The sequence below is a fragment of the Wolbachia endosymbiont of Encarsia formosa genome, assembly GCF_039540065.1.
In the GTDB taxonomy this organism is placed as follows: domain Bacteria; phylum Pseudomonadota; class Alphaproteobacteria; order Rickettsiales; family Anaplasmataceae; genus Wolbachia.
In genome coordinates, this window is the sequence record NZ_CP154278.1 from 919728 (window position 1) to 977398 (window position 57671).

The 57671-nt window shown below is 34.3% G+C and carries 54 protein-coding genes, 2 tRNA genes and 3 pseudogenes (2 of these 59 cut by a window edge); 24 read left to right on the forward strand and 35 right to left on the reverse strand.

Annotation, left to right across the window (positions count from 1 at the left end; translation table 11 throughout):
• The 6 genes in view from AAE962_RS04995 to AAE962_RS05020 are tightly spaced (at most 53 nt apart) and all read right to left on the reverse strand, a layout consistent with a single transcriptional unit that may run on beyond the window.
• Positions 1 to 304, reverse strand: partial view of a WPE palindromic element domain-containing protein gene (locus AAE962_RS04995; protein ID WP_064085314.1) — the 5' portion only. It extends 14 nt beyond the left edge of the window; the window shows 304 of its 318 coding nt (coding positions 1-304); its start codon is at positions 302 to 304; its stop codon lies beyond the left edge, outside the window.
• A gap of 21 nt (positions 305 to 325) precedes the next feature.
• Positions 326 to 1324 carry a recombinase zinc beta ribbon domain-containing protein gene (locus AAE962_RS05000; RefSeq protein ID WP_265030520.1) on the reverse strand — a complete coding sequence of 333 codons (999 nt, stop codon included), beginning with the start codon at positions 1322 to 1324 and terminating at the stop codon, positions 326 to 328.
• Entirely contained in the window at positions 1300 to 1944 is a 645-nt protein-coding gene (locus AAE962_RS05005) for an SURF1 family protein (protein ID WP_343288816.1), read from the reverse strand. Before AAE962_RS05005 ends, AAE962_RS05000 begins: the two co-directional genes overlap by 25 nt.
• 1 nt (position 1945) lies before the next feature.
• Positions 1946 to 2422, reverse strand: coding sequence for a bacterioferritin (bfr, locus tag AAE962_RS05010; protein WP_343288817.1), 477 nt, complete (start codon positions 2420 to 2422; stop codon positions 1946 to 1948).
• 53 nt (positions 2423 to 2475) lie between these two features.
• Complete coding sequence (locus tag AAE962_RS05015; RefSeq protein WP_343288818.1) at positions 2476 to 2949, reverse strand: RDD family protein; 474 nt, start codon at positions 2947 to 2949, stop codon at positions 2476 to 2478.
• Positions 2949 to 3590 carry an HAD-IA family hydrolase gene (locus tag AAE962_RS05020; RefSeq protein WP_343288819.1) on the reverse strand — a complete coding sequence of 214 codons (642 nt, stop codon included), beginning with the start codon at positions 3588 to 3590 and terminating at the stop codon, positions 2949 to 2951. The genes AAE962_RS05015 and AAE962_RS05020 overlap by 1 nt, the downstream gene beginning before the upstream one ends.
• A 125-nt stretch (positions 3591 to 3715) precedes the next feature.
• Here AAE962_RS05020 and AAE962_RS05025 point away from each other — a divergent pair, with 125 nt between their 5' ends.
• The 5 genes from AAE962_RS05025 (at position 3716) to AAE962_RS05045 (ending at position 8053) form a co-directional block, all read left to right on the forward strand.
• Positions 3716 to 4798: a hypothetical protein gene (locus tag AAE962_RS05025; RefSeq protein WP_343288820.1), complete on the forward strand. Its 1083-nt coding sequence runs from the start codon at positions 3716 to 3718 to the stop codon at positions 4796 to 4798.
• 366 nt (positions 4799 to 5164) lie between these two features.
• Positions 5165 to 6127, forward strand: coding sequence for a hypothetical protein (locus AAE962_RS05030; RefSeq protein ID WP_343288821.1), 963 nt, complete (start codon positions 5165 to 5167; stop codon positions 6125 to 6127).
• On the forward strand, positions 6124 to 6414 hold the full coding sequence (locus tag AAE962_RS05035; protein WP_343288822.1) for a hypothetical protein: 291 nt from the start codon (positions 6124 to 6126) through the stop codon (positions 6412 to 6414). The genes AAE962_RS05030 and AAE962_RS05035 overlap by 4 nt, the downstream gene beginning before the upstream one ends.
• A 442-nt stretch (positions 6415 to 6856) precedes the next feature.
• On the forward strand, positions 6857 to 7411 hold the full coding sequence (locus AAE962_RS05040; protein ID WP_343288823.1) for a hypothetical protein: 555 nt from the start codon (positions 6857 to 6859) through the stop codon (positions 7409 to 7411).
• Positions 7412 to 7462: 51 nt separating this feature from the next.
• Positions 7463 to 8053, forward strand: a complete 591-nt coding sequence (locus AAE962_RS05045) for a hypothetical protein (RefSeq protein ID WP_343288824.1) — start codon at positions 7463 to 7465, stop codon at positions 8051 to 8053.
• Positions 8054 to 8112: 59 nt separating this feature from the next.
• Here AAE962_RS05045 and fumC read toward each other — a convergent pair whose 3' ends face one another.
• From fumC to AAE962_RS05065, 4 genes are all read right to left on the reverse strand, one after another.
• Positions 8113 to 9501: a class II fumarate hydratase gene (gene fumC, locus AAE962_RS05050; RefSeq protein ID WP_343288825.1), complete on the reverse strand. Its 1389-nt coding sequence runs from the start codon at positions 9499 to 9501 to the stop codon at positions 8113 to 8115.
• 192 nt (positions 9502 to 9693) lie between these two features.
• On the reverse strand, positions 9694 to 10350 hold the full coding sequence (locus AAE962_RS05055; RefSeq protein ID WP_343288826.1) for an ankyrin repeat domain-containing protein: 657 nt from the start codon (positions 10348 to 10350) through the stop codon (positions 9694 to 9696).
• Positions 10351 to 11067, reverse strand: coding sequence for an ankyrin repeat domain-containing protein (locus tag AAE962_RS05060; protein ID WP_343289584.1), 717 nt, complete (start codon positions 11065 to 11067; stop codon positions 10351 to 10353). It lies immediately after the preceding gene.
• 245 nt (positions 11068 to 11312) lie between these two features.
• Positions 11313 to 14111, reverse strand: coding sequence for a PD-(D/E)XK nuclease family protein (locus AAE962_RS05065; protein WP_343288827.1), 2799 nt, complete (start codon positions 14109 to 14111; stop codon positions 11313 to 11315).
• A gap of 99 nt (positions 14112 to 14210) precedes the next feature.
• Here AAE962_RS05065 and AAE962_RS05070 point away from each other — a divergent pair, with 99 nt between their 5' ends.
• The 6 genes from AAE962_RS05070 (at position 14211) to AAE962_RS05095 (ending at position 22898) form a co-directional block, all read left to right on the forward strand.
• A complete protein-coding gene (locus AAE962_RS05070; protein ID WP_343288828.1) occupies positions 14211 to 17261 on the forward strand; it encodes a phosphoribosylformylglycinamidine synthase subunit PurL in 3051 nt (1016 codons plus the stop codon).
• 77 nt (positions 17262 to 17338) lie between these two features.
• Positions 17339 to 17851, forward strand: coding sequence for a hypothetical protein (locus AAE962_RS05075; protein ID WP_343288829.1), 513 nt, complete (start codon positions 17339 to 17341; stop codon positions 17849 to 17851).
• 261 nt (positions 17852 to 18112) lie between these two features.
• A tRNA-Arg gene (locus AAE962_RS05080) sits at positions 18113 to 18190 on the forward strand.
• Between the two features lie 82 nt (positions 18191 to 18272).
• The gene (dnaJ, locus tag AAE962_RS05085) at positions 18273 to 19391 is read left to right on the forward strand and encodes a molecular chaperone DnaJ (RefSeq protein WP_343288830.1); all 1119 of its coding nucleotides are present in this window, start codon (positions 18273 to 18275) and stop codon (positions 19389 to 19391) included.
• Between the two features lie 169 nt (positions 19392 to 19560).
• Positions 19561 to 21195: a ribonuclease J gene (locus AAE962_RS05090; RefSeq protein ID WP_343288831.1), complete on the forward strand. Its 1635-nt coding sequence runs from the start codon at positions 19561 to 19563 to the stop codon at positions 21193 to 21195.
• A gap of 446 nt (positions 21196 to 21641) precedes the next feature.
• Positions 21642 to 22898 (forward strand): protein TolB, encoded by a 1257-nt coding sequence (locus AAE962_RS05095; RefSeq protein WP_343289585.1) that lies wholly within the window; start codon positions 21642 to 21644, stop codon positions 22896 to 22898.
• 38 nt (positions 22899 to 22936) lie between these two features.
• Here AAE962_RS05095 and gatC read toward each other — a convergent pair whose 3' ends face one another.
• The 3 genes from gatC to tkt all read right to left on the reverse strand — a co-directional run bounded on the left by gatC (position 22937) and on the right by tkt (position 26312).
• Entirely contained in the window at positions 22937 to 23290 is a 354-nt protein-coding gene (gene gatC, locus AAE962_RS05100) for an Asp-tRNA(Asn)/Glu-tRNA(Gln) amidotransferase subunit GatC (RefSeq protein WP_007302647.1), read from the reverse strand.
• Positions 23280 to 24200 carry a ribose-phosphate diphosphokinase gene (locus tag AAE962_RS05105; RefSeq protein WP_343288832.1) on the reverse strand — a complete coding sequence of 307 codons (921 nt, stop codon included), beginning with the start codon at positions 24198 to 24200 and terminating at the stop codon, positions 23280 to 23282. The genes gatC and AAE962_RS05105 overlap by 11 nt, the downstream gene beginning before the upstream one ends.
• A gap of 147 nt (positions 24201 to 24347) precedes the next feature.
• Positions 24348 to 26312 carry a transketolase gene (gene tkt, locus AAE962_RS05110; RefSeq protein WP_343288833.1) on the reverse strand — a complete coding sequence of 655 codons (1965 nt, stop codon included), beginning with the start codon at positions 26310 to 26312 and terminating at the stop codon, positions 24348 to 24350.
• A gap of 113 nt (positions 26313 to 26425) precedes the next feature.
• On the opposite strand from tkt, the gene rpsD reads away from it, so the two are divergent.
• From rpsD to dnaQ, 8 genes are all read left to right on the forward strand, one after another.
• A complete protein-coding gene (gene rpsD, locus AAE962_RS05115) occupies positions 26426 to 27040 on the forward strand; it encodes a 30S ribosomal protein S4 (RefSeq protein ID WP_343288834.1) in 615 nt (204 codons plus the stop codon).
• A 9-nt stretch (positions 27041 to 27049) separates the two neighbouring features.
• Positions 27050 to 27136: transfer RNA gene (locus tag AAE962_RS05120), tRNA-Leu, on the forward strand.
• A gap of 20 nt (positions 27137 to 27156) precedes the next feature.
• Positions 27157 to 27351 (forward strand): Fe-S cluster assembly protein IscX, encoded by a 195-nt coding sequence (gene iscX, locus AAE962_RS05125; protein WP_343288835.1) that lies wholly within the window; start codon positions 27157 to 27159, stop codon positions 27349 to 27351.
• A 267-nt stretch (positions 27352 to 27618) separates the two neighbouring features.
• Entirely contained in the window at positions 27619 to 27942 is a 324-nt protein-coding gene (locus AAE962_RS05130) for a DUF721 domain-containing protein (protein WP_343288836.1), read from the forward strand.
• Positions 27943 to 27996: 54 nt separating this feature from the next.
• Entirely contained in the window at positions 27997 to 28311 is a 315-nt protein-coding gene (rpmB, locus tag AAE962_RS05135; RefSeq protein WP_343288837.1) for a 50S ribosomal protein L28, read from the forward strand.
• A complete protein-coding gene (gene lipA, locus AAE962_RS05140; RefSeq protein ID WP_343288838.1) occupies positions 28304 to 29167 on the forward strand; it encodes a lipoyl synthase in 864 nt (287 codons plus the stop codon). The genes rpmB and lipA overlap by 8 nt, the downstream gene beginning before the upstream one ends.
• Before the next feature lie 98 nt (positions 29168 to 29265).
• On the forward strand, positions 29266 to 29784 hold the full coding sequence (locus AAE962_RS05145; RefSeq protein ID WP_343288839.1) for a hypothetical protein: 519 nt from the start codon (positions 29266 to 29268) through the stop codon (positions 29782 to 29784).
• A 795-nt stretch (positions 29785 to 30579) separates the two neighbouring features.
• Entirely contained in the window at positions 30580 to 31239 is a 660-nt protein-coding gene (gene dnaQ / locus AAE962_RS05150) for a DNA polymerase III subunit epsilon (RefSeq protein ID WP_410543842.1), read from the forward strand.
• Positions 31240 to 31319: 80 nt separating this feature from the next.
• On the opposite strand, the gene AAE962_RS06760 is transcribed toward dnaQ, so the two are convergent.
• The 13 genes and pseudogenes from AAE962_RS06760 to AAE962_RS05210 form a co-directional block, all read right to left on the reverse strand.
• The gene (locus tag AAE962_RS06760; RefSeq protein ID WP_410543826.1) at positions 31320 to 31835 is read right to left on the reverse strand and encodes a hypothetical protein; all 516 of its coding nucleotides are present in this window, start codon (positions 31833 to 31835) and stop codon (positions 31320 to 31322) included.
• 141 nt (positions 31836 to 31976) lie between these two features.
• Positions 31977 to 32147 carry a hypothetical protein gene (locus AAE962_RS06765; RefSeq protein WP_410543827.1) on the reverse strand — a complete coding sequence of 57 codons (171 nt, stop codon included), beginning with the start codon at positions 32145 to 32147 and terminating at the stop codon, positions 31977 to 31979.
• Positions 32148 to 32267: 120 nt separating this feature from the next.
• Positions 32268 to 33089, reverse strand: a complete 822-nt coding sequence (locus AAE962_RS05160; protein WP_343288840.1) for a hypothetical protein — start codon at positions 33087 to 33089, stop codon at positions 32268 to 32270.
• A gap of 242 nt (positions 33090 to 33331) precedes the next feature.
• Positions 33332 to 33910 carry a hypothetical protein gene (locus AAE962_RS05165; RefSeq protein WP_343288841.1) on the reverse strand — a complete coding sequence of 193 codons (579 nt, stop codon included), beginning with the start codon at positions 33908 to 33910 and terminating at the stop codon, positions 33332 to 33334.
• Between the two features lie 66 nt (positions 33911 to 33976).
• Positions 33977 to 34336, reverse strand: coding sequence for a hypothetical protein (locus tag AAE962_RS05170; RefSeq protein WP_343288842.1), 360 nt, complete (start codon positions 34334 to 34336; stop codon positions 33977 to 33979).
• A gap of 387 nt (positions 34337 to 34723) precedes the next feature.
• The gene (locus AAE962_RS05175; RefSeq protein WP_343288843.1) at positions 34724 to 35515 is read right to left on the reverse strand and encodes a hypothetical protein; all 792 of its coding nucleotides are present in this window, start codon (positions 35513 to 35515) and stop codon (positions 34724 to 34726) included.
• 50 nt (positions 35516 to 35565) lie between these two features.
• Positions 35566 to 35871, reverse strand: coding sequence for a hypothetical protein (locus tag AAE962_RS05180; RefSeq protein WP_343288844.1), 306 nt, complete (start codon positions 35869 to 35871; stop codon positions 35566 to 35568).
• A gap of 182 nt (positions 35872 to 36053) precedes the next feature.
• Positions 36054 to 36893 (reverse strand): phage tail protein, encoded by an 840-nt coding sequence (locus tag AAE962_RS05185; RefSeq protein WP_343289587.1) that lies wholly within the window; start codon positions 36891 to 36893, stop codon positions 36054 to 36056.
• 3 nt (positions 36894 to 36896) lie between these two features.
• Positions 36897 to 37412 (reverse strand): annotated as a pseudogene (locus AAE962_RS05190) (glycoside hydrolase TIM-barrel-like domain-containing protein); the annotation flags it as partial.
• A gap of 60 nt (positions 37413 to 37472) precedes the next feature.
• Positions 37473 to 38777: a glycoside hydrolase family 113 gene (locus AAE962_RS05195; RefSeq protein WP_343288845.1), complete on the reverse strand. Its 1305-nt coding sequence runs from the start codon at positions 38775 to 38777 to the stop codon at positions 37473 to 37475.
• 482 nt (positions 38778 to 39259) lie between these two features.
• On the reverse strand, positions 39260 to 39985 hold the full coding sequence (locus AAE962_RS05200) for an AAA family ATPase (RefSeq protein ID WP_343288846.1): 726 nt from the start codon (positions 39983 to 39985) through the stop codon (positions 39260 to 39262).
• A gap of 87 nt (positions 39986 to 40072) precedes the next feature.
• A complete protein-coding gene (locus tag AAE962_RS05205) occupies positions 40073 to 40594 on the reverse strand; it encodes a hypothetical protein (RefSeq protein ID WP_343288847.1) in 522 nt (173 codons plus the stop codon).
• 296 nt (positions 40595 to 40890) lie between these two features.
• Entirely contained in the window at positions 40891 to 41949 is a 1059-nt protein-coding gene (locus tag AAE962_RS05210) for an ankyrin repeat domain-containing protein (RefSeq protein WP_343288848.1), read from the reverse strand.
• Positions 41950 to 42197: 248 nt separating this feature from the next.
• Here AAE962_RS05210 and AAE962_RS05215 point away from each other — a divergent pair.
• Positions 42198 to 42284: pseudogene (locus AAE962_RS05215) on the forward strand (transposase); the annotation flags it as partial.
• Between the two features lie 154 nt (positions 42285 to 42438).
• On the opposite strand, the gene AAE962_RS05220 reads toward AAE962_RS05215, so the two are convergent.
• Together AAE962_RS05220 and uvrA are read right to left on the reverse strand one after the other, a co-directional pair.
• A complete protein-coding gene (locus AAE962_RS05220) occupies positions 42439 to 43143 on the reverse strand; it encodes a ComF family protein (protein WP_343288849.1) in 705 nt (234 codons plus the stop codon).
• 51 nt (positions 43144 to 43194) lie between these two features.
• Entirely contained in the window at positions 43195 to 46008 is a 2814-nt protein-coding gene (uvrA, locus tag AAE962_RS05225) for an excinuclease ABC subunit UvrA (RefSeq protein WP_343288850.1), read from the reverse strand.
• A gap of 325 nt (positions 46009 to 46333) precedes the next feature.
• Between uvrA and AAE962_RS06770 the strand changes: the two are divergent.
• Positions 46334 to 47659: pseudogene (locus AAE962_RS06770) on the forward strand (ankyrin repeat domain-containing protein).
• A 60-nt stretch (positions 47660 to 47719) separates the two neighbouring features.
• Complete coding sequence (locus AAE962_RS05240; RefSeq protein WP_343288853.1) at positions 47720 to 48718, forward strand: pyruvate dehydrogenase complex E1 component subunit beta; 999 nt, start codon at positions 47720 to 47722, stop codon at positions 48716 to 48718.
• Positions 48719 to 48720: 2 nt separating this feature from the next.
• On the opposite strand, the gene AAE962_RS05245 is transcribed toward AAE962_RS05240, so the two are convergent.
• Positions 48721 to 49077 carry a TrbC/VirB2 family protein gene (locus AAE962_RS05245; protein WP_343288854.1) on the reverse strand — a complete coding sequence of 119 codons (357 nt, stop codon included), beginning with the start codon at positions 49075 to 49077 and terminating at the stop codon, positions 48721 to 48723.
• 199 nt (positions 49078 to 49276) lie between these two features.
• On the opposite strand from AAE962_RS05245, the gene lepB reads away from it, so the two are divergent.
• Positions 49277 to 50062, forward strand: a complete 786-nt coding sequence (lepB, locus tag AAE962_RS05250) for a signal peptidase I (protein WP_343288855.1) — start codon at positions 49277 to 49279, stop codon at positions 50060 to 50062.
• Positions 50063 to 50065: 3 nt separating this feature from the next.
• Here lepB and AAE962_RS05255 read toward each other — a convergent pair whose 3' ends face one another.
• Genes AAE962_RS05255 through iscU form a run of 4 tightly spaced genes read right to left on the reverse strand, consistent with a single transcriptional unit; the run spans position 50066 to position 53165 of the window.
• Positions 50066 to 51961, reverse strand: a complete 1896-nt coding sequence (locus AAE962_RS05255; RefSeq protein ID WP_343288856.1) for an Hsp70 family protein — start codon at positions 51959 to 51961, stop codon at positions 50066 to 50068.
• Entirely contained in the window at positions 51939 to 52397 is a 459-nt protein-coding gene (locus AAE962_RS05260; protein WP_343288857.1) for an iron-sulfur cluster co-chaperone HscB C-terminal domain-containing protein, read from the reverse strand. The genes AAE962_RS05255 and AAE962_RS05260 overlap by 23 nt, the downstream gene beginning before the upstream one ends.
• Positions 52390 to 52776 (reverse strand): HesB/IscA family protein, encoded by a 387-nt coding sequence (locus tag AAE962_RS05265; RefSeq protein WP_006012614.1) that lies wholly within the window; start codon positions 52774 to 52776, stop codon positions 52390 to 52392. Before AAE962_RS05265 ends, AAE962_RS05260 begins: the two co-directional genes overlap by 8 nt.
• 5 nt (positions 52777 to 52781) lie before the next feature.
• Positions 52782 to 53165, reverse strand: coding sequence for a Fe-S cluster assembly scaffold IscU (gene iscU, locus AAE962_RS05270; protein ID WP_343288858.1), 384 nt, complete (start codon positions 53163 to 53165; stop codon positions 52782 to 52784).
• A gap of 176 nt (positions 53166 to 53341) precedes the next feature.
• On the opposite strand from iscU, the gene ftsY reads away from it, so the two are divergent.
• Entirely contained in the window at positions 53342 to 54253 is a 912-nt protein-coding gene (gene ftsY / locus AAE962_RS05275; RefSeq protein ID WP_343288859.1) for a signal recognition particle-docking protein FtsY, read from the forward strand.
• A gap of 935 nt (positions 54254 to 55188) precedes the next feature.
• Here the strand turns inward: ftsY and radA are convergent.
• Positions 55189 to 56532 (reverse strand): DNA repair protein RadA, encoded by a 1344-nt coding sequence (radA, locus tag AAE962_RS05280; RefSeq protein WP_343288860.1) that lies wholly within the window; start codon positions 56530 to 56532, stop codon positions 55189 to 55191.
• A gap of 66 nt (positions 56533 to 56598) precedes the next feature.
• On the reverse strand, positions 56599 to 57671 hold the 3' portion of the coding sequence (locus AAE962_RS05285; RefSeq protein WP_343288861.1) for an MFS transporter. 199 nt of this gene lie beyond the right edge of the window; 1073 of the gene's 1272 nt are visible here — the last part of the coding sequence; the start codon falls outside the window, past its right edge — the gene reads right to left on this strand; the stop codon is at positions 56599 to 56601.

The window sequence follows — 57671 nt, forward strand, 5'->3', positions numbered from 1 at the left end:
CACTAGATTCACAATTGTGTTCACGTTCGGGAAATGTCACCCCAGCGCTGTAACATTTCAGTGTACGAACATTGTAACCTACAGATAAACAGATAATTTGAGTAGCAGATGGTGTCATTCCAGTGCTTGACACTGGAATCCAGTTTTTATTATACAGCCACTTATTTAAAGTTAAGTCTTCTGGATCCCAGTGTCTGGGCACTGGGATGACACCATTCTTAATGGAAGCTATCCCCATATCGCAATGTCTGTACAGTTGTTTGCCTAGACAATGGGATCCAGTTTTACTACACAATTTTATCATATAAATCACCAATGCTTAAGTTTATTTTACTAGCAGCAGCTTTGCAGTTTCTTTCGCTAGTTTAGCTATATTACTACCAGCACCAATAAATAATACTACATCTCCTGAACTTGTCGAATTACTAATAAAATGTGAAATGAGTAAAGCATCATTCATAATCTTCACATCATTAAACCCATTACTGATCAAGGCTTTTTGTATATCATCAATTCCACAGCCAGGAATAGGCTTATCTTCTGGAGGATGGACAGGAGTGAGAATTACATAATCAAACATCATGAAAATTCGTACGAACTCATCAAAAAAATTACGAACACGAGCAAAACGAAGCGGCTCGATAATTCCTGTTACCTTTCCTTTAGTGGTCAAACGTGCTGCTGCCAGGGTTGCTTGTATTTCATTTGGATGATGAGCATAGTCCTCAATTAACTTAACACCTTTAATATCGGCAATTAAAGAAAATCTCCTTGCTACTCCTTTAAATTCCAAAAGACCTTTTTTAATCTCTTCATCACTAATTCCAAGTTTCACTGCAACTGATATTGCAGCCAGGGCGTTGCTAACTTTATGCATTCCTATTGCATTTGATAGCACTACATTCTTTATAATTCTGGTACAAGGTTGAATATCTTCTTTTTGTCTTTCGAGAGCTAGTTCTTTTAATCGAAACACCATATGTACATTATCATCATCAATTTCAATACGCTGAACTAATTTTCTAATTATATTAAATTTAGTCTCCCAATCTACCTCTGATAAATCACACTTTTCCTTCGTTATATGCCCTCTTAACATCTTCACTTCTTCCCATACTACCCCTTCTAGTATATCTGCGCGTATTGATTTGCTGTTACATTCACCAAAACGTTTTCCAGGACAACGATAGTAACTTCTTCCTCCCTTAGCATTACTCATTCCATAATAAACGGATTTGCAACACTGACATATCACTAACCCTTGTAATAAGTATTTTCTTCCACTTTGTTGCATTTTTTCTATTTGTAGCTTTTCTTTTTCCACACTATATCTCTACGACTTATATATATTTGCCTATAGTAAAATACGCACATAATGAGCCAAATCAAGGAAAGTGCAAACCAAGTAATTGCGTATTCAAGATGCTTTATTGGCTGTATAGTCAATTTGCCACCAAAATTATCTTGCCACAATATACATTTCTCTAGCTTAATACCTAGTTCATTGGAGATCTCTTCTGTACTTAGGGTAAACCATGTATTTGAAGCAATATCATTTTTGATAAACCAATTTTTGCTACCATCACAATACAAAACGCCATCAGCAGCTACTTTTTCAATTTTTGCTTTTTCTTCTTTTTTTTCTCTGACTATTCCTTTATTTATTAACATGTAATGTCCATTGATAAGCAACATAGGAGACAGCACATGATAGCCACGTTGACCTGCGAAAACATATAGTTCTATATCACTTAAAATTCCGTCGATTTTAACGTTTCTGTAGTTAAACTTTGAAAGATTATCACTAGGCAGTAGATGAATAACTGGAAGATCCATATTTTTGATAATATTATTCTTCCAGCTCAATCTAAATAACTGCCATAACCCGAGTGAAAAAAGAAGTAAAAAAGGTATAATGAAAATAAATACTGTTTTTCTTAACACTCTATATTTGTGTTCTCAAGTAATTTTCAATACCCATAAGCTCAATAAGGTCAATCTGTTCTTTGATCCAATGTAAGTGCTCTTCCTCATTTTTCAGTAGTCCTTCTAATAACATTACACTCACGAAATCCTTTTCTTTTTCAGCAACGGAAATTGCCTCTTTGATGCCCTTGATACCTTCTTCTTCTAAGTTAGAATTATCTTCTAAGATTTTCTGCATTGTATCTTTTGTGAACTTTCCTTCATACTTTGAGATTTTATTTGTATCTTGAAAATTTGGCATGCCCTTAAGCAGTAAAATTCTTTCTGCCAGCCTATTTGTATGCTCAAGTTCTTCATTAAGCTCCTTTCTCATCTTTTCTGCAAGTTTATTGATTCCGCTATTTTTAAGAATAGCAGAATGCAAAAGATACTGGCGTACAGAAGTCAGCTCATTTGTAAGTAATTTATTTAAATGTTCTACTATTTCTTTATTCATAACCTTTCTTTATCTAATATACCAATGTAATCTACATAATAATCAAGGTCACATCAATTTATTTTTCTCACAACAATCGTATCAAATAGCACATCATGAAATGCCTGTTTCCTCTGAGAGAAGCAAGCAACTAAATACCAACTGAAGGTAAGCATAACTATAATCACTTCTAGTGTATTTAAAACATCTACTAACGTATGAAAAAGTTTGATAAAGTTGATAATTAAATTATTTAGCATAGGAAGAAAAAACTGAGAGATAGTGCGATCAAATGCTAAGATCAAACCTATTTTAGAACTATCTAAAGTGATAGTATATATATTCATTAACTGTTGACCAGGAGTTGCTTGAGCTGTTGAAGATATAAAATATGTAAAGTAACCACAATTTATACACATGTATGACAGGTGTAAAATTAATGGAAAATCCCCTAATGACAACACAATTAGTAAGGTTGGAATTAATAAAATTGCTACATCTATTAAATATGCGCAAAAGCGCCTGTGTACACTAGCGATCTCTGTCATTACCACCTATCTTTCAAATACTTTACTATGAATTCTGTAAGTTTATTAAAATGTTGAAAATATAACAAATCTTCATAACCGCTTATTGATTGGCCGTATATAATAGGTAAGCAATTGGCATTTTGTGCACATAGAATGTCTGTGATGCTATCACCAACAAAAAACACATTTTCTCTATTTACAGGTAGCGTACTCTCCTCTAGTGCAAATAGCAGTGGAGTTGCAGATGGCTTATCTTCTGCAGTATCACATGAGCCAACTATTCTTTCAAAGTAAGAATCTAGTTTAAAGTAGGCAACTTCTTGACGTAAATTAGTATTTTTCTTATTGCTAACTATCGCTAGGTAAATATTGTGGCTTTTCAGTGTCTGCAGCATTTTCTCTACTACTTCATTCAGAGTAATATTTTGTAACAATGCATTATCTAGGTATTTTTGATATATCTGGTTCGCTTTTTTCCACTGATCACCAAACAAATTAACCATGTAGCTCTTTCTTGATTCATGAGAATTTCTATCAACAACTTTACTGCCAGATCCCATCAAATCTAAAGTATGCTTAATGGCATTAGAAATATTATCTTGAGTATCAACTAAGGTGTTATCCCAATCGAATACTACCGCTAATCGGCTATTTTTCATTTTTATATTGTGACGTATTTTAAACTAATAAGTAAATAATATTTTGATGATAAAGCTTCTATGTTAATCATTTTTACATAGTAACCTAATACACTGGTTATATTATATGCTTTCAGGTAGTAGGTATGGCACAGTTTAAAGACACACCAAGTGTTGAAAAGAAATTCAAAGACGTTTTTAAACGTTCTCCAGGTGCTTTTCCAGAAGGTACATCATTAGAAGAGAAGGTTGATCATATAGCAAAAGAAACAAAGGCTCTGAAGTCTGCAAGAAGTCAAGAACTTGAAGGCAAGATGAAAAACGTTGCTGAATTAAGCAAAGAGCTTGAAAGACGAAAAAAACAGAATGATCAAGAAATAGATAAACTTAGACGATCAACACAAGAATTAAGAAAGGAATTTGTTATAAATAAAAGTAGTAAACCAGACAGCAATGATAAACCATTGCAAAAAACTAAGCAAATTTCTAAACAAAAAGACATAGGAGTTCAAGCTTCAATGACTACAAAGAGTAGTGAAGAGCTTAAGCAACCAGATAACAATGATAAACCATTACGGGAAACTAATCAGGTTTCTAAGCAGAAAGGCATGGGAGTGCAAAACTCAAAGAGTAGTGAAGAGCTTAAGCAAGATGATACACCACAACCACAAGAAAATCAGAAAGAAGAAGGCTTGCTTAGTCTCTTGGGGCGCTTTTTGAAAAAAATATTAGAAAAACTTTTTGGTGAGGATGAAAAGAATGTGGAAAATGCTCGTGATACAAAAGAAGCTGCTCAAAAAAGTACATCGAATAACGGAATTCAGCAACAGAGTATAAGTCAAAGCTCTTTCATAAATGTAAATGGAAAAGAGTTCAATTTAGAACCAGGAAAAGCATTTAATTATCAAGATAAAGCTCTCAATATTAAGATTACATACAATAGTTCTGAACAAGATACAACTTTTCCGAATGTTACTAATGCGATTAACTTAAATATTGATGGTAAGGAACATAATGTCCAACCTGGCGAGTCTTTCAATTATAAAGGTCCTGGCTTAGAAATTAGAGTGATGAATGGTAATCAACAAAGTAAAAATTTCGACAAAATTTTAAGTCAAGATCAAAGTATAAGTGAGGGTTTAAAGCAAGCAACAAAGCTTGATGATCCATCGGTAACGCCTGTCAATACTCCTGAAGTAGAAAAAACAAACACAGGTCGCGGAAGATAATGCACATAGCCTGTATAATAGACTTGCATCACACAAGTTTATTATACAGGGGAATTTTTAGCTCTAGAATGAGGGTCGATTAATACGTCTGTAATAAAGAATTCAGCTTCTAATTTTCATAGCATGGACATATCTAGGTGACAATCAAACTACCTTCATCAGTATCGTTCCAATATTCATAAGATACATTTATTCCTTCTTTTATATAGTAAACTGTTAATAATGATTAGAGTCACCTTATAACAAGAAAAAATTTAAAAATCCATAATCATAAGTGTCCACATAAAGGGTTGCTCCTTCTATGTTAATCATTTTTACATAATTATCTAGTATACTTATTTTAGTATAAGCTTTTATATAGTAGGTATGTTACAACTTCAAGATATATCAAATATTGAGAAGAAATTTCAAGATGCTTTTGCGGGCACCTTGTCACTAGAAGATAAAGTGAAGAATATCAATGAGTTGCGCCAGGAACTTAAAGCTTACAAAAGGCAAGTAACTAAACAAAGTCTCGAGAAAAAGTTAAAAGATGTTTCTATAGCAGATAATTCTTCACTGGAAGATAAAATCAAGACTATTGCAAAATTAAATCGTAGTCTTAGAGATCGAATGAACCTTGCAGCTAAAAAAGTAGCTAAAGATTTTGAAAAGATCGTCGAATTGAATCGGGAACTTAAACCAGAAAATTCTTCATTGGAAGATAAAGTAAAAATTATTGTTGAATTGCACCGAGAGCTTAAAGTTCAAAAAGGGCGTAAAGATGAAGTGAAGATTATTAAAAAATTGATTCATAATCTTGAAGGTCGAATGGATCGTGCAGCCAAAAAAATAGCTGAAGATTTTGAAAAGATTGCTGGATTTAAACAGAAATTCGAAGGAAAAGACGTTTTTACAAGTAAAAAAGTTGCAGAGTTTGAAAGTAATAAAAAATCTCAAACTACATTAGAAGGCAAAATTTCTGATCAAAATAAACAAGAAAAGATTTCTATTCAAACAGACAAAATTCGTGACTCAGTTAGCAAAATAGATACTCCTGGAAGAGCTATTTCAGAAAATAAAAACTTTGAACAAGAAAAGACCTCTGTGCAAAAAGACAAAATTCGTGACTCAGTTAGCGAAACAAATACTTCTGGAAGACCTGTTTCAGAAGATAGAAACTTTCAACAAGAAAAGATTTCTGTTCAAACAGATACAGTACAACCTTCAGTAAGCAAGGATCCTATAAAAGATAAACCGAGCAACAAAAAGCCTGAAATTTCATTAAAACAAGTCTCAGTGGATAGGAATACTACAGAAAAAAATCTAATAATAAAAAATCTCAGTTGAGTGAAAAGAAAAATATAGCTCAACCTAAAGAAAATCAAAAAGAAGAAGGCTTTTTGGTACGTTTTCTGAAGAAAATATTCAAAAAACTTTTTAGTGAAGATAAAAAGAGTGTAGAGGATAGAAAAGGCACTACTCAAAAAAGCACTTCAAACGATGAAGGGCAACAACAAAATAAGCTCCTTTCAAATCAAGACCAAAGCGCAAGTGAAGGTTTAAAGCAAATTGATAATCCATTGGTAACTCCTGTCACAAAAGTAGAAAAAACAAAGACAGACCATGAAAGATAATTCGCCTTAGATTTCTTGCATAGTCTGGGGTCCAATTTGTCATCCTATGATATGATCCAATCTAAAAATCTAGTCACGCGCTAACTTAAATTATTTATAAAATTTGTTTCGGTAAACCTAATTTGGATTAGCTATAGAAAGCAAAACAGACACAAATCAGGAAAATAATTAATAGAATTCCTGTTTTTATAATAAAAATAATTAATTTTAAAACATTTTATATTGATTTTATCATCAAATCTCATACAATATTAATATATTAACTTTAATGGTGGTAAAGAAATGCATGGTAGTATAAGCGACGAAGTGGTGAAAAATTTAAACAAATCAACTTACTCTTACCAAAAAAATAAATTTAGAAAGGCATTTAATAACCTTAGCACTAACCATAAAAATCAATATATAGAGCCATGTTAAAGCAAATCCTCAAGGCTCTAAAGCTATGTACGGCATATTAAATGCTCTAGAGCAGAAAGACTCACTTTCTATCTTTAATCAGTTACCTCAAGAGTTTGCTTTCAATACACTTGATTGTATTGATCCCCAATATACTTTATTTAAAATCCTATTTAATCAACTGAATCCCCAGCAAAAAGAAGATTATAGAGTACATTTGAAGACAAAATCAACTGTCAAAGCTAAGTGTACCCTAAGGGAATTTTATTTAAATAATAAAGAGAGTGTAAACAATTTAAGCACTGAAAACTCCAATGAACCGTTAGTACAAAACAAAGATGATTTGCCAGCAGCACATTTCTCTCCTATACCACATGCATTCGAGGAAACAGTTGTTGAACATAAATTTGATACTAGACTAGAACTTTCTTCTGACAAAGAGGATCAATCATGTAGCCAAACAGTAATTCCATTTCCAGGTTTTGCTGAATTCGATAATCAATTCTGCAATACTGTAACAGAAAATTCGACAGTTAGTAGCAGTTTAACGTCGAATGAGAATATATCAGATAGCCTAGAAGGTGAGCAATTATACCCATAGTCTTATTATAACTATTTGATAAATGGAGTAACTAGTCTGCAATCCTCAATTGTGGATGATTTGCCAGAGTTAAATTTATCTCCTATATCTCCTGCATTCGAGGAAACAGTTGTTGAATATCCATTTGATAGTAGACCAGACTTTTCTTATGAAAATGAACCGTTAGTAAAAAAAAGAAAAAGAGCTGAAGAGAATCAATTATATAGCCAAATAATTCGTTCAATAACTGGAAAACAGCGATCACAAGATTTATTTTTTACAGCGTATAATAGTCTTACAGAATGTGAATTAGAAGAAATATGCACAGTGGATCCACCAGCAAAGCGCCAATGCATACCAGTACCTCCATTTGAGGGTTTTGCTGAATTCCATAATCAATTCTGCAATATAGTACCAGAAGATTCAATAGTTAATGATAGTTCAGTGCAAGAAGAACATACTAGCCTGGAAGGTGAGCGAACTTTCCTAGACTCTCAAATAAATGGCGGAGAGCCATTAACTAGTCTGCAATCCTCAAATGTGAATCAATTGCCAGAGTTCAGTTTCTCTCTAAGCTCTGTTACGCTAGATGAGATGGCTAAGATATATGGCTTTAATCACAATGACCACGCTCTAAGTGATTTAGAAGAGGTATATGTATAGCAACCAGCAAAGTTCCATACATATTACCACAATAACTAGGGACAAAAAAAGGTGGTAGTTTAACCTACCATCTCCTCTGGTTTCACTATCCTTTCAAACTCCTCCTCAGTGAGCAGTTGAAGTTTTGCTGCTGCTTCTTTTAGAGTGATATTTTCTTTATAAGCAAGCTTCGCTATTTTTGCTGCATTGTCATATCCTATATGCGTATTTAATATAGTAACTAGCATTAACGACTGATTTAGTAAATCCTTTATTCTTTCTTCGTTTGCTTTAATATCAACTACGCATTTCTCTGCAAAATTTAAACTTGCATCAGCTAAAAGTCTTATAGACTGCAAAACATTGTAAATTATCACCGGCTTAAACACGTTCAATTCAAAGTGACCATTTGAGCCACCAATTGTCACGGCAACATGATTTCCCATAACCTGAGAACATACCATAGTCACTGCTTCACATTGAGTTGGATTCACCTTACCTGGCATGATTGAAGAGCCAGGCTCATTTTCTGGTAACATTATTTCTCCAATTCCGCATCTTGGACCAGAACCAAGTAGCCTTATATCATTTGCAATTTTCATCAAGCTTACTGCTACTGTATTGAGTGCTCCACTGAGCTCAACTAAAGCATCATTTGCTGCTAGTGCTTCAAACTTATTTTTTGCTGAAGTAAATGGAAAATTAGTGATTTTTGCCACTTCTTTAGCAAAATCCTCAGCAAAACCCTTTTTAGTATTGATTCCCGTGCCAACTGCAGTGCCACCTTGTGCAAGTTCATATACATTGCTTAGAGTTGACTTTACTCTCTCTATTCCCTTTTTAATCTGAACTGCATAGCCAGAAAATTCCTGCCCAAGTGTTAGAGGAGTTGCATCTTGCAGATGAGTACGCCCTACTTTTATTATATCTTTAAATTCATGAACCTTATTATTTAGCGCTTTATATAATTCTTCAAGATTGGGAATAAGTAAGCGGTCTATTTGTTCTGCTACTGCTATATGCATTGCTGTTGGAAAAGTGTCATTTGATGACTGACCACAGTTTACATGATCATTTGGATGCACTGGAGACTTACTACCTAAATCACCGCCCAAAATTTCTATTGCACGATTGCTGATCACTTCATTCACATTCATATTGGTCTGCGTTCCAGACCCGGTTTGCCAAACAACAAGCGGAAATTGATTATTAAATTTACCGTCTATTACCTCCTGTGCCGCTGTGCAGATTGCATTCCCTACTCTATTATCTATGCTACCCTGTTTCATGTTAACACGTGCTGCTGCAAGTTTTATTATTGCTAGCGCTTTAATCAGGGGCTCTGGCATTTTCTCTGTACCAATTTTGAAATTTTCCAAAGAACGCTGAGTCTGAGCTCCCCAGTAACTTTCACTTGGTACTTTTACTTCTCCTAAGCTATCTGATTCTATCCTAACTTTTTTATCCATATTTCCTCATTCTAGTGTTTGACATTACCTACATATATGAATTAGTTAAATCAAATTGTATTTCAGTGTCAAGTTGAGACATTTTTAGTGAAGACCTTAGAAAATTTTCAAGCCATATCTTTTGCTTCTATTATTTTTTTATTGTTATTAAGGCAATCATGCAACCTTAAGCAATAAACCTACTTTCACTCTCTACAAGGCTATTCTACTTAGAGCTTGAATAGTGAAAACATCTTTAAGCGCAGAAGCTATACCTTTGTTTGCTTTCTCTTTTTTTACTTCTACAATCACATAACCAAACATTGCAGCCAATGCTAGACTAACGGTCGCTGATGCTGCACAAACTGCAATATCTGCTCCCGCAGAACATGATATTGTCATACCTGCAACATAACCTATTGTACCACTCACACCAATGCAGACGTATTTCTTCCGTAGCTCTTTTTGTATATGACCTTTCAGATATTCTTTTACATCTAAATGCCCGTTTCTAGTAGCATAATTCAGAGCAGTGTCCTCATAGTCATCTTTCACGTTAACATTTGCTTTTGCTGTTTCTATCAGGTACTTTACTACCTCTAAATAGCCACTTCCAGCAGCCCACATTAGAGCAGTTCTTCCATATTGATCTGTTGCATTAATATCTTCTTTCTGTTTTTCTATCAGGTATCTTACTGTTTCTAATTGACCACTTTTAGCAGCTGAAAATAATCCTGCATGATTGTTCATCATTTGTGCAAATGATAATGTTTTTAGTTTAGAGGGTTGTAACTCTTGAGTATTAAAGTTTAATTGCGCTGGAACAATTTCTACTTCAAGCTCTACATGTTCTCTTGTGAAACGGATCAATTAGGCTTTTAATTGATCAATTGTTTGAATTCTTACCTTATAATACCGCGATAAAGAATTGATTATTTCCCTGTTGTTAAGAAAAAATATCACTAATTCTATTTTACCTGTTAAATCTTTAGCATAGATTGAGTATTCTATATTTAATCTATCTTGTGAAATATTTCGTATTGTCTCACTCTCTGTCCAAATTCTTACCTGTTCATTAATTCTCTTACTTACAAGAAAATTATATAATTCACTATCTTCTTCCTTCATTTTATTGAGCTCATCCTTACAGTCATACCAATAAGATGATAACTCTGGTATACAAGTAGGAAGAGGCAAGCGAGGTATTGACATATCAAGATTAGCTATTAAATGATATCTAGTTAGAAGCTTTTCTACCTCCGTATGGCCATTTACAATAGCATATGTTAGGGCAGAGAATTGACCTTTACGTTTCACATTTAAATCAGCTCCATTTGCTATTAGAAGTTGTACTACCTCAAGATGACCATGGGCAGCAGCATGAATTAGAGCAGTTATGTTTCCCGTAGATTCTGCATTAACATTTGCTCCCTCTTCTATCAAGTATTGTACTATCTCTAATTGACCATTTCTGGAAGCCCACATGAGAGCAGTTCTCCCATAATCATCATCTATTGTATTAATCATTGCTCCACCCTGTATGGCTTGCTGAACAAAACGTAGCTCACCTTCTTTAGCAGCATCAATTAGCTGCGCATTTAGCTGTTTTTGTTATGGCATATACCCCTCCTAAAAATATACAATTTAAAGCTATTTTAGCCACTATTCAAGTTTTAATTGCTAAAATTGATTGAATCACTTTTTAGTGTTTTTTTATGGTTATTTGAGTCTAGCAAAGATGAGTCTATATCACAATCCAGTAATTCTCCTACTGCACTTAGTAAACCAGCTGTACAACCAGATATTTTGATCTGGATGAGAGGAGATATAATTTATAAACACTCCCCTATCCTTTCTAGTTGTTTGTAGCTATTAAATCTCAGGAATTTATCAAAATAAGGAGAGGCAATAAAGGGAGTAGTATCTCTTAAATAATTAGATAAGAAATCTGGTAGAATATTCTGAAATTCATGCATTTTTTGTCTATAATCTTTCAAAGCAATAACCTTTATTTTATCATAATCAAGTTTCCAATAAGCAAGCTCCGAGACTTCTTTTTTTGTTGTGTATTCCACTGCTAAAGCTTGTAAAATTAATTGCGGGAAAAATCCTGACATAACTTCCTCATTGGAAGGTGGTGAACCAAGTTTATAGTCTATAATTGCTACTTGCTCACCTGGTAGATACTCAACTCTATCACATCTTGCTGTCAATAAAATTTCTTCTGTCATTCGAGTATCTGACCAGATATTATTACACAATTGTCTGGTGTGTTCATTTGCAATCAAATTTTCTGGATCCAAGTAGTCAAGCACTGGAATGACACCCTTCTTCTTAGTGGAAGTTGTACAGCATCCGCGCAGTTGTGTGTCACGCGCTGGAATATGAAATATCGGATAGGAAAATCTCTTCTCCAACTCAACTTGATTGTTTCCAGTCCTATCAAATTCAACAAAAGATTGAATTATCCTCTGCAACCTTACCCACCACATATTTGAAAAGTGGAATCGATTAGACGAGAATATTTCTCGTGCAATACTCATCAGAGACTTTTCGTTGCGTAAATATCTTGCAAGAATATTGTGTACCATAGTGCCAAACTCCAATATCGATGGCTTAAAATTTAAGTCTTTCAACTGTCTAAGGTTCAGTATGTATTCAACATAAAATGAATAAGGGTTACGAATCAGTTTTTCTACCGCACTGCAAGACATCACTTGCATTTTTTCTTCTCTGACTTTGGCTTGAGGTTTTGGCATAGGCTGAGTACATGGAACAATGCACTCAGGTGTATTTAATATTCTTAGCCAATTGCGATAAGGATATTTTGGTTCTTGTAACAGAACCTCCAAACGGCGCAATAGAATTGATTTTCTATCACTCAATAGCCTAGTAATATAAACCTTGCCGGCACCAAATAAATTGCGCAAAGTATACAAAAAGCACCCTTGCTCTTCTTGCACAGAAGGAAGGTTAAATTTTTCTCTATTCAGTGCACTCAAAAACGGATTCTGAAAATTTGGTATATCATTAAATCCAGCAAGTATTACAACTTTATTTTGATATAAGCTAAATTTATCAAAGTTATTTTCTGGAGAAAAAAACTTCCTTTTTAAAAATAATATCAGGATTTGACTATATAACTCTAAGGAACACTCACTTGCTATACCGTCACATGCATTTAAGAAATCACGAGTAAAATTACCTATTTCACCATTTAGCTCTAGAAAATTCACATTAGAAAGCACATTAACACACTGTAAATGAGCTGCTGCTATATCAGAAATAGTATAATTTATAAGATTAAGTAAAAGATTAAATATAGTTTCTAATCTACTGATAATAATTAATATATCTTCTTTATATCTTAGCTTTTTACAAGTACTAATAGCGTTAATAATATCCTTAAGACCATTTGTATTAAAGCTACGCAATACTTCTATCTCAAACTCAGATAAAATACGAGTGTATTCTTCTTGAGTGTAACCAAAAGTCACTAGACTATGTTTGAGTAGCGAAAGCAGTGCCACACTGTTCCAATTTGAGGTCAAAACTTCAATGCTGTAAAATAGGAGCGTTATATAAGAATAGTTTTCCGATATGGTACACGCCATACGATCTGCAAGTAATTTATCAAAGACAAACAAAGAAACGTTTTCATAACCTTCATTCTTTATAATTAGTGACGTCACTTGTGCTTCTTCCTCCCTTGAATCACAAGTGATGACTTCAATATTTTCAATTGATCCGCCACCAACTTCACTTAGATCAGCAGTTGTATCGAAGATATAATCAAGATATTCCTCAGGACTTCCTGTTATCCCAGACCTTTCTTCTGTCATCCCAGTGCTTGACACTGGGATGACACCAGAACACGCTTCTGACAGAAAACTAACATCCCTTCTATCCACTTTTAAATAATCGAGTAAATCTTTCAGGCAATGTTGATAGTGTTTTTTATCAAGTGATTTCCAATCTTTTTCGTTCATTTTCAAATTCAGGTTAGGTAGAATTATCTTTCCAAATGGCAGGTCATATATAGCCTTAATCAATAACTTGTAGATTTCACCCTTTCCAATTCCAATAAAGATTATATGCTGATCTTTATGCAGGAAGTTTATCATATTGTTTATGTAGTCATTCTTATGCTTTAGTATATCTATTACTCCTAAACCTTTTAAAGTTTTACTCCAAGTTTTGATAAGTAAATTTATGAAATTCGCTACTTTTTTTGAGTGCTCATCAAGTTGATAATCACCCTCTATTTGGGTATATTGAAGCAATGACGGCAAACTGTAAACCAGATCGATTGGAAAATTATCATTGTTTTTTTTATTCCACTCCAATATAAATTGAATGAGTAGCAGTGTTCTTTTTGTTGGGTTGATAACTTTAACTCTATCAAGATTTAATATTAAATCTTCTTCATCAATATTCTCTAGTGAAACTATCTCTGGCAAAATTATAGCGCTGCAACTCTTGAATGCACCCAGCAATGCTATCACATCCCTCTTGCATGGAAGTATGATCTTTATTTGAGGAATTTCTTTTCTTTCATATTCAGAAAATATATGCTGAACTAGAACATCGAAAAAGGATGCATCTACGTTAATGGTAAAAACTTTTCTCATGAAAAATAACAATTAGTATGATGCATTATTGTACAGCAAAATATAAATGTGCTCTCACTTTCTTATGTTATTATATATCAAATTTTTTAATAATATTGCATGACGAACATCAGAATAGAAGTTTTAAATAAATGTAAGCAAGTTAGCCACAGGTGGCTAGTCAACATTTACTCGATTTACATAAGCAAAGAACTACCATTAAAATTATACGAAGAAATTTGTGAATTATTTTATAATAAAGTCATACAAGATTGTTGTTATTATTCTTACAACAAAAATCTCGAAGAAGTTCAATATGATTTCATAGAATCACAAGCAAAGTGGGGCTTGGAAATAAGCTTTCTACCTGGCATGACCGATAATGTTGGCAATACGGCAAAACAGATTGTTAGAGAATATCTAATGAGTAAAGGCCACATTGATGAAAGTGTTTCTATCAAGGCAAGAAGTTCAAAATTACTTCTAAGTCAAGTAGGTTTTTCAACCGAAGATGACATAAAACAAGAATTCAACCCTATCACTGAATATTGCACACTTATCTGTAAGAACTATAGCTGGAAATATTATGGTAAATCCAATATCACACCTGGTGTCATTACATCGCATGACCATGAAAAAAAAGAATGGATCCCAGTGTCAAGCACTGGGATGACGCCAGGTAATAATGGAGCAAAATCTGTCAAACTCAATGTGAGTGACCAAGAGCTTGAAAAAATCAGCAGAGATGGAATCGATGGTAATGGCACTTTAGGGCTCTCGCTGGCAGCAATGAAAGCTATAAAGGATTACTTTAAAAAACTCGGTAGAAATCCATATGATATTGAACTTGAGTCTCTGGCACAGACTTGGTCTGAACATTGTAAACACAATATTTTTTGCTCCCCTATTGATGAAATAAAAGACGGTCTATATGCTCATTATATTAAGCGTGCAACGCGTGAGATAAATTCTAACATATGCGTGTCAGTTTTCTCCGACAACGCAGGAGGAATAATTTTTGATGACGATTACTTGATTGTAGATAAAGTTGAAACTCACAATAGTCCTTCAGCTCTCGATCCGTTCGGTGGAGCAATGACTGGAGTGCTTGGAGTTAACCGAGATATAGTCGGTTTTGGCAAAGGTGCAGAACCTATCATGAATACTTATTACTTTTGCTTTGCCAAAGAATCAAAAGGCAAACTTTATAGAGATAAAGAGCGTACTGATAAAATCTTACCACCAAAATATATAATGAAAGAAGTGATTCACGGTGTTAATGTTGCTGGTAATTGCTCCGGTATTCCAACGCAACTTGGATCGGTATACTTTGACGATAGATTCTGTGGAAAGCCATTAGTTTTTGTTGGAAGCATCGGAATTATTCCACGTAATATAAATAATGCACCTTCACACATAAAAGAACCCAAAAACGGTGATAAAATCGTAATTATTGGTGGAAGAGTTGGAAGGGACGGAATTCATGGTGCAACTTTTTCTTCAGAGGCATTGTCGGGAAACAGTCCTTCAACAATTGTGCAAATTGGTGACCCTATAACACAAAAAAAATTATCCAACGCCGTCGTAGAAGCAAGAGATCTTGGTCTTTATAATGCAATAACGGATAATGGAGCAGGAGGTCTATCATCGTCCATTGGTGAAATGGGAAAAGACGGATTTGAAGTTGATTTGAGCAAGGTTCTCCTTAAAAACGATGGTATGGCTCCGTGGGAAATATGGATATCAGAATCACAAGAGAGAATGACCTTAGCAGTGCCAGAAGAAAATCTTCCTGCGTTTAAGAAAATCATGAAAACACATGATGTGGAGGTCTGTGTAATTGGAGAATTCAACAAAAGTGGCAAAGCCGTTGTTAAATGTCCCCCAGGAGAAGTAATAATGGACATCGAAACTGAATTTCTGCATGAAGGTAATCCCAAAGTGCATTTACAGACGAAACCGTGGTCTAAGGAGTCTGCTGTATCCTTTCCTGTCATCCCAGTGCTTGACACTGGGATCCAGCAGGTAAAGCCTGCAAACATTTTACGCCAAAACCCATACGATGGTGGAGCTGAGCGTGAAATGGATTCCAGTCTCAGATACTTGCATGACACCTTTGAACTAAAAGAAATGCTAAGCAGACCAAACATACGCAGCAAAGAGTTTATAGTGGTGCAATATGACCATGAGGTTCAAGGATCGTCAATACTGAAACCACTGCAAGGCAAGGGAAGAGTGTGCAGCGAAGCTGTTGTCTCGAGGCCAGTCCTTTCTTCAAACAAAGGTGTTGTAAAATCGCAGGGATTTGGCTCAAGTTATGGAGAAATTGACACTTATCACATGGCAGCATGTGCGATTGACACTGCCATACGCAACTACGTAGCTGCAGGAGGAAATATAAATCATCTAGCGTTGCTCGATAATTTTTGCTGGTGTGATGCTTATAATCCAGAAAGATTGTGGCAACTAAAGAGAGCTGCAAAGGCTTGTTACGACTTTGCAACTGCATTTAAAACACCATTTATATCCGGAAAAGATAGTATGTTTAACGACTTTAAGGGATATGATGAAAATGGCGAGAAAGTGATGATATCTGCACCACCTTCACTACTCATTTCAGCAATTGGAGTTATAGACAATATTGAAAATGCGGTATCGCTTGATGTGAAAATGCCAGGGGACTTGATATATGTGCTTGGTACAACCCACGATGAGCTTGGTAAATCTGAATATCAGTTATATAGTGGAATAGATAATAACAACGTGCCAAAAGTTAATGCAAAGAGCGCTAGGAAGTTGTATGAACGTTACAACCAGGCAATAAAAGATGGCATAATTGTCTCTGCAATTGCACCAAACTTAGGCGGCTTAATTATTGCTCTGGCAAAATCGCTAATTGCAGGAGAACTTGGTGCTGAAATTGATCTTTCACTAGTACCAATAGGAAAAACACAAAATACAGACATAATAAACAAGATAATAATGTTTTCTGAATCGCAAAGTAGAATATTAGTAACCATTGCCCCGCAAAATCAGCGGAAGTTTGAAGAATTGTTTAAAGGTATAGTTTTTTCATGTATTGGAAAAGTGACAGAGGAGAAAGCTCTCAATATAAAGGATATTATAAGAATAGATTTGAAAGACTTAGGTACTAGTTTAAATAACTTTTGATTACGCTAGACAAATTTTTCATTATGTGTAATGTATGATTAAAATAAATGCATATTATTAAATATGGGTAGGTGATTATGTCCATTTTATCAATACTCTTGCTTATCAGTCTTTCTTTACTTAACACTTCAAATAAATTAATGATATGTGCTGCCTTATTTGTGGGAGCTACTTTAGTTGTAAACTCAATGGTTGAGTTTTATGGTAGAAGCAAATCTACTTACAGCTTAATAGTGTGTACAGTGATATGCTGTCTTTTTAAATTGCAAAATTTTAGTTTTATGATAATTGCTATATATACTGCAATTTTAATCTCTCTTCTCTCAAGCATAGTTGTTTTTGAAGAATTAAAGTCGAAATTGAATTTTCATATGGCAAATTTCATTACTTTAATTATAGCATCGGTCATTGATAGTACGATTATTTGTGTTGGACTACTATACAAAATTTCTGCAGGTAAATGCTTATCAATATATATTAAAGATTTAATTTTCAAGTTTTCCTATGCATCGATATTGAGTATCTGCTTGTTTGTAGGAATGTATTTATTCTCCTTGGCAAGCAAGAAGTATTTTAAGGTCTCTGCATAACCCGTCTTCTTATATAGCCAAAATAGTTTAGATTTAACTATAACCGTCATTCCGCTATTTGTTAGCAGTTTGGTAGTATAATGTGAAAAGCTCTTATTCGGATAGCGGTTCTAAAATCAAAGTAATTGGAAACTGTTAACTTAAGTTATCCTTTAAGAGAGCTAGTACAATTTCTTACAGGTTTCATACATGATAAGAGTTTTTTTTTAGCTAAACCAATTGAAATAAGCTATAAAATCTGTTAAAGTCAACTTTGTGCAAGCACCCTTAGCTCAGTTGGATTAGAGCATTTGACTACGGATCAAAAGGTCGGGCGTTCAAGTCGCTCAGGGTGCACCATATTTTATAGGAAATAGAGGTCATGCTTGAAATTCATATGTGTAATACCTATCTTTAAAGGTAAAATACTGAGCTATTATATATGAAAAAAAAAGACTATTATGATCTGCTAGAAGTGAGCAGAAATGCTACTACTGACGAGATAAAAAAAGCATATAAAAAACTAGCATTAAAATATCATCCTGACAGAAATCCTGGTAATAAGGAAGCAGAGGAAAAATTTAAAGAAGTAACAGCTGCATATGAAGTTCTATATGACTCTGAAAAAAGAGCAGGTTATGATCGTTATGGTCACGATGGTGCTTCCGGTGGATTTGATTTCAGCCAAGCTGGAGGGGATTTTAGCGATATATTTAACGATTTTTTTGGTGGAGGATTCGGCGGCAGTACAAGTAGGTCAAGAACAAAAAGAAGTACAACAGGAGTATCTGGAGCAGATCTGCGCTACGACCTTAAAATTACCTTAGAAGATGCATTTAAAGGAATACAAGCACCTATACATTATGTGACAAATATAAAATGTAATACATGCCAAAGCACAGGTAGCGAAGGAGCAATCAAACCAGTTCAGTGCAACACATGCCAGGGAAGCGGTAGAATTAGAACTCAACAGGGCTTTTTTACCATTGAAAGAACGTGTACTACATGCTATGGGGAAGGAGAAATAATACAAAATAAATGTAAGAAATGCGGTGGAAGTGGGCGTAAAAGAGATGAAGTAAATATCTCCGTTTCAATTCCAAAAGGCATAGAAGAAGGAGCTAAGGTAAGGGTCAGTGGTAAAGGAGAAGCTGGAGCAAGAGGTGGAAAAAGCGGAGATTTATACGTATGTGTGAAAATAGCTACTCATCAGATCTTCACTCGCAATAGAGCAGATTTACACTGTAAAGTGCCTATAAGAATGACACTAGCAGTACTTGGTGGTGAAATCGATATTCAATCAATTGATGGAGCTAAAATAAAAGTAAAGGTCCCTGAAGGCACTCAAACTGGTACCAAACTACGTTGTAGGGAAAAGGGTATGCCATATATGAACTCACATGCTCGTGGTGATTTATACGTACAGGTAATAGTTGAGACTTTAAATCCAAAGAATTTAACCCAAAAGCAGATTGAGCTATTAAAAGCGCTTGAGGAAGAGGAACATGAAAGTGTAGAGCAGAAATCTGAAGGATTCTTTGGAAAAGTAAAAAAAAAATGAGAAATTTGCTAAATGATATAAAGAGGTAGCTGTCTACACTTAATTCTTTTTACCAATTTGAAAGCCTTCTCTTTTAGTGAAAAGATTTTTTTAAGTTATGCAAAAGTGATAAATTCCTTTATTTAAGGTCGAAGTTTTGCTATCCTCGCATTTTAATAATTTAAAATTAATGAACATAAACAAAAATGAGTTTTTATTTCTTCCTCTTGGAGGAGTAGGAAGAATTGGGATGAACGTTAGCCTATATCATTATCAAGGCAAGTGGATTATGATCGACCTTGGTATCGGTTTTGCAGACGAAACTATGCCAGGTGTTGAGCTACTCATTGCTGATGTAGATTTTATTGCTCAAAGAAAAAAAGATTTGCTTGGAATAATAATTACACATGCACATGAAGATCACTGTGGTGCAGTGCCTCATCTGTGGGAAGATTTGCAATGTCCCATATATACAACAAAGTTTACAGTTAATTTTCTCAAGGAGAAACTAAAGGAGTTTCGATTGGAAGGTGTGGTGCCTGTGAAAGAGGTAGACATAAATGGCAGCATAAATTTGGGTCCTTTTACCGTTGAGTTTATAAATGTAACTCACTCAATTCCTGAGGCAAATTCAATATTAATTAGCACTGAAGCAGGTAGTGCACTTCATACTGGGGACTGGAAATTTGATCCAAAACCTGTTGTTGGATTAATTTCTAATATAGAGCGTTTAAAAGAAATTGGCGATAAAGGTGATCTACTTGCAGCAATTTGTGATTCAACAAACATACTGAGCAAACACGACCCTGAATCAGAAAGTGAAATTTATGATAATATTTACAATATAATAAAGCGGTCTAAAAAATTGGTTGCTGTCTCGCTATTTGCCTCGAATGTGGCGCGAATTGAAACAATAAGCCAAGCTACAAAAGCACTAAATAGAAAAGTGGTTTTACTTGGCAGATCTTTATGGAGAATAGTGAAAGTTGCTCAGGATAGTGGTTATTTAACTGATTCTCCTCAGTTTCTTGAAGCAAAGGAGGCAGTAAATTTTCCAAGGGAAAAGCTGGTGCTACTTTGCACAGGTTGTCAAGGTGAGCCACTGGCAGCTACCGCAAGACTTGCCGCTAAGAGTCATCAAGCATTTAAAATGCAGCAAGGTGATACCATGATCTTTTCATCAAAAATTATTCCTGGAAATGAAACTCGTGCACATAACATGCTCAATGCCTTTATTGAGATGGGAGTGGAAGTTATTACTGAAAAAACAGAGAATGTTCATGCTTCTGGACATCCAATAAAAGCAGAGCTAAGGGAAATGTATTCTTTGATAAAACCTAAGATGTCTATTCCGGTTCATGGTGAGTATATTCATACGGATGCACATGTAAAGTTTGCTAAAGAGTGCGGTGTGAAAAAAGCAATAATGATTGCATCAGGTGATATTGTTAATTTGGAAAATGGGGAAAAAGTTAGCTCCATTGATGTCGACTACTTTGGTATTGATGGTATGTTACTCCGTCATCCAGAATGCAGCGTTATAAAAATGCGTGAGAGAATGAGAGATGCCGGAGCTATCGTAGTGACAGCAGTTGTAAACAAGAAAAATAAACTGCTTGCTAAGCCAAAAGTATTTGCACCTGGTGTTTTCGAAGCGCAAAAAGATGCAGCCATTATGCAAAAGATCATAAAGAAGGTTGAGTCAGCATTTGACTCACAGCCGATAAAAAAAATAAGAAATAAAATTGAGAGCTCAATATTTAGTATCTTAAAAGAATATTTACTAAAAAGACCTATAATTGAAGTCCAGATAGAACAGGTATAGAAATACACCTTTTTTTATTAACCATTATTTGAGTAAGAAGTTAACAATGTATTCTTTGATGTTATTTCAGCATGCAATACTGGAATCCGTAAAAAAAAATCAGTCTCAGATCACACAACTATACAAACATTGTGATTTGAATCTACCAGAAGGGTGCCATCTCAACGCCCATGCAAACATTGTAGTTTTAGAGCAATCTCCACCAGTAGGGTGTCATCCCAGTGCTCTGAAACTGGAATCCAGTTTTTCATGCAACCTTGTCAAAGACGTTTATTTTAGAATAAAACAGCTACTTTTATTCTTGCCACCTCAGTGCACTTACTTGCAGTCAAATTTCTGGATTCCAGTGTCAAGTACTGCAGAAATTGATTTACTCTACTGTCATGCAGTTTAACTTCAAAAGTAAGCTATTTGCTGAGATGACAGGAGGTAATGCAAGAAATCTAATGAAGCTATTCGTTCAACTGGTGTTATTTATTTCGTTATTTATTCCTTATTCCACAAAAGCTGTTTTATATGTTGATATAAAAAAAAGCAATATTGGTAATATTGATCTTGTTGTATCTAAATGTGCATGCAAGACAGAAGTGGAAAGTGAGCTAAGTGAAAGCATCACAAAAGTAATTGAAACAAATCTATCTAATTGTGGCTTATTTAATGTGAAACGTGACGCGAAAGTTGAGTCTTGGAAAAGCGATACTGTAGTCACAGTAAGTTTAAGTGAAGTATCAAACAGAAATTTAGAGCTATCTTTTCGTTTATCTGACAGCTTTACAAACAGAGAATTGCTTACTCAGTCGGTTATTTTTCTAGCAAAAGACTGGAGGAAAATTAGTCATCTTGTTTCAGATCTGATACATGATAGATTGATTGGTGAGAAAGGGCATTTCAATACAAAAATTACATATATCGCTGAAGAAAAAGATAGCAATTACAAATCCGTCCGTAAAATTGCTGTGATGAATCAAGATGGAAGTAATATAAAGTACTTAACAAATGGTGAGAAATTTGTGTCAACACCAAGATTTTCACCAAATGGAAAGGGTATTGTTTATATCTCATACACAAATGGTAAAAGTTATATAATATTAAAAAATTTAAAAGATAACACTGAATCAATAATCAGCGCATTTGAAGGAGTTATTTCTGCACCAAGATTTTCTCCTGATGGTAAATCTCTTTTTATTTCCCACTCATTGATTGGTGAAACAAATATATTATCTCTAAACTTAAACAGTAAACGAACAAAAAAAATTACTAAAGGTTCAGCTATAAGTACTTCTCCCTCTTTGTCTCCAGATCAAAAGTACATGGTTTTTAGTTCTGATATAAGTGGAAGTCAGCAACTATATATCATAGATTTCACTAAAAAAAGCAAAAAACCCAAGAGAATTAGTTTTGGAAATGGAAGATATGCTACACCTGTTTGGTCGCCAAAAGGAGATCTGATAGCTTTTACAAAAATTCAGTCAGGAAAATTTTACATAGGAGTTATGAAGCCAGATGGCAAAGAAGAGCGCTTGCTTTCAGAGGGACATAAAATTGAATCTCCGGCATGGCTACCAAATGGCAGAGAAATTATCTTCACTAACGCAGAATCACCAAGCAACTCTAAATTATATTTAGTAGATTTAGTAAAGAAAAATCAAAAAATGGTTTTTACTCCAACGAATGCTTCTTTACCAGATTGGTCTTATTTTTGAAAGTAGATCTATAAAATCGTTATAAATCTTGCTTTATCTTAATCGTTTATAACCTTCGGTACTACGAAATACCCATGCTCCGATTTTGTATTGGATAATATTTCTTCTTTAATGTTTTGAGAATTTATAATATCATCGCGTACATGAATATCCTTATCTATAGTTCCATAACGCATAGGAGAAACACCTTCAGTATTAACTTTCAACAAAGTATCATGTATCCAATCCAGCATTGTCAGTTCTTTTGAGTAGTATTGAATCTCATCATCGGATAACTTAATCCTCACAAGCTGTGCAGTTTTAAGCATTTCTTCTTTAGTAATTGTTATTTTTCTCTTATTTGCAAATTCTATTAACGAAGTGATAACATCTTCTGTTGATCTAGCTGGCACTTTTACCTCCTTGCATAAAGCAAATTAAAATATTTGCAATTGAAACAACCTCTATCTTATCATTTTTTTCAAATTTGTGAAATACGGTGTCCGTAATTACTAATTTATCCAGAGAAGAGGAAGAGATTTTCTCAACTGCATTTCCTGAAAGTATTCCATGTGTAATGCATGAAACTACAGACTTTGCTCCTCGGTTTTTTAAAGCAAGAGCTGCATTACATAATGTTCCGCCAGAGTCAACTATATCATCAACAATAACGCAATTTTTGTTTGCAACTTCTCCGATTACATTCATTACCTCAGATGTACCTGCTTTTTCTCTATATTTATCTACTACAACAATATCATTATCTAACTTGTATTTTTCCTCTAAAATCTTTGCAAAAGCACGAGCTCTGCCAATTGCTCCAACATCAGGCGCAACTATTGCCAAGTTTTCCTTGTATATAGAGTTAACAAATACTTCAAAACAGCTTAGATTAGTAACTGGTATATCAAAAAAACCTTCAATTTGACTTGAATGCAAATCAATAGCAGCAACACTGTTTGCACCAGCTGTTTGAATAAGATTTGCAGTTAATTTAGCACTTAAAGCAGATTGCATATTATTGTTTTTAATAACCCTATCCTGCCTACTGTATCCGTAATAAGGAATAATAGCCGTTATTCTCTTGGCTCCTGACCTATTTGCTGCATCAATTGTAAGCAAAAGCTCCATAAGGTTATCATTTACAGGAGAAGAAAGAGATTGTACTACGTATACTTCTTGATTATGCAGATTATTTGCTACTTCTACATTTACCTCACCATCGGCAAATCTTGATACCTGAGTAGGTAATAGCTGAGCATTTAGCCCACTTGCTATTGAATCTCCTAATCGTTTACTAGCGCTACCTATTATTACCTTCATATATACCAATTAAGTTTTGAAAATTATACAGAAACCATGGAATGATTAAAACTTTATTCTTGCCGTCAAGTAGCTCATAGAAAAGAAAAAGTTACTCGAAACATTTCACTAGCTTTCTTATCATAATAACGGTACTGGATGAGTTCATTAAGTAATTTTATGGGCAGTGGAATGATAAAAAGCGTTTTCACAAACACATTTTACTACATAGTCAGCGCTAATATTAAAATGCTTATAAAGAGCTTCATAAGGTGCTGATTCTCCAAAATTTTTCATGCCAATAAATATACCGTTTGAACCTATATATTTATGCCAACCCACTTCACTTCCAGCTTCAATTGCAACTTTAATACTATCATTATTTAATATTACCTCTTTATATTCATCACTTTGCTCGTCAAAAAGCCTCCAACACGGCATAGAAATGACCCTTGTACCTACACCTTTTTCCTGTAATTTTTCTCTTGCCTCAACTGCAATTTCAACTTCAGATCCGGTAGCAAATATCGTCACTTCTAGCTTCCCTGAATATTCGCATAGTATATATGCACCAAATTTTGATAGGTTGACCAATTGGTCAGTATAAGAGTGCATGTAATTAATATTTTGCCTTGAAAGCGCAAATAGTGCAGGTGACTCTTTTTTTTCAAGTGCAATGCCAATGCAATCCAAAGTTTCAATTGCATCTGCTGGCCTAAAAACATACAGATTTGGTATAGCTCTCAGAGAAGCTAAATGCTCTATTGGCTGGTGAGTTGGACCATCTTCTCCTACTCCAATTGAGTCATGAGTCATTACATAGATAACCTGCTGTTTCATCAAGGCTGAAAGACGTATAGCAGGGCGGCAGTAGTCGAAAAATACTAAAAAAGTTCCACCATAAGGAATAATTCCACCATGAAGAGCCATACCATTCATACAAGCTGCCATAGCGTGCTCTCTCACTCCATAGTGTACATAAGAACCATCATAATTATTACTATCTATTGCCTGCATGTGCTTATATTTAGTACAATTTGAACCGGTAAGATCAGCAGATCCACCAATTAGTTCTGGCATAGACTTAGTTAATAGTTCCATTACTCTGCCGAAAGAAGATCGAGTAGCTTCGTTTGGCATGAGCTCACATATTTGTTTCTTCAGGTTAGCCAAATCACTCTCGATGTTATTCGGCAAACGTTTCTCAAGTCTTCTTTGTAGTTCTTTATTGATCAAAGATGTATAGTTTTGTTTTGCCCTCTTAACTGTTTCCATCCAAGCGTTTTTCACATCTTCTGGTACATAAAATGGTTCATAGTTCCAATTCAATTTTTCTCTCATCTGTTTTACATCTTCCTCTGTAAAGGCACCACTATGAGCAGAAGATGTGCCAGCACGGCTCGAAAATTTTCCGATAATAGTTTTGCAACAGATTAGCGTAGGTTTATCAGACTTTTGCACCTGCTCTATTGCAAGGGATATAGCATCAAAGTCATGCCCATCGATTTTGTCAACATTCCATCCATACGCTGAAAAACGCTTTTCTATATCATCAGAGCAAGAGAGGCTAGTAGAGCCGTCTATAGAGATGTCATTGTCGTCAAAAAGTGCTATCAGCTTATTTAATTTAAGATGCCCAGCAAGGGACGCTGCTTCATGGCTTATACCTTCCATAAGACAGCCATCTCCTATCATTACGTAAGTGTAGTGGCTGATTTCAAACTGCTTTTCAAGAATCGATTCAGCAAGTGCCATGCCAACAGCAGTGGCAAATCCCTGACCAAGCGGGCCTGTTGTTGCTTCTATACCAGAAGTCAAGCCAAATTCTGGGTGACCTGGAGTTTTTGATGTAAGTTGCCTGAAGTTTTTTAGTTCATCTATACCAATGTAGCCTGTCAGATATAATATAGAGTATTGCAGCATCGAACCGTGACCATTTGATAGGACGAAACGATCTCTACTGATCCATTTAGAATTATCAGGGTTATGGTTTAGATATTTAGCAAATAATACAGTGGCAACATCTGCCATGCCAAGTGGCATACCTGGGTGTCCAGAATTTGCTTTTTGTACCGCATCAATTGATAAAAAGCGGACAGCATTTGCCATGGATTTTAGTAGTAGATGATTCATGTATTAATAGGAAAACTTAAAAGTGAAGTATACTATATCATAGTGGCAAAAACAAGTTGACACTTAATGTTAAAATCATTAATAATTTATAGTTAGATTGTGAGAATTTTTGTATGACAACTGTTATCAATAGAAAGTATAGAATCAGTCGCAGGCTTGGTGTAAGCTTATGGGGTAGAGCAAAAGATTCGGTCAATAAAAGAAAATACCCTCCAGGTCAGCATGGTATTCTTGGATTTAAGAAGTTATCTGACTTTGGTAAGCAGTTTGCTGCACATAAGAAATTTAAGTTCTACTATGCAATTTCAAGTAAGCAGCTTAGACGTACATTTTTAGATGCTTACAAAAGAAAGGGTTATACGGCTGATAATTTTATTGGTGCCTTGGAATCAAGGTTAAGTTCTGTTCTATATCACTCTGGTTTTGTGCCAACAATTTACTCGGCAAAACAGATTATATCTCATAAACATGTTACAGTTAATGATAAGGTGGTTAACATATCAAGTTATAGAGTGAAGCCTGGTGATATAGTAAAAATAAGGGAAAGAGCAGCAAAAATTCCTATATTAATAGAGGCTGAACAAAAACAAGAACGTAAGGCTCCAGATTATTTAGAGGTAGATAGCAAAGCACTTTCAGTGAAGTATTTGAGAGCGCCTCAATATTCCGAAGTCCTCTATTCAGCAGACATGGAAGTCAATTTAGTAGTAGAATTCTATTCTAGATAGATAAAAAAGGCCCGTGTGGCGGAATCGGTAGACGCAGCGGACTTAAAATCCGTGGGTTTTGCGACCTTGGGAGTTCAAGTCTCCCCATGGGCACCAGTTTAATTTATTGAAAAAGTATGAAATGGCTTGATATAGAAGATGTTGCAGAGGCTCTAGAAGAAAAATTTCCAAGTGAAGATATAATTAATATTAGATTCACTGAGCTCAAAAGAAAAGTCTTGGATTTAGAAGAGTTTAATGATGATGAAAAGTATTGTAATGAAAAAATATTAGAGGCCATTCAAGCAGCTTGGATTGAAGAAAGATCTTAAAAAACAGATAGCTATAAGAAAATTACGGCATACAGTAAAAAGATAATCTTCTTGGGAATACTATACTTTACCCAAATTTTACTTAGCTTTATAATAATTTAACAAATTAAAATTAAAAATGATTACAAGGTAGGAGACACAAAATTCTGGCAAATGCTAGATATACAAATACTGCTTTTTATGTGTGAGGCCGAGGGTCATGAAAACAATAAGTTAGTTTTTTGTATAAGAAAGTTGTAATATAATTTAATTTTAATCACTGGAAAGATGTTTAAATATAGCGGGCCAAAGAAATTAAAATCTATAATAGAAAACTATGCATTAAAATGCATCAAAAATAAGATCAGCAAAAATGAAATACGTCTTATTTTAAACTGGAAAAGTATAGTTGGAGAGGAATTAGCAGAATGTACAAAACCACAAAAGATCTCATACGCACAAAACGTAAATTCTGGTGTTCTGCATCTGTTAGTAACAAATGGCAGTAAAGCATTAGAAATGCAGCATATGGTTTCTCTTGTAATAGAAAAAATTACAGTGTTTTTTGGCTATAAAGCAGTATACGGTATAAAAATCAAGCAAGGGAGTTGACTATTTAACTATATAAGGTTAACCTAGTTACATAGGATAAATTGGTATATTGAAGTGAGTAGAATTTGTGAATTAACAAATAGAAAAAAGTCTTTTGGTAATAAGGTATCGCACTCAAATCGTAAAACAAATCGTACCTTTCTCTTAAATTTACATAAGGTTACATTAACGAGTAATATATTAGAAAAAAAGTTTAGCTTTCGTATAGCGACAAGAACTTTAAGAACTATAGATTACAAAGGTGATCTTGATGCTTTCTTGCTCAACACAAAAACAATTAAACTAAGTAAAGAAGCGCAAAAGATAAAAAGAAGATTAAAGAAAGTTTTAGCAAAACAAGAGGTAGAGCTAGTTGTTTCAGATGCATAGTAAGCCTACATGGCTCAGAGCAAAAGCTCCAGCTGGTAAAGTATTCAATGAAACCTTAAACACTGTTAAGCTAAATAACTTACATACAGTATGCGAAGAAGCTGCGTGTCCAAATATTGGTGAATGTTGGAATAAACGTCATGCTACTGTGATGATTCTCGGTTCTGTTTGTACTCGTGCTTGTGCGTTTTGCAACGTTGCAACTGGCATTCCTGATAAGCTCGATCCTCACGAACCAGAAAATTTAGCAAAAGCAATAAAAAAGTTAAATTTAAAGCACGTTGTCATTACCTCTGTTGACCGTGACGATTTACCAGATGGTGGTGCAAATCAGTTTATAAGGTGTATAGAAGAAATTAGAAAGATAACTTCGGAAACAACAATAGAGATCCTCACTCCTGATTTTTTAAATAAGAAAGGAGCGTTTGAAGCAATAGCTATTGCATCACCTGATGTTTATAACCACAACATCGAAACAGTACCAAGGCTGTATGCAAAAATAAGACCAAGAGCTCGTTATTTTCATTCACTATATTTGCTAAAGATGGTGAAACAGATTAATTCTAAACTTTTCACGAAGTCAGGGCTTATGGTTGGTCTTGGAGAAACAAAAGAAGAAATCTTTCAGGTTATGGATGATTTACGTAGCACCGAAGTTGATTTCATTACAATTGGTCAATATCTGCAACCAACTCCAAAGCATGCAAAAATTGATAGATATGTTACTCCAGAAGAGTTTGAGCATTATAAATATATTGCTTATTCTAAAGGCTTCTTGGTAGTTTCATCAAGTCCATTAACCCGTTCATCATATCACGCTGAAGAAGATTTTAACAGGCTCAAGGCTTGTAGTTAATATCTTAATTTTTTCAGAGTGCAGTTTAATATAGTAATTAATATCTTGACTTTATTTAGAATATAATTTAATATAGGTATTGATGAAGCGAAAAAGTTATGGGTGGTTCTAACGAAAAAGTTGACTACACTGAGTTATCAAAATCTTCTATTTCTGACAAAATAAAGCCAAAAAAAAAGGTCACATTTTGTCAGCAAGTCCAAGTTAAAGAAATTACACTTGAAGGAAAAAAAGGAAAGTGTAAACGACACAAAGAAAAGAAACAGAGCAAAAAAAAGAATTGGACTCGAGGGCAGTACTCAGCACCTCCACCATATTTTCTGTTAATACGAGGGCAAGTACAGAAAACACAATTATGGGAAAGAGGTGCAGCAATTATTGTTCCACCAGTAATTGGGCTGCTAGGAGGTTTAATAACTTTAATACTCATAACAGAAGAAATAAGGTCACCATTTTTAATTGCAGCTTTAGCTGCTACAGTAATTACAGCAGCAATATATGAACTTGAGTATTTACTTAAACCTGAATTGCTAGAAAAGCCTAGTGAAACTTTAAAGGATTTAGTAACAGATTCTTTTGTAAAGGAAGAAAAAAACTCAAGAACTGTATCACAATAAATCAGAAAAGCTTAGTGAGTTGCCCTAGGCTTGACTTTTTACTTAGCTGATCACAAAAAGTATGAATTTTACAGCACCTAAACCAGCTGTTTAAGATCTTATATAAGCAATTGACAGCTACTGAGATGCCAGTTATACTATTTACATATTATATTAACGGAGGGTAAGGTGAATTTTAGCGAATATGTACATGATAAAGCTTTAACAATATCAAATGTAAGTGCTAAAATTGATGTAAGGAATCTGGTAGACTTTCTACAGAGTAAAAAAGACATTAAAGAGCTTAATTTAATAAATATAGAGATTGATCCTAAAGATATAAAAGAGTTAGGTAAACTTACACATCTTACTTCGCTTACTCTAAGGAACAATAAACTTGGTTTTGAAGGTGCAGGATATATAGGTCAAAGCAATCTAAAAAACCTTACTTTACTTGAAATAAGTAATAACAATATTGGAGACAGAGGTTTTGCATTTTTGATTGGCAGCAAACGTCTCCCAAATCTTACTTTATTAAATGTAGAAAACAACAACATTGTTGGAGTGTGGCGCCACCACTATGGAGGAGATATAGCACTCAAAAATCTCACCTCACTTTATGTAGAAGGTAACGGTAAAAAATTCTTAAATGATAAAGAAGTTATCCTTGATAGTATAAAAAACAGCACAATAACCGAAGCGCCTGGACACTCTAGAGTAAAAGATGGTGAAGGTGATACAAAAAAATTAGTAGCTAAGAGAAAAAAAACGATACAAGCTACCAATAGTCAGTCAGATCCTAGTAGTAGGTTAAGTATAGAACTTTCCAAACAAGATGGGCTGCGTGAAATAGTACTTGAAACTGAAACTACAGGTCTTGATGTCAATAGCCATCGAATTATCGAAATAGGGTGTGTAGAACTAATTAATCATATTACAACAGGCAAAGTATTCCATCGATACATCAACCCAGAAAGGAGCATAGACAAAGGTGCATTTAAAGTTCACGGTATCAGCGAAGAATTTCTAAAGGATAAGCCATTATTTTCAGAGATTGCATCTGAATTTCTTAATTTTATATCTAGCGATACTTTGGTAATTCACAATGCTGGATTTGACATTAAATTTTTGAACATGGAACTTGGTAAACTGAATGCCAAATTAATCTCTTCAGACAGAGTGTTAGATACATTACCGCTTACAAGAAAGAAATTTGGACCACCGGCTTCTTTAAGTGCATTGTGTGAGCATTTTGGTATATCACTAGAGAGTAGGGAGTTACATGGAGCGCTAATTGACGCTGAGTTGCTAGCAAAAGTATATGTTGAGCGATTACAAACTCCTTTGGATCGATGTCAGCATGCAGTACGTAACTTATCTCTTAGAGGACACTTGCCAAGTAATGAAGAAGTTAGTGAGCAGTTAGATGAGATTAACGTATCTGTTCATGAGGGAGTAGTAGATAGAAGATTGTAAAAACGCCTTTTGCTTTCAGTAGCGAAATTATTCTCTCAATGAATGTGTTTTCTAGCTTTAAAAATGCGAATCTCAATATCTTATCTTGAATTACTTAACTGTTGGTTCAAGTTTAAGTTCTTATCATGGTATGTATTTACATCTTTTAACACTTTAAGTGGTTCACCTAGACTATGTTCCACTTTTGTCTCAAATTTAAATCCCAAATTTCCAAAAAATTCTTGAAAATACTCAATAGTAATGTCACACAAACTTCTACCACTTGCTTTATAATTTTTCAGCTCTTTCGGAATATTAATAAGCACTTTACCATCCTCATATGTTATACTTCTACCCTTAGATTTTAACTTAAATTTTATTGAACTGTGAAAATTTGGTGTTTTAATATCATTAACAGGATTAATGCTGCACACCTTTATACAATCCATGCTAAAATTAAATTTTAGACAATTGGAGTCACGGCAATCCATGCTATAAGTTATTATTATATTAGAATCTAACACAAGCAAGCCAAATGGAGAAAGAGCCTTTAATATATGAAGAAACAGAAAATGATTATACCCTTCTTGATGATAGTTAGTTATCAATTCTTCCATGATAGAGTCACTCGGAACTTCTGCACCAGCATATTCAAATATTTTTATGAAAATTTGCTTAAGAAATGGACAATAGTTCTTTCTTCCATTCTCATCTTCTAAAATGAGATCTTTATGTTTTGAATATAGCTTCTCAATAAGCTAATTAGGCACTTCTTTCTCGTTAATAGTAAGGTTGTGTGATCTACCAAGGTCAATATATGTTTTGTAACTAAAGTTCCAACTATCTGATTTTATTGATATAGACTTTAAATCAGCATACTTGAGCTTTTCTACTTCAGATTTTAATGCATTAACTATTTTTTTTGACATATCACAATTTTATATTATATACATATTACGTACTTTTCATCATAAGTAAAGATTTTCTGTAAAACTTGATTTACTTTTTATTATACTCAGCTTATTAAAAAAAGGATGGATTTCAATATCTTATTTTAAATTCTTCAAGTTTAGATTCTTATCTTGGGATATATTTATATCACTTAATACTCCAAGTGGATTATCCAGGATATGCTCAATTTTTGTCTCAAAGTGAAATCCAAATTTTTCGCAAAATTTCTGAAAATACTCAATAATAACGTCAAACAAATTCTTATCATTTGCTTTGTAGTTTTTCAGCTCCTTAGGAATAGTAAGAGACACTTTACCTTCTTCATACTTCACATTTTCACCCTCACATTTTAGTTTAAACTCCACTGAGTTTTGTAAATCACATACTAAAATTTTATTATCGTGATATATGCCATCATTTACGCTAAAACTAAACTTCAGACAATTTGGATCTTCACAACTTATATAGGTACTTTCTCTGTAAGAAGGAATTAAATAGTGGAATGAATACGTGCACAATCCAAAAGAACGAAGTGCTTGACTTTGAGAAGAAAAGAACTTCTTGTACCCAGACCTGTTATAATAAGTTATCAATTCTTCCATAATAGGGTCATTTGGAACTGCTGCACCGGCGTTTACAAATACTTCTGTGAAGATTTGCTTAAGAAACAGACGATAACTCCCTTTTTTATCCTTATCTTCCGAAATGAGATTTTTATGTTTTAAATACAAATTTTTAATGAAATCATTAGTTATTGCCTTCCCATTAATAACAAGATCACAAGCAAATTCATATTCACTATTGAAGTCCATATCCAAATCCTTATATGTTCTATAATCAGAACTTTCTGTAGGCTTCAAATCAGCATATCTCCTCTCCCTCGTCTTATCTTTCAGCTGATTAATCACTTTTTTTGACATATATACTATTAATAGCTCTTATGCTATAATACACATATATTTGCTAACTTTTCATTAATAGAGACTTTCAATCATAGCTTGCGCTTTATATCTGCGATTGCTTTAACGATAGCTTTTCCAATTCCATCTGATCTACTTGTACTTTTTCTAACTCACTTTTTACCTGTTTATGGTATAAGTTTGCTCCTCTAACCCAAGATAGGTCACCATTTATTGTACAAACGTAATTGCCATTGTTCTTTTCAAAAAAAAAATAACCCTATTTTGCTTTCGTCTTGACCGATTAATCCATTACGGACTACTTCTACTGTATAAAATTGACCTAAATTTAAACCTATTTCACGATACCTAGAATAATGACACACTAGCGGCTCATATAGTTCTCTGATCTTACCATTTCTTAGATCAACTATTTTGTGCTCTATCTTATCTAATTCCTCTATAACACTCCTCCCTTTTTTCTTCGCTTCATCATCTAACAGCTGTTTCTCTATCAATCCTTTATAAATATCAAAAAAACGTGTTTTTTCTTTTTTCGCAAAATTAGATAAACGCTCTGCTAACTCATAGCACATTTTTTCTTGACTCAGTATTTCGCTTTTATATTGAGATAAAATATTAATCGCTATACGTGGACAACTTACTGCAATCAGATAATTATTTAAATCCGTTTTAATAATTTTGCCGGTCTCTTGATTAACATGTGCAGTAATTTGCCCTAACAAAATTCCCTCAGGGATTGTTATATCCTTCCCTATATGAGGGTCAATGGCTTTTAAAGAATCAAAGTCTATATATATTGCACCTTTCTCTCCTGTCATTTTTTCTGAAAGAGCCAGAGCAATTAATCTAAAAGTGTCTATTTCAATGGCAAAGTATGTTCTTTGTTAATCTGTCATATTATACATACTTTCAAAGAAGTCCTTTATGCTAATGTCTTCACCATCTATCTTCCACCCTCGATCTATTTCGCTCCAGTCATATTGGTGTAAGTCTACAACGTGAACTCCTTCAATTTCTTTCAGTTCACGCTTTAAATCATCTATTTGATTTTCTTCAAATCCAGGACCATTGATAACCAAATATATGTCCCTCTCCTCTTTATTTACTAATTTATGATTTTTAATTATTTCTAAATAATTCAGGGTACTATTTTTACCATTCGGTAAAGATGCACCACGTACTCTTGGCACCCATGTTAGTATTATTGGCGCTTTATTTGATAATTCATTTACACTATTAGTCATAATTTTACCTCACTATATTGCTATGTTAATATTATAGTGGATTTTTTAATGAAACACAAGTTCCTGCTGGTAAGATCTCATTTATGAAGTCCTTCTCTCCTAGTTTACAATTTTCGCTTTCGTATGTAGGTGACTGCTTTTAGGTAACCCTGGTTGCACTTCGAAAAAAAGAAAATAGTTCTAGTACTTTTTGAATTGTGAGCCATTGACGTTAGATATACTGGTTACCTCCAGTGGTTCGGCGCCAAGATTGTTTAAATCTTTCTCTTTACATTTTTCCATAAAAGCACGAACTTTCTTTCGACGTTCAAGGAAAAGAGTAGATATATCTAGCTTATCTATCACCTTCAGTGATTTACCAAGGCTATGCTACATTTTTATATTATGCTAAGAATCATACTCTATCCTTGTATCAAACTTAAAGCCCAATTTCTCGTAGAGCTTTTTAAAGTATTCAACAAGATTATTAATAATATCAGTAAGCTTATCGAGCAGACTGTCATTACCAGCTTTGTAGTCTTTTAACTCTTTAGGAATTGTAAGTAATACTTTACCATCTTCGTATGTCACATTTTCGCCCTTACATTTCAGATTAAATTCTACTGAGCTTGATAAATCGCATACCTTATAAAGAAGACAATTACCTCCAGCATTAACATATTCTATAGTATTACTTACAGGAATGCTTTCCATACAAAAGCTAAATTCTAAACAATCAGGATCATTGCAGTTCATACAAAAGGCTCTTCCATCATTATAACTTAGATGCAAACCGAGTTCAGACATTTCCGTTAAATTATAATTAACAAAAAACTTAGTATATCCTGCCTGATTATAATTAGTTATTAACTCCTCAATAATAGAATTATTTGTAACTATTGCACCAGCGTGTTCAAACATTTCTGTAAAAACTGCTTTAAGAAATGGACAATATTTGTCTCCCTCATTTTCATTTCTTATAAGCAGGCTTTCATGCTTTGAGTATAGCTCTCTAATAAACTCATTAGTTACTTTTTGTCCATTAATAGTAATATCACCGCATCTATTGAGATCTTTATATGTCTGAGTGCCAGAGTAAATTTCATACCAACCCTCTGAGCTTAATTCTTTAGCTCCTAAATCAGCATATTTGAGCTCTTTTACTTGAGATTTTAATGTATTAACTATTTTCCTTGACATAATAAGCTTTATAATTACTTTATATGTATATAATATTAACATATACTGCGTTAATTGTCAACTGTAAGAACTTTTGTCTCCGTATTATCTAATGAATCACCATAAGTGACTGCTTTGAGATAAAGCTTTTTTCCCTTTTGAACTTCAAAAGAAATTATTGAATCATCAAGCAGAACGAATTTTTCACCTGTGGTGTGTTCATATCTCTTAGTACCTTCTTGCCCTCTAATTAGATTGCTCAATTTGTATTTATTCTTATCTATAAGCTTGGTATCTTGGAATTTTATTACCTCTTTGCCAATCAATGCTAACGCAGTTGAATTAATGACATCCAAATGGCAAAAGCGTAATACCACTACAATCTCGTCATCGGTAAATTCGATTACATATCCGTAAGTAGATTGTATATTTGCGCTCGCGATGGGCTTATAATTTTTATCATCATACGAAATAAAAAGCGTTGCTCCTTTCCAAACTTCCTCTTCACTAATTAAAGTAAAACTTGCGATATTACCTTTAATATGCGGTAAATTATCATTTATATGATAGATTTACTGATGTGAGAAGGAGGGTATTCTTTCAGCATAAGTGATCTTGTTGAAGGAAAGGAGAGCTTGTATATATAGGGATCATAACCAACTCCCATTACTTGAATGGACATGCTTTCAAACTTTGTTTTTATAATTCTCATCGTATGTCTTTTCTCGCCATCTGAAATTGCTATGACATCACTTGGTAAAAGCCATGCATATTTTATCTGGAGCTTAAAGTTGTATACATTTCTCTCTTGCCACGAAGAATAAAGTAAAACTTCATCTATATTTTGCGCCTCCCCTTCCTCCATAATGAGAGGTATTGGAACTGTTGCAGCATTGCCCTGCTTTGGCAGTTCAGCATATTTCACATCAATTGGATAGCCAAAATTGCGGTTAAAATAGACAACATTGACTTTACTATTTAAATCTATCTGACTAATATTAACAAGTTTTGCAACGTTATTGGTAACCATCTCGCCAATTGGTATTTCAGTTTTCACTCCCCTGCCCTTTTGAATAAATTTCAGTTTTGAGTTCTGTTCAACCACATCAAAAAAATAGCACCTTCGCAGCATTTTAATAATTGAGCGTACGGGTTGCTGATCATTTATTACATACCCAGATAGTAATCCTTTAACATCACTTGTATCAAACTGATCGCCTTTGAGACCTACCTTTTGCAACAGATCAGACAAAACATCGGAAACATTAAGTTGTGAAATTTTTCCCTGAATCCAGTGCCCTGTTTGCCAATTATGGCAGTCAGTCCACATATCACACAAGTTGGGAAAATAAGGAAATGGCCTTGCATCCCACGCCCAGAGGAACATTTTCTCCACCATTTCTGAGCTTTGCCACTTTTTTAATGTTCCTTCGATTGCAGTTTTCTGTGAAAGAAAGCTCACCTCTCCGTTTGAGTATCGTGGATATTTACTCTCTATACTACCTTTATCAACAAACACATTGGGCTCATTAGTGCAGCCGTTCATACTGGGAAATCCATATTCGGTAAACCATATTTTCTTCATTTTTGGTTGCCATTTTGTTTTACTACCACCTGGATTTACATGAACTTCACTCCACCATTTCTCAATATTTTTCCATGCATATTCGCTGTCATTATACTTTATTTTCTCAGGATCACTTTTTGAGTAATCGTAAAAATAATCATACCCTACCCCACTGCTCCAACCACCCGCTACATCTTCCGCGGAATAGCCAAAAGGAGGTTCTGGTCCATCAGTTAGTGGAAAATAAGCATCGATGCCAACAACGTCAATGAACTCTGAAGACCAAAGTTCATCCATATTGTACCAACCATCATATGAATGATACTCACTCCAATCGGCAGCGTAAGTTACGTTTACTTCTTTTCCAAGCTGAAGCTTTACTTGCTTTGCAACTTTAACTAGCTCTGCTACTTAAGGATAATCACCCTCTACATCTTTTACTCTGGTAAGATGAGCAAACTCAGAACCAATAATAAACCCTTCCACTTTAGTTTGTTTGGCAATGCTCGCGTAATGCTCTATGAATTTGCTATACTGATTCTCAAAAAAATAACTTATATCTTCAGGAGGCCCTATCAATTTTCCTCGCCACTCTTTGTTTTCTGTGTCGAGCAAGAGCATTGGATAGAGCATAACCTTGTAGCCTCTGCTGTGTAGCTCTTTTATATATCTTATTAGCGCTAAATCACTAACTGTACCACCATATCTTGAATTTCCACTTTGATCTTTTGAAATTAGCTGAGCATTATCTCTGGTTATATTTCCCACTTGCCAATCATCAGGCACTACCCTAGAATCATCTTGAAATTCAACTGCAGGGTATATTTTACAATCTTTAATGTTCAGATCATTTACAAACCAATTGACTACTACTGATACCCATTCAACATTTGGTAAACTTTCCTTCAATTGGTCCAAAGAAAGCATAGCATCGCTCTTTTTTGTGTGATTATTGTGATTTACTCTTTGTGCCGGTCCATAGGGAATATATTGGCTACTGCTTATTCTTTCTCGCGCAATTTTCTTCTGTATTTTCGTATCATACACAAACTCCCCTGAACCTTGTATGATATTGATATTTTTAATGTTTTCTGCTACTGAGAATCCACTGAGCTTCAGTGCAGTTTGCACTTCAAATGTAAACACCGGAACACGATTACTATAGTCTTCCAAAGGAAAATTTTTGATGACTATGTAAGATATTCCTCTATAATCTGGTACATTCTTCTCACCTTCAATTGATAACATAAACGGATCAGGGTTTTGGTCTTCTCTGCCGTGGTAAAAAGTATAATCTATTTGGTCAAAGCTAAGCGATTTTGTACCCGCCCAGATTCTATTTAATTTTTCTACTTTCCCCTTGCAAATTGCAATTGCGAGTGTTGCATAGTAGTTATATGTAATATTTATACCTCTTCCTGTTTTATTTTGAGTGGTTATCGCCTCCTCTTTTATTGGCTGTGACCAAATAATGTTTCCATCAACGCGAGCAGTGCCATAGATAATTGGAATTTCTTTACCATAAGTTGAGGTTTGAACTTGCAGATTTTTCAGCCTCGCCTCATGCGTTATCTTTTGCTCAGCATCAAGACTAAACATTGCACTATCAAGCTGTGCACCAAGCAGAGCCCCGAGCTCTGAGCCGATAATTTGGCTAATTGGACCAAAGATACTACCTGCTTGACCTAAAATTGATGATAAAATTATTGTAGACATAATAATCCTCCTTTTTGATAGATTGTTTTGAATTTTTGAAAGAAGATCCCAGACTGGGATGAAATTGGGATCTACTGTATAGTAGTGTCATGCAACTGGTATCCAGGAAAAAAAGGATGTCATCCGAGTAGCTGACACTGGGATCCAGTGTTCTTTATTTCTGGATTCCAGCGTCACGCGCTGGAATGACATTAAATGATTTTTCTTTGAATTTGAGTTATGCAAGCAGCCCCTTTGTTGTCATGCAAGTAGCCCCTTCGATGTCACCCGAGTAGCCCTCTTCCTGTCATCCCAGTACTGGGATCCAACCTTTCTTACCAACAAAAAACTTGGCATAACTTGCGTGCTAAAAAAATTCCTGGATTCCAGTACTGGGATGACACCCTTTTAGAAGTTCCTTCTGGATAAAAACTATTGTCAAGCACTGGAATGACATGATTCGAATGTGTCACTTGAATGGCCAGACTGTGTAGTAATTCTCTTTATTCCTCGATTTGCCGCTTACTTACTCGAGAAGATACATCACTCAATGAAGAGCTTACTGATGAACTTCTAGATAAGTTTCCAGATGATAGCCTTGTATCCTTGTTTTTAGTTTTTCCGTTACTATGTTTCTCATTCTTCTTATCTTCAATGTTATGTTCCTTCTTAAATCTTTCACATAAAGTGAAAATAGGAGTGCTTTTGCCTTTACTTTTCTCCTCTCGTATATACTTGGATAAACCAATCAGATTTGCTGGTGAAAAACCATTAGTACTCTTTACAATAGTTTCAATATTTAGAGGGCTTAATTCTTTGAGATATTCTTTTAGTATTCCCCTACGTGTACTTTCTTTATCCAGCCCAGGAACCTCAATACACTCCAAACGACCACCCCTAGTAAACGCAGGATCTAAATGATCCTTATGATTAGTTGCAGCAATCACCATTATATTTTTTGAGGATAAAAACTCTTTATCCAATTTAGTTAGTAAATAAGTTAAAGGCCCTGCATCCTCATTAACAGTTCGCTTTTTACCAACTCCGTCAATCTCATCTATAAAAATCATATAAGGACTGTTTGTCTCTGCTTTCTCAAAAACTTGATCTATATTCCTTTGACTAGAAAAGCAAGACAAAGAAACAGACATAAACGCAAACAGAGATTTAGTTTGATTTGCAATTGCCTTACTAATACTAGTCTTACCAGTTCCTGGTGGACCGTACAAGAGATATCCTACGCTTTTTGACTCACAAATTCCTCTCAACTTTTCTTTTATGTCATTTGGTAATATAATATCACTAAATGTTGTATTTCACCCTCTTTCTTCATCTTTTGCGTAAAATTCTATATTCAGCTTTGCTTCTACTTCATTTTTTGTTGCAGGACTATTAATTAACCTTGCAGAAAGATCACTAACCTCTTTTTTTAACCCATTCACTTCATCTTTCGTTACAAAATTCTCTGAAATTCTATGAACTTTTTCTTCTATACCACTAAACCCGTATTTATTTTCTTTATCCTTTCCATCTTCTAATTCTTCTTTAATTGGAGTTAGCTTATTTTCTTCTTTCCTTAACCCTTTATTCGGCTCTTCGACTTCAGCTTTCGAGTTTTCTTGAGATTTTTTACTTTGTTTAATCATTTTATATGAAAACACAATTACTACTGCAGAAAGCGCAAATAAAATAAAAATAACAGGGGGAGCTATACTTAAAGCTGCAACTGAAGATAAAAATGCAACGTAAGGAGCTACAGCAAAAACTCCAGATGTAAGAAGTGTAAGGGAAGCAATAGCACCAGCTATAAAAAAAGTTATATTAGCTCTATTAGACATATTTTAGCTTATAAACAGTTAATTTATAAATAATACATTTAAAGAGTACAAGCTTTTCATAGTAAAGCAAGACTAACTAAAGAGATAACTCAAGGTGTCCTTAATCAATCTATGATCGAGGTATTATGCAGTATTAAGATATAAGTCAGTGTTCTTTTTCTTTCATTCCAGGGTACTGGAATGAAAGATGTTATGATAAGAAATTCAATAACTTAAAGTAGGTAATTAAAGCCTCTAATTAAGATCTAAATCTATAGTTATTATAAGCAACACTAAAGAAGTGCGGAAGTAAAAAGTTACGAAAGAGCATTATGTATACGTATGCTTTGTAAATCTACACTTTGCCACCCTTCTGTTAAGCTTTGCCTCCCTTCCATTACGTTTTGTCGCTCTTTTATTTCTTTTATTTCGTTATCGAATTTTGACATTAGATATTTAGCATAACCAAATGTTAATGATGTTGATGCAGATACAGCTATTGCTGTCATAAGAGATGTTAATGTACCTTCCATTGTCTCGGTCATAAAAAGCATTGCTGATACAGTATTACCTAACGCGGCAACTAAACCACCAACAATTATACTATCTTTAACTATCTTATCTTTCAAAAACCTTTTTATATCCTCTACTGTATCTTCTTGGCGATTTATAATGGCATAATATAAAGGAGTTTTCTGCAAACTATCTTTTTCATAAACATTTGCACCTTGAGATAATATAGCATTTACTATCTCTACATAGCCATCTGTAGCAGCATAATGCAAATGTGTCTGACCACTTCTATCTTTCACATGAACACTTGCGCCTTCAGCTAACAGAGCATCTACTACCTCTACATGATTACTTAAAGTAGTATAATGCAAAGGAGTACTACTATTTTCATCTTTTACATTAATATCTGCACCTCTTTTTAGTAGAACATTTACTACATCTATGAATTTATATATAGTAGCATAATGCAAAGGAGTCCGACCACTTCTATCTTTTACATTAACACCCGCACTTCTATCCAGTAGAGCATTTACTACATCTACACATCGACTATAAACGTCATGATGCAAGGCAGTCTCTCTATTTTCATCTTCTACATGAACATCCGCATGGCTACCTAATAAAACATTTACCAAATCCTTACAGCCACCTGCTGCAGATGCAATTAACAATGTAAATTTAGCATCAGGATTACTTTGGGTAAATATATGATTTACATAAAAATTTTTACTTTCCCACTCTTGATACGCTATCGTAGCTTCCCTTTGTAATACCTCTTTTATTTTATTAATTACGTTATCTTTATTTACACTTGCATCTTTATCAATTGCACTTAATATTTTTTTCAGATTTTCAAAATCCATCTTTACCTCCTATAACTTTACGTTGCAGTTACTACACAATTACAAACAAAAGTAAACACATTTTTGGAAATTATTTAGAAAAATAATCCATTGAAAAAGTCAGTAATTTACAATAAATAACTGATACATTTAATTGGAATAAATATGTGATGTAACTATAGTCATTATAAACAACAACAGAAAAAACACGGAAGTAAAAAATTTATGTTGACTGTACAATATCGATTTCTAATATAATCCAGAAATAAAAAAATGTCGGTGCTGAAGTTATATATCTGCCTCCATATTCTCCAGATTTTAACAAAATTGAGCATAATTGGTTTGCTATAAAAAATTGAGCCATAAAGAATATCCAGCTATTCGAACTATTAGAAAAAGAGCTATAATTATAGACCCAGCATACACTATAACTGGATTTTTTGAGAGGAATTTGTAAAGATTACACTAAACCTTTACTAAAAATGAAACGCTGTACCTTAAAGCTGATTTTCATACAGTTCTTGCAAGCGATAGCACTCTTACTTCTCTTGCACCAGAGTTTAAAATTTCCTGAGAGCAAGACTTTGCAGTTGCGCCAGTTGTTACTACATCATCAACCAATATCACGATTTTGTTTTTGATGATTTCGCTGTTGCTTATTTTAAAAGCCTTTTTTAAATTTTTTTCACGCCGTTTAAGTGAAAGACCAGCTTGAGGTACAGTGTGACGAATACGTTTTATTGCAAATGGTGTATAAGATAAATTAGATAACTTACTTAATTCTTTCGCGAGCAATGCTGCTTGATTATATTTACGTTTAAATAAGCGTATTTTATGTAGCGGTATGGGAATTATGACCTCTGCATTTTGAAATATGTCTTTGTTAGTTGTGTACATCCACTTTGCATAGACTTTCACATAATTTAAATTATCAAAAAATTTAAAATTTATAATCATATTTTTGCTATGTTCATCATAAGCAAAAACTGATCTTAATACTTTAAATGGTGAAGGGTTACTGATGCATTTACCACATGTATCAATGTTATCTGTAATTACTACACCACAAACATTACAGTAATGCTTAGTTAAAAAATTGATTTTTTTATTGCATTCACTACATAAATCATAACTTTTATCAATTATACGTTCACAACTTACGCATACGTTTGGAAATATGAGATCTGTAGCTTTTTTTAATAAGATAAGATTCATGAATTAAATATGTTAGGTATACCTTTTAAAATGCTCCTCATAACCTAATTATTAAGAAATAGTCGATACTTGATCCAATAAATATGTTTTAAGATACTTGCCTGTAACGCTTTTTGGAGTCTGTGCAACTTTTTCTGGAGTTCCTACAGCAACCACTTCGCCACCTTTTACTCCACCCTCTGGACCAATATCTATTATGTAATCAGCAGTTTTTATAACATGTAAATTGTGCTCAATAACTATAACAGTATTTCCTAAATCAACTAGCCTATGGAGTATTTTCAGTAAATTATTTACATCTTCAAAATGTAACCCAGTTGTTGGCTCATCGAGAATATACAATGTTTTCCCGGTAAATCGCTTTGATAGTTCCTTAGACAGCTTTATTCGTTGTGCTTCACCCCCGGACAACGTTGTTGACGACTGTCCAAGCGTTATATAGCCAAGCCCTACTTCCTGTAAAGAAATCAACTTTTCCTTTATCATTGGAAGATTTTCAAAAAAGTCACATGCTTGATCTATTGTCATATCAAGCACATCAGAAATTGATTTTCCCTTGTAAGTAACTTCCAATGTTTCTCGGTTATACCTCTGTCCTCTACATTGCTCACATTTCACATAAACGTCCGGTAGGAAATTCATCTCGATCTTTAAATGCCCATCACCTTTACAAGCTTCACATCTTCCTCCCTTGGTATTAAATGAAAATCGGCCTATATTGTAACCTCGTGCCTTCGACTCTGGGAGACCTGCAAACCAATTTCTGATGTGAGTAAACATACCAACATATGTTGCTGGATTTGATGCTGGGGTCCTACCAATTGGCGATTGATCAACTTCTATAATTTTATCTATATACTCAAGGCCTTCTATTTTGTCGCATTGACCATGCCTTGCAGATGAATGATTTATCTTGTGTGCTGAGTATTTATATAATGTTTCTATCACTAAACTTGATTTCCCTCCTCCTGATATTCCAGTAACACAAATAAAATTCCCTATAGGAAATTCAACATTTATATTTTTTAAGTTGTTCTCACAAGCATTAACTACCTTTATGAACTGAGTTGTTTGCTTTCTTCTTTTTGAAATTGAAATTTCCTTCTTTCCACTTAAATACTGTCCTGTTATGCTTTCTGAATTTTTTTGTACCTGATCTGGTGTTCCTTCTGCAACGATTTTTCCTCCATTCACACCAGCTCCAGGACCAATATCAATCACATAATCAGCAGCCATTATTGTGTCTTCATCATGTTCAACAACAATCACAGTATTACCCATGTCTCTCAGATTTTTAAGTGTGGTAATTAATCGATCATTATCACATTGATGAAGGCCAATTGAGGGCTCATCAAGCACGTATAGCACCCCTGTTAAACCAGAGCCAATTTGCGAAGCAAGCCTGATCCTCTGGCTTTCACCACCAGAGAGAGTGCTAGATTCACGGTCAAGTGTAAGGTAATTTAGCCCTACATTCTTTAAAAATGTCAGCCTTTTGATTATTTCGTTTAATATTTTATTTGAAATTTGCCTTTGTTGTTCTGTAAGTTTATCTGATAAATTTCCAAACCACTTAAGGGATTCATCGATGCTGAGCCTTGATATTTCACCTATATGTTTTTCGTCAATTTTCACTGTAATTGCTTCTTTTCTCAATCTATAGCCAGCACATTCTTTGCAGTCAGTAACAGAACAATACCTATCAATAAGTGATGCATCGTAATCCATCTGGCGTTCTAGGATACTGACCAAACCTTGAAATTTCATTTCTCTAGAGCCAAAAAGTATTAAATCCTTCACTTTTTGGTCTATATTATTCCACGGAACATCAAGGCTAAATTTGCAATTTTCAGCCAGTGATAGAATTGCATTTTTTAGCAATCCATAGTTTGTATGCACTTGACGGAATATTGATCCAATTGGCTTTAAAGCACCTTCAGATATCGAGAGCGTTTCATCTGGCACTATTAGCTTTGCATCAACACTTAGTTTTTTACCGAGCCCACTGCATGAACTGCATGCACCGTAGGTGCTGTTAAAAGAAAACAATCTTGGCTCTATTTCTTCAAGAGTAAAGCCAGACTCAGGACATGCAAAGTTCTCTGAGAAAGTTAAAGTTTGACCATTTTTATACTCGGAATTGTGGTTATCAGGTAAGTTCACTATTTCTGCATACATTAAGCCATGGCCCAGCCTCAATGCTGATTCTATACTGCCTGGTAGTCGATTTCCTATATCATCTGACATGGAGATTCTATCTGCAATAACAAAAATATCATGTTTCTTGTTTTTATCGAGTTTAGGCAAGTCATCTATATTGTATGTTTCACCATCTATTTTTAGTCTCACGTAACCCTGCTTTTTAATTTCCAATATCTCTTTGAAGTGCTCTCCTTTTCTGCCACGCACAATAGGAGCAAGTATATATATTTTAGTTTCTAAAGGTAATGCTATAATAGTATCTACAATTTGAGATACAGCCTGTTTCGTTATTGGCAACCCAGTTACAGGCGAATAAGGTATTCCTACTCGTGCATATATCAAACGTACATAATCGTAAATTTCAGTAACGGTTCCAACAGTTGATCTTGGATTTTTTGAGATTGACTTTTGATTAATTGATATTGCAGGAGAGAGTCCTGTGATTGACTCAAAATCTGGTTTATCTTGAATATTAAGAAATTGACGTGCATAAGCCGATAGACTTTCGACGTATCTGCGTTGGCCTTCTGCATAAATCGTATCGAATGCGAGGCTAGACTTACCAGAACCACTTAGTCCAGTTATAACAACTAACTTATTTTTTGGTATATTGACATCAATACCCTGCAAATTATGCTCTCTTGCACCTTTAACTCTGATCATACTTCATGTACCTTTGACCATTACAGCCTCAAAATACATAAACTTACAACAACTTTCTACTAATTTTTTCAACTATTACGGAAAACAAAGTAGCACAACTAGTGCAAAACATTTTGCCACACAACTATATAAACATCTGTTTTCGCCAAGTTAGTTCGTACAACAAATGGTGTCATAAAAGTATGTTTTCTATAATCTCATCAAAAACATGCTTACCAATTTTTGGAAACAGGAAATTTTATTTTATATAAAATATAGAATTTTGATAAATTTAACTTTTTTGTGAGATTATGCAGCGATAAAAATAAATTTAGAGGGAAAGGTTATGGCAATAGAGAAGGAGAAGTTTTTTGAAATAATAAATGAGGTAAGTGAAAGTAGCGATTTGGATGAAGATAATTTACTTGAAAAAATAAAGAATGAGTTAAAAGGAAAAGATGCAGGAGAGTACAACAAGTTTAGTAAAAATTTTAGTAAAGAACATCAATTTAGTATAAAAATTTCAGAAGAAGCTGCAGAAGATTGGACGTTGTTACATCTTGCTACAGCATGCAACAATATGTTAATAGTGGAACTTTTACTAAAAAAGAAAGCAAGTGTTAACGCTCGAGTAAAAGATGGTTCTAAAAATGATGGGCTAACTGCTTTGCATATTGCTACTTTTTGTGGACATGAAAGCATGGTAAAACAACTACTAAGTGATGATCGAGTGAATCCTTCATTAAAAAGTAAAAATAAGACTCCAAGGGAGGTGGTAGGTAATACATAAAATAAGGAAGCGATAGTACAAATGTTAGAGGAGGCAGAAGAAAATCATTCGCGAAAAAAGAAGATAAAAGGCTTTCACATCCAAGTTGGAGAAGGAAGTTGTGACCGCTCATCTCAGAATGATAATATAACTCGAGTCAGTTCATTTGTGAATGGAATTACTGAATTAGGAAATGATAGAGAAAAATCAATAGCAGTGGAAATACAAATGTGGAATGAAAGAAGGAAAGAGAATAATGATAATATTCAGAGTGAGCAAATCGCTTCTCATTCTATTACTGGTGAAAGTGTTATCAATGAAGACAGCGGTCTAGAGTTTGAGGATACATTTGATACTTCTTTCTGCTCTGAAATAAATAACGACGGAGCAGCTAATGAAGTTAATGACCAAATTTTAGAAAGTCTGCAACCTCAAATTCAGTTGCAAGATAGACAAATTCGGAAGTTAGAAAAGCCAGGTAAAGAATTAAAACATATTGAGAAAGCACTAGAAAAGTTAAAGAGTGACTTAGCTGTACATGAGAATCGGTCAGAAATACTTGATAAGCTCAGTGAAGAGAATCAATCACTAAAACAACAAATACAAGATCTAAAAAGTAAAAATACAACACTTAATAGTGAATTAAGCAAAACCAAAGCAAATAAAGTAGAAAAAACACAACTGTGTTTCTTAAAAATTGCTTCTGTAAACTTTGCAATCATGTTGACATTAGGTGTTGCCTTTAGTATAGCCTCCCAATTACCAATTCTATTGATGATTGCAACTTCTGTGATGTCTTCATTGATAGTCGGTGGAGTTACATACGCACTATCACCGCAACCTACTGAATTAAAAGAAGTAAGTATTCAATGCTCAATGCAACATGATGCTTGTAAAACTTAACTTGTGCGCTTCCTGGTAATTTTGATATAGTTATTTCAGTTGAAATCTACAGGTTTACAAATGGCAATCTTAAGTGTAAGAGAAGCTTTATGCACAGCGATCAGAGAAGAAATGCAAAATGACCCTGATATATTTATCATGGGTGAAGAAGTTGCAGAGTATGATGGTGCTTATAAAGTAACGAAAGGATTACTGAAAGAGTTTGGAGAAAATAGGGTAGTTGATACACCCATTACTGAACATGGATTTGCTGGTCTTGCTGTTGGAGCAGCATTTGCTGGACTGAGGCCAATAGTCGAGTTTATGACTTTTAATTTTTCTATGCAGGCTATCGACCAAATTGTGAATTCCGCAGCAAAAACAAATTATATGTCGGGTGGACAACTTGGATGCCCTATAGTATTTCGTGGACCAAATGGTGCTGCAGCAAGAGTTGCAGCACAACATTCTCAGTGCTTTGCATCTTGGTATTCGCATGTTCCAGGGTTGAAAGTAATAGCACCTTACTTTGCCTCCAATTGCAGAGGTCTGCTTAAAGCTGCAATTCGTGACCCTAATCCTGTAATATTTCTAGAAAACGAGATCGCTTATGGACATGATCATGAAGTTCCTGACTCTGAGCTATCAAATAAAGATTATCTACTTAAGATAGGCAAAGCTGCTGTTATACGGGAAGGAAAGGATGTAACTATCACTGCTTTTTCATTGAAACTAATGGATGCGTTAAATGCAGCAGATTTACTCTCTAGTGAAGGAATAGAAGCTGAAGTTATCGACCTCAGAACCTTAAGACCACTTGACACTGAAACAGTTATTAACTCTATTAAGAAGACCAATAGATTAGTAAGCATAGAAGAGGGTTGGCCATTTGCAGGAATAGGAGCAGAACTCTCAGCCATGGTTATGGAACAAGGATTTGACTACCTTGACGCTCCGGTTGTACGGGTAACCGGCAAGGATGTCCCCTTACCTTATGCTGCAAACCTAGAAAAGAAAGCATTACCACAAGTGGAAGATATAGTTGAAGCTGTGCACCAAGTCTGCTTTAGAAAGAAATAGTCCTATTGACTCTTTTTTTTATCTCCCGTTCCACATTCTTCCATAAAATAGGCATTTGTAGAGTTTATACCACCCATTACTTTTATGACAATAGTTTTAGCGCCAAAAAACACAGCGCAAAATACACCGAGGGCGAAAATAGCAGGCCACGGCATTCTACCAAATATTGCAAGTAAAGCTGCTCCTATTATCACTACGGTCATAAGCGGTCCACCTATTCCCCAAACGTAGCCAATAATATTACATATTACTTGAGCAGTTGTATCGTCATTAGAGTTAGCAGCACTTCCAACATGAGAAAAAGAAATAAATAATACTATAAGTAGAATGCAAAAAACCTTTCTAATTGTAGGGTTCATCCCTATACCTTAAGTTTAAATATTATAATTATATCTAAAATAGTATAATTTTCAGTAAAACTAGCATTGTGATTTATACAATATTGCATAGCAAATGATGTCTATTGGTTATCAATCACTGTCAATTACTTGAGAGCTTATTTCGACTTTCGAAAAAGAGCAATAACACCCATGAGTAAAATTTCACATTACCACTTTTATGTGTTATGATAAGCTTAAATTTATAAAGAAAATAAAATTGAAAGAATTGAGAGAGAACCGGATAGCAAGAACGAGAAAGTTTTTATCTTCACTGTTTTTTTTGCTACTAATTGCGCTATCAATACGTAGTTTTTTATTTGAGCCATTTCATATTCCTTCTGGTTCAATGAAAAGCACTCTACTTGAGGGAGATTATATTTTTACTAGTAAATATTCATATGGTTATAGTAAACACTCTTTTCCATTTTCTCCAAACATCTTTAGCGGTAGAATCTTTTATACCCCTCCGGAGCGTGGTGATATAATAGTTTTCAAGCCTACAAGAAATGACAGCATTAGATTTGTTAAGCGGGTAATAGGAATACCGGGCGATAAAGTGCAAATGATAGAGGGGGAGTTATATTTAAATGATCAGAAAGTAAAGCGAAGACAAATTGAAAATTTTTTTGATTATGAGTCAAAGCGTAATATAGCAAGATACATCGAAACACTCCCGAGCGGCAAGGAGCATGAAATGCTAATAGATAATCTTTCTAATAAGTTATCATACAATACTCCAGTTTATTATGTGCCTGATGATCAATTTTTTGTTATGGGAGACAATAGAAATAATTCTTTTGATAGCAGGTTTTCTGAAATTGGGTTAATACCAACTGAAAATATAGTTGGACGCGTAATCATGGTTGGTTTATCGTTTAAATTAGGCAAAGTTGATTGGTTGCCGTTTGATTTTAGGTTACCTATTGCTCTGAGATTTGACAGGGTACTTCACAAAGTTTTATGAACTCTATCTGTCTGCTGATTCGCATAATTCTAAAGCAGAGTTTTCTAACTCAGAGATAGCATTATTAATGTTGTCTAAGTCATTTTCCTGTAAAGCATCTTTTGCGTTCTGTAGTAAAATTTTTAACTTTTGCTCAGTGGAAACATTTTCAACTAGATGTATGAGCTTGTTACCGTTAATTTTAGCCTCTGCAAGGGAACGAGCCTTCATGTCTTGATCAAAGTTACTTACTGACTGATTGACCATATCTTGAATATCTTCTTCACTTAAGCCAGAGCTTGAATTTATTTCAACTGTCTGTTCGACTCCAGTAGTTTTTTCTCTTGCAGTGACAGTCAATATTCCATCAATGCTAACTGTAAATCCTATTTCAACTTTTGCAGAACCTGCAGGCAATTGTGGTATACCTTTGAGTTCAAATCGTGCTAGAGATTTATTATCTTTTATCATTTCACGTTCTCCTTGACAAACGTGAATTTTCATTGCTGTTTGCCCGTTAGCGTAAGTTGTAAACTCTTTTATTTCTGAAACTGGTAGTGGTGTATTTCTTGGTATAATTTTTTCAACTATTCCCCCCATAGTTTCTATGCCAAGTGATAAAGGCAGCACATCAAGGAGAATATTCCTATCTTTTGAGTTTGAAGTTAAATAATGAGCCTGAAAAGCTGCCCCATTGGCAACTGCTTTGTCCGGATCCACATCATTCAGCACTTTATTGCCAAAAAGTTTGATTAGTGAATTTTGCACTAATGGCACTCTAGTTGCGCCACCAACTAAAATTACCCCTTTTATATCATCGATTTTAAGATCTATGTTGCTTATAGTACGAGTAACTATATTTATAGTCTTATTAACCAAAGGACTGATTGCTTGCTCGAATTCTTCTTTGGTAATTTCACATTCAAATAATTCACCATTAATATTGAATTCAAAAGTGCCTGAGGTATCTTCACTTAGGTACTCTTTTATAGCACGTATATTGCAGATACCAGTTTTAGTGTATGAATGTTGTAATTTGTGGGTAGTTGTATCAGATGGTGCAGTGCTTGACACTTGAATCCAGTTCTTATTATATAACTTTCTGGTGTGTTCACTTGCAATCAAACTTTCTCGATCCCAGTGTCGGAGCACTGGGATGACACTAGAGCATTTTTTATTTAAACCTACCTTTTCTCTATACTTATCAAGCACAATAAGGCTAAGCAGATGATCAAAATCATCACCGCCAAGTTTAGTATCACCACCAACTGCAAGAACTTGAAACACTCCTTGATGTAATTTTAATATTGAAATGTCAAATGTTCCACCACCGAGGTCATAAACTGCATATATGCCACTGTTATTGTTCTTTTCAATGGAGTAAGAAAGTGCTGCAGCGGTTGGTTCATTAATGAGGCGAAGAACATCTATGCCAGCTAATTTTGCTGCATATTTGGTTGCGTTACGTGCTGAATCATCAAAATAAGCTGGTACAGTAATCACTGCTTTGTTAACTTTCATCCCTGTGAATTTTTTTACCCTCTTGCATAGAGTTTTTAGTATCTCAGCAGAGATCTCAATAGGAGTGAGATACTTTTCTTCTGAGCATTTTACCCTAATAACTTTTTCACTTTCGTTATCTATTTCACAACTGATATTTTCTTTATGCAAGTCTTTAACACTTTTACCCATTAAGCGTTTTACAGAGCAGATAGCATTCTTGCTAACATCGTAGCCTACTTTTAGTACATCATTTTCATATGAAATGACGGAAGGCAGTAACTCACGTTCTTGTTCATCTTTAAATATTTCTACATTGCCAGCTTTGTTTACCATGGCAATTAAAGAGTTAGTAGTTCCAAGATCTATACCAAAAACTACCTCATTTGAACTTGGTTCAGAAATTTGAACTGGCCGCATTTTCCTTCATCTCCTCAAATGACTTATATAAATATCTCAATCTAAAAACTTGCGTAGCAGCTTCATCAAAATTTTTTGTAGCAAAAGCATTAATTAGGTTTTTAGTACAATCTTTTACCTTTTCATCAATCATCCTACTTGCAAATTGTAAATCATCGCAGTCTAGAAAGTATTCTCTTATTTCCATTGATTCATTTAATATTTCAGGATCAAGATGCTCTTTTTTGCTTTGTACGTCAAAAAGATCCAACAAATGTTCGGCACGCTTTAGCGGTGACTTCAGTACCTGATAAGCTTTGTTGATATTTTCCATATTTTTGGACTCTCTTTCATTTATATCAGTTTTGCTTAGCTCAATATATTTTTTCTCCAGCTCATCAAAGCTGATGTTAAAAGCAGTTTCAATTCCAAATAATGTGAAATGGTTGCTAGACATGAAAACTCTCTCCACAACCACATTTTCCTTTCTCATTAGGATTTTTGAAAATAAAACCTGATGAGAATTTTTCCTCTACATAATCCATTTCAGAGCCAAGGATAAACATGATAGATTTTGGATCGATCAGCACCTTGACTTTTTGATCATCACTGCAGCTTTCTTCAATTACCGACTCCAAAGGACGAACGTCATATGCATATTCAATATCATATTTTAAACCAGAGCATCCTTTTTGCTTAATTAGAACTCTTATTCCTATTGCTTCTTCAAGGTTAGCATGCTTCTTTTTGTCCAATAAAAACCTTACCCTCTCTACTGCATTTGCAGTTAGAGTGATAGGTTTTTTAACAGAATTTACTCCTTGAAATTCACTCATATTCCTCAATTTTTTTGTTTATTTTGATAATCATGAATAGCAGCTTTTATAGCATCCTCAGCAAGTACTGAACAGTGTATCTTTACTGGCGGCAAAGACAATTCTTCCACTATTTGAGTATTCTTTATCTTTGTTACATTCTCAATAGTTTTTCCTTTGATCATTTCTGTAAGAAAAGAACTTGAAGCTATAGCAGAACCACAACCAAAAGTTTTAAATTTTGCGTCTTCAATAATACCTTTATCGTTGACCTTTATTTGCAGTTTCATTACATCTCCGCATGATGGTGCACCAACTAAACCAGTACCAACATTTGGATCATTTTTATCCAGAGAACCAACATTCCTTGGATTTTCGTAATGATCTAAAATTTTCTCATTATAACTCATAGATTACCCGTAAACCATTACTTACATTATAACATATTTAGGTTAAAAACTAAAGTAAAATACACTAGCAAGCGGTACATTTTACTCACAAAATATATATGTTACGAGTGTATTTACTTTACAAATACATATAGTGCATGTCATTCTTTATATGGTAATTTTAGAAGGAGTATTTCTTGAGTTTATTCAGTAATCTTTATCAAGGACTATTAAAAACCTCCTCCCGTTTTAGTGATGGAGTAAAAAATATTTTTTCTGGCAAAAAAAAATTAGATCAGTCGCTTTTAGATGATCTGGAAGAGCTGCTGATTAGGATGGATATAGGTCATAAAACTTCCAGATTGCTTATTGATAAGCTCGCAAGTATCAAATTTGAATCAGAAGTTGAGCATAGCGTTATCACACAGCAGTTAATGATCGAAATAGAAACAATATTAAACCCTGTCGTGCAGCCGATCATTTTGAATAAAAAACCACATATAATAATGGTGTGCGGAGTGAATGGTAATGGTAAAACTACAACTATAGGTAAACTTGCCTATAAATATAAGGAGAAAGGAAAATCCGTTATGCTTGTTGCGTGCGACACATTCAGAGCTGCTGCTAGTGAACAGCTAAATATCTGGGCAGAACGAGCTGGTTGCTCCATTATTACTGGAGAGCACGGTAGCGATTCTGCAAGTGTGGCATATAGAGCTGTAAGTCAAGCTATAAAAGATAGCGTTGATGTTGTTTTGATTGACACAGCAGGAAGGCTACAAAACAATGTAAATCTCATGCAAGAGCTGTCAAAAATACATAGAACGATAAAGAAATTGGATGATACTGCTCCTCATGATGTTATTTTAGTTCTTGATGCAACTACTGGCCAAAATGCTTATAGCCAATTAGAGGCGTTTAGTAAAATGGTTGGTGTTACCGGGTTAATTGTAACAAAGCTAGATGGTACTGCCAAAGGTGGAGTAGTGATTGGGCTTGCAGAAGCTTATAAGGTGAAATTACACGCTATAGGAATTGGCGAAAGTATAGAAGACCTGAGGGAATTTACTGGCAAAGAGTTTGCTGAAGCGTTGTTTGAATGTGATTAAAGATCTCTTTAATTTTCTCACAAGTGATTAATTAGGTTGGGTAAGCCGTTAACGTATAAAAATTACTTCCGCATATTTTCAATCTCATTATAATTACAAATAGAGATATTTTAAGAGCTCAAAATCTATCTTTAGTCTGCAGACTTTTTAATCAAACTTATTAAAAAATGTATTCTTCAGTGTATATCTTTCGTATGTGCACTGCATTTTTTTTCTAACTCTTTTTATACAGGAGGATTTTATGTCCAGAATTCCAGATACTTGACCTTTACTTTAGCTAAAAACCAACTGGTACATATGGTTTTAGAAAGTGTAGGAAATAGAAACGTTTCTGTTTTTTGAGTAATTAAAAACCACTTCAGCTTGTCACTCATGCCTAAAAAGTAATTATATTAATGTAATATTGATACTTGTATACTAACATAAATATATTTTAAAAATTTAAGGAGTATATTATGACAATGTCTACCACAAATTAGTGAGAAATTAGCAGCTAGCGCAAAAAGTCTCTTTGATGAGAGCGAAAAATTATTGCTTATAGCAGAGGAAATACACAATCAAGATTTAATGTATCTTTAATAACAAAAAAGAGGATATTCTATATCTTCTTTTTTTTATGCGATAATTAGCTACTTGTTTTCGTATTCGTTCAGGCAAGGTAGTTATGAGTAAAAACAGCAAATGGTCAGTGCGTGAAACTGTAATCCAGCTAAACACTTTACAATGTTTTTGATGACGAAAAGAATGGATGCCAGTGTCAGCTACTTGCGTGACAACGGAGGGCAATTTGAATGACTCCAGTAGGTATTATGGTGTCATTCCAGCGCTTGACGCTGGAATCCAGAAAAAAAGAAGCCAGTGTCAGCTACTCGAATGACATTATGGAAGCTAGGATGACATCCTTCTCGCAAGCAAAATGTTCATGCAGATAATATTTAACTGTGATTGAAGATCTCTTTTAACTCTTTTATATGACCAAGCTTAATTATCTCAATATCATGAGAAGAATAATTGCCATTTTTAGGCATAATCGCTTTTTTGAATCCTAATTTCTGTGCTTCCCTTAGCCTGAGATCAGCATGCGAAACGTTTCTAATTTCTCCTGAAAGTGCAACTTCACCGCAGATTATTGAAGAAGTTGGTAGAGGTAAATTTACTAAACTTGAAATAAGGGAAGCAGCAACAGCAAGATCAGCTGATGGTTCCTGTATTTTGAGTCCCCCTGCAATGTTTAAGTATACTTCTTTATCATGCAAAAACATTTTACAACGAGCATTTAGCACCGCGATGATCATAGCTAATCTATTAATATCCCAACCAACTACTGCCCTTCTTGGAGTTGCCATATTAGTCCTTGCTATTAATGCTTGCACTTCCATTAAGATTGGTCTTGAGCCTTCCACTCCTGCAAATACGGCGCTGCCAACTACTTCTCTATCATGTACGGTCAAGAATAATGATGATGGATTATCAACAGGCATGAGTCCTGCTTCATACATTTCAAAAACACCAATTTCATTTGCAGTGCCAAATCTATTTTTAATAGTACGTAAAATGCGATATTGATTACTATTTTCACCCTCAAAATATAGTACTGTATCTACCATATGCTCCAGGGTTTTAGGTCCCGCTATTTGTCCATCTTTCGTTATATGGCCAACTATTAAGAGAGAAACACCATATTGCTTTGCAAGAACAGTCAATTCATGAGCGCAGGTACGGACTTGAGTTACAGTTCCTGGTGCTGATGTGACTTTGCTATCATACATAGTTTGTATAGAATCAATTATCAAGAACTTAATACTTTTATTTTTCCTTATTGTTGCTACTACATCAGTTAAAGATACTGTAGATAAAAGCTTAATTTTAGGTTCATTTATCTTAAGACGCTTTGCTCTGAGGCTCACTTGCTCTAAAGATTCCTCGCCAGATACATAAAGACATTCAAAAAAAGAAAATTGCACAACATTAGCTGCAATCCTAAGCAAAAGAGTAGATTTTCCAATTCCAGGTTCACCACCAATTAAAATGCTAGCACCTTGAACGATACCTCCACCAAAAACTCTATCTAACTCTTCTATTCCTGTTAAAAAACGATCGGGGGTAATAATTTCACTATCTGATAACGCTTTTATTGAAATTGGTGCAGATGTACTTCTCGTTTCTGTTTTTACCACTATTTCTTCGACAACTGTATCCCAACTGTCACATGCAACGCACTTTCCTACCCACCTTCCAGTGCTATGACCACAGAATTGACATACGTATGCAGTTTTCATAAAAGCCAAAATTATAATTGTAATAAGAATTAGCTAAATAAGTGAAATAAATTTAAATAGAGAAAATTACCAATCACACTTTTTATCTTGTGGTTTTATTTGCAATATCGCTACTAAGCTGACTAATAAGCAAAAAATTACATAAAGCCCAGCAGCAAAGTCTATTTTAGGAAACATTATAGTAAACCAAGTGCATATCATAGGAGTAAATCCTCCATGCAAGGCAAAAGAGATGTTACGTGATAAGCTAACACCACTAAATCTAACATTAGTAGGAAAAAGCTCAGCAGTAACTATTCCTATAGGATTGATACCCCTCTCGATTATAGAAAGAGCCATCACACTCAACATAATTATTAGGTAGCTTTTATAGTAATATGCAATAGATAACATAGGACAACATATTACCGTTGTGATCACTATAAATAAGATTGCAGTGCGTTCTCTTCCTGTTTTATCAGCTAAAATTCCAAGCACTATTGAAGATATCGGCATTAATATACTGGTTATAATGAGTACAACTTCGTTGACATACGTTGTAACATAAGTCTCAACCGACACTATTTCTTTTGCAATTGTTCTAAGAAATATGGTAAATCCAACAGCAACATTAACAGGTACAGATATTAAAATGGCAAGTATCAGGGCTCTCTTATAGCGTTTTGTAAGCTCTATTATTGGTAAATTAGATAAATTTCTTTGTTCTCGATTTTTTTCATACGCTGGAGTTTCTCCTAGTGTATATATACTATATGCGCTTATTAATCCTAAAATGGCTGAAAAAATAAACGGCAGCCTCCAACCCCAAGCGTTAAAATCAGTGTTTTTTTTACAGATGATCACTGCAACCACAGAGAGCAATATGCCAATGGAGCGACCAAAACTTATTATTCCAAAAAACATTCCTAGTTTTTTCTTATTAGGTAAATGCTCTATGAGATAAACAGAGCTACCTCCTTGCTCAGCGCCAAGTGCAACCCCTTGTATCAGATGGATTGCAAGAAGCAACATAGTAGAGGTTATTCCTATTTTGCTATAACTTGGAATAAACGCAACGAGACTAGAAGGAATCGATATTAGCAAGATAGCAATCGTTAACGCCATTCTCCTTCCATATCTATCACCAATGTGACCAAATA

Coding starts and splice junctions, on each gene's coding strand:
- bfr (WP_343288817.1), bottom strand. CDS start 2,422: ATGAATAAAGAAATAGTAGAACATTTAAATAAATTACTTACAAATGAG.
- AAE962_RS05015 (WP_343288818.1), bottom strand. CDS start 2,949: ATGACAGAGATCGCTAGTGTACACAGGCGCTTTTGCGCATATTTAATA.
- AAE962_RS05020 (WP_343288819.1), bottom strand. CDS start 3,590: ATGAAAAATAGCCGATTAGCGGTAGTATTCGATTGGGATAACACCTTA.
- AAE962_RS05025 (WP_343288820.1), top strand. CDS start 3,716: ATGGCACAGTTTAAAGACACACCAAGTGTTGAAAAGAAATTCAAAGAC.
- AAE962_RS05030 (WP_343288821.1), top strand. CDS start 5,165: ATGTTACAACTTCAAGATATATCAAATATTGAGAAGAAATTTCAAGAT.
- AAE962_RS05040 (WP_343288823.1), top strand. CDS start 6,857: ATGTACGGCATATTAAATGCTCTAGAGCAGAAAGACTCACTTTCTATC.
- fumC (WP_343288825.1), bottom strand. CDS start 9,501: ATGGATAAAAAAGTTAGGATAGAATCAGATAGCTTAGGAGAAGTAAAA.
- AAE962_RS05065 (WP_343288827.1), bottom strand. CDS start 14,111: ATGAGAAAAGTTTTTACCATTAACGTAGATGCATCCTTTTTCGATGTT.
- AAE962_RS05070 (WP_343288828.1), top strand. CDS start 14,211: ATGACGAACATCAGAATAGAAGTTTTAAATAAATGTAAGCAAGTTAGC.
- AAE962_RS05075 (WP_343288829.1), top strand. CDS start 17,339: ATGTCCATTTTATCAATACTCTTGCTTATCAGTCTTTCTTTACTTAAC.
- dnaJ (WP_343288830.1), top strand. CDS start 18,273: ATGAAAAAAAAAGACTATTATGATCTGCTAGAAGTGAGCAGAAATGCT.
- AAE962_RS05090 (WP_343288831.1), top strand. CDS start 19,561: ATGAACATAAACAAAAATGAGTTTTTATTTCTTCCTCTTGGAGGAGTA.
- AAE962_RS05095 (WP_343289585.1), top strand. CDS start 21,642: ATGAAGCTATTCGTTCAACTGGTGTTATTTATTTCGTTATTTATTCCT.
- AAE962_RS05105 (WP_343288832.1), bottom strand. CDS start 24,200: ATGAAGGTAATAATAGGTAGCGCTAGTAAACGATTAGGAGATTCAATA.
- tkt (WP_343288833.1), bottom strand. CDS start 26,312: ATGAATCATCTACTACTAAAATCCATGGCAAATGCTGTCCGCTTTTTA.
- rpsD (WP_343288834.1), top strand. CDS start 26,426: ATGACAACTGTTATCAATAGAAAGTATAGAATCAGTCGCAGGCTTGGT.
- iscX (WP_343288835.1), top strand. CDS start 27,157: ATGAAATGGCTTGATATAGAAGATGTTGCAGAGGCTCTAGAAGAAAAA.
- AAE962_RS05130 (WP_343288836.1), top strand. CDS start 27,619: ATGTTTAAATATAGCGGGCCAAAGAAATTAAAATCTATAATAGAAAAC.
- lipA (WP_343288838.1), top strand. CDS start 28,304: ATGCATAGTAAGCCTACATGGCTCAGAGCAAAAGCTCCAGCTGGTAAA.
- AAE962_RS05145 (WP_343288839.1), top strand. CDS start 29,266: ATGGGTGGTTCTAACGAAAAAGTTGACTACACTGAGTTATCAAAATCT.
- AAE962_RS06760 (WP_410543826.1), bottom strand. CDS start 31,835: ATGGAAGAATTGATAACTAACTATCATCAAGAAGGGTATAATCATTTT.
- AAE962_RS06765 (WP_410543827.1), bottom strand. CDS start 32,147: ATGTCAAAAAAAATAGTTAATGCATTAAAATCTGAAGTAGAAAAGCTC.
- AAE962_RS05160 (WP_343288840.1), bottom strand. CDS start 33,089: ATGTCAAAAAAAGTGATTAATCAGCTGAAAGATAAGACGAGGGAGAGG.
- AAE962_RS05165 (WP_343288841.1), bottom strand. CDS start 33,910: ATGACAGGAGAGAAAGGTGCAATATATATAGACTTTGATTCTTTAAAA.
- AAE962_RS05170 (WP_343288842.1), bottom strand. CDS start 34,336: ATGACTAATAGTGTAAATGAATTATCAAATAAAGCGCCAATAATACTA.
- AAE962_RS05175 (WP_343288843.1), bottom strand. CDS start 35,515: ATGTCAAGGAAAATAGTTAATACATTAAAATCTCAAGTAAAAGAGCTC.
- AAE962_RS05185 (WP_343289587.1), bottom strand. CDS start 36,893: ATGGTGGAGAAAATGTTCCTCTGGGCGTGGGATGCAAGGCCATTTCCT.
- AAE962_RS05195 (WP_343288845.1), bottom strand. CDS start 38,777: ATGTCTACAATAATTTTATCATCAATTTTAGGTCAAGCAGGTAGTATC.
- AAE962_RS05205 (WP_343288847.1), bottom strand. CDS start 40,594: ATGTCTAATAGAGCTAATATAACTTTTTTTATAGCTGGTGCTATTGCT.
- AAE962_RS05210 (WP_343288848.1), bottom strand. CDS start 41,949: ATGGATTTTGAAAATCTGAAAAAAATATTAAGTGCAATTGATAAAGAT.
- AAE962_RS05220 (WP_343288849.1), bottom strand. CDS start 43,143: ATGAATCTTATCTTATTAAAAAAAGCTACAGATCTCATATTTCCAAAC.
- uvrA (WP_343288850.1), bottom strand. CDS start 46,008: ATGATCAGAGTTAAAGGTGCAAGAGAGCATAATTTGCAGGGTATTGAT.
- AAE962_RS05240 (WP_343288853.1), top strand. CDS start 47,720: ATGGCAATCTTAAGTGTAAGAGAAGCTTTATGCACAGCGATCAGAGAA.
- AAE962_RS05245 (WP_343288854.1), bottom strand. CDS start 49,077: ATGAACCCTACAATTAGAAAGGTTTTTTGCATTCTACTTATAGTATTA.
- lepB (WP_343288855.1), top strand. CDS start 49,277: ATGTGTTATGATAAGCTTAAATTTATAAAGAAAATAAAATTGAAAGAA.
- AAE962_RS05255 (WP_343288856.1), bottom strand. CDS start 51,961: ATGCGGCCAGTTCAAATTTCTGAACCAAGTTCAAATGAGGTAGTTTTT.
- AAE962_RS05260 (WP_343288857.1), bottom strand. CDS start 52,397: ATGTCTAGCAACCATTTCACATTATTTGGAATTGAAACTGCTTTTAAC.
- AAE962_RS05265 (WP_006012614.1), bottom strand. CDS start 52,776: ATGAGTGAATTTCAAGGAGTAAATTCTGTTAAAAAACCTATCACTCTA.
- iscU (WP_343288858.1), bottom strand. CDS start 53,165: ATGAGTTATAATGAGAAAATTTTAGATCATTACGAAAATCCAAGGAAT.
- radA (WP_343288860.1), bottom strand. CDS start 56,532: ATGAAAACTGCATACGTATGTCAATTCTGTGGTCATAGCACTGGAAGG.